53 protein-coding genes (2 of these 53 running past the window's edge) are annotated in these 57,479 nt (G+C 59.1%); 21 read left to right on the plus strand and 32 right to left on the minus strand.

Annotation, left to right across the window (positions count from 1 at the left end):
• Positions 1-75, plus strand: partial view of an aquaporin Z gene (gene aqpZ / locus KVG95_RS11570; RefSeq protein ID WP_217856558.1) — the final stretch only. It extends 624 nt beyond the left edge of the window; 75 of the gene's 699 nt are visible here — the last part of the coding sequence; its start codon lies off the left edge, out of view; the stop codon is at positions 73-75.
• A 20-nt stretch (positions 76-95) separates the two neighbouring features.
• Here aqpZ and KVG95_RS11575 read toward each other — a convergent pair whose 3' ends face one another.
• The 7 genes from KVG95_RS11575 to aceK form a co-directional block, all read right to left on the minus strand.
• Positions 96-1,220: a GNAT family N-acetyltransferase gene (locus tag KVG95_RS11575; RefSeq protein ID WP_217856798.1), complete on the minus strand. Its 1,125-nt coding sequence runs from the start codon at positions 1,218-1,220 to the stop codon at positions 96-98.
• A gap of 149 nt (positions 1,221-1,369) precedes the next feature.
• Complete coding sequence (locus KVG95_RS11580) at positions 1,370-2,713, minus strand: OprO/OprP family phosphate-selective porin (RefSeq protein WP_217856559.1); 1,344 nt, start codon at positions 2,711-2,713, stop codon at positions 1,370-1,372.
• Positions 2,714-2,946: 233 nt separating this feature from the next.
• Positions 2,947-3,183: an anti-sigma factor family protein gene (locus KVG95_RS11585; RefSeq protein ID WP_217856560.1), complete on the minus strand. Its 237-nt coding sequence runs from the start codon at positions 3,181-3,183 to the stop codon at positions 2,947-2,949.
• Positions 3,177-3,791, minus strand: coding sequence for an RNA polymerase sigma factor (locus tag KVG95_RS11590; RefSeq protein WP_217856561.1), 615 nt, complete (start codon positions 3,789-3,791; stop codon positions 3,177-3,179). The genes KVG95_RS11585 and KVG95_RS11590 overlap by 7 nt, the downstream gene beginning before the upstream one ends.
• 190 nt (positions 3,792-3,981) lie before the next feature.
• Positions 3,982-5,103, minus strand: a complete 1,122-nt coding sequence (locus tag KVG95_RS11595) for a beta-ketoacyl-ACP synthase III (protein WP_052966476.1) — start codon at positions 5,101-5,103, stop codon at positions 3,982-3,984.
• Between the two features lie 387 nt (positions 5,104-5,490).
• Entirely contained in the window at positions 5,491-9,402 is a 3,912-nt protein-coding gene (gene hrpA, locus KVG95_RS11600; protein ID WP_217856562.1) for an ATP-dependent RNA helicase HrpA, read from the minus strand.
• 232 nt (positions 9,403-9,634) lie between these two features.
• Positions 9,635-11,356: a bifunctional isocitrate dehydrogenase kinase/phosphatase gene (gene aceK / locus KVG95_RS11605; protein ID WP_217856563.1), complete on the minus strand. Its 1,722-nt coding sequence runs from the start codon at positions 11,354-11,356 to the stop codon at positions 9,635-9,637.
• 129 nt (positions 11,357-11,485) lie between these two features.
• Between aceK and KVG95_RS11610 the strand changes: the two genes are divergently transcribed.
• Positions 11,486-12,394 carry a DMT family transporter gene (locus KVG95_RS11610; RefSeq protein WP_052966473.1) on the plus strand — a complete coding sequence of 303 codons (909 nt, stop codon included), beginning with the start codon at positions 11,486-11,488 and terminating at the stop codon, positions 12,392-12,394.
• A 111-nt stretch (positions 12,395-12,505) separates the two neighbouring features.
• On the opposite strand, the gene KVG95_RS11615 is transcribed toward KVG95_RS11610, so the two are convergent.
• Complete coding sequence (locus tag KVG95_RS11615; protein WP_217856564.1) at positions 12,506-13,369, minus strand: DMT family transporter; 864 nt, start codon at positions 13,367-13,369, stop codon at positions 12,506-12,508.
• A gap of 700 nt (positions 13,370-14,069) precedes the next feature.
• On the opposite strand from KVG95_RS11615, the gene KVG95_RS30140 reads away from it, so the two are divergent.
• Both KVG95_RS30140 and KVG95_RS11625 read left to right on the plus strand, forming a co-directional pair.
• Entirely contained in the window at positions 14,070-14,372 is a 303-nt protein-coding gene (locus tag KVG95_RS30140) for a hypothetical protein (protein WP_367616746.1), read from the plus strand.
• 35 nt (positions 14,373-14,407) lie between these two features.
• Positions 14,408-14,569, plus strand: coding sequence for a hypothetical protein (locus tag KVG95_RS11625; RefSeq protein WP_217856565.1), 162 nt, complete (start codon positions 14,408-14,410; stop codon positions 14,567-14,569).
• Positions 14,570-14,627: 58 nt separating this feature from the next.
• Here KVG95_RS11625 and KVG95_RS11630 read toward each other — a convergent pair whose 3' ends face one another.
• Both KVG95_RS11630 and cysK read right to left on the minus strand, forming a co-directional pair.
• The gene (locus KVG95_RS11630) at positions 14,628-15,566 is read right to left on the minus strand and encodes an aspartyl/asparaginyl beta-hydroxylase domain-containing protein (protein ID WP_217856566.1); all 939 of its coding nucleotides are present in this window, start codon (positions 15,564-15,566) and stop codon (positions 14,628-14,630) included.
• Positions 15,567-15,815: 249 nt separating this feature from the next.
• Positions 15,816-16,790, minus strand: coding sequence for a cysteine synthase A (cysK, locus tag KVG95_RS11635; RefSeq protein ID WP_052966470.1), 975 nt, complete (start codon positions 16,788-16,790; stop codon positions 15,816-15,818).
• Positions 16,791-16,916: 126 nt separating this feature from the next.
• Here cysK and KVG95_RS11640 point away from each other — a divergent pair, with 126 nt between their 5' ends.
• The 3 genes from KVG95_RS11640 (at position 16,917) to KVG95_RS11650 (ending at position 20,184) form a co-directional block, all read left to right on the plus strand.
• Complete coding sequence (locus KVG95_RS11640) at positions 16,917-17,990, plus strand: DUF748 domain-containing protein (RefSeq protein ID WP_217856567.1); 1,074 nt, start codon at positions 16,917-16,919, stop codon at positions 17,988-17,990.
• A 144-nt stretch (positions 17,991-18,134) separates the two neighbouring features.
• Complete coding sequence (locus KVG95_RS11645) at positions 18,135-18,980, plus strand: AAA family ATPase (RefSeq protein WP_038979370.1); 846 nt, start codon at positions 18,135-18,137, stop codon at positions 18,978-18,980.
• A 25-nt stretch (positions 18,981-19,005) separates the two neighbouring features.
• Entirely contained in the window at positions 19,006-20,184 is a 1,179-nt protein-coding gene (locus tag KVG95_RS11650) for a vWA domain-containing protein (RefSeq protein WP_030132618.1), read from the plus strand.
• A 123-nt stretch (positions 20,185-20,307) separates the two neighbouring features.
• On the opposite strand, the gene KVG95_RS11655 is transcribed toward KVG95_RS11650, so the two are convergent.
• From KVG95_RS11655 to KVG95_RS11670, 4 genes are all read right to left on the minus strand, one after another.
• Positions 20,308-21,234, minus strand: a complete 927-nt coding sequence (locus KVG95_RS11655) for a 5-oxoprolinase subunit C family protein (RefSeq protein WP_217856568.1) — start codon at positions 21,232-21,234, stop codon at positions 20,308-20,310.
• Positions 21,231-21,935 (minus strand): 5-oxoprolinase subunit PxpB, encoded by a 705-nt coding sequence (gene pxpB / locus KVG95_RS11660; RefSeq protein ID WP_217856569.1) that lies wholly within the window; start codon positions 21,933-21,935, stop codon positions 21,231-21,233. The genes KVG95_RS11655 and pxpB overlap by 4 nt, the downstream gene beginning before the upstream one ends.
• Positions 21,932-22,684, minus strand: coding sequence for a 5-oxoprolinase subunit PxpA (locus tag KVG95_RS11665; RefSeq protein WP_217856570.1), 753 nt, complete (start codon positions 22,682-22,684; stop codon positions 21,932-21,934). Before KVG95_RS11665 ends, pxpB begins: the two co-directional genes overlap by 4 nt.
• Before the next feature lie 78 nt (positions 22,685-22,762).
• A complete protein-coding gene (locus KVG95_RS11670) occupies positions 22,763-24,046 on the minus strand; it encodes an MFS transporter (RefSeq protein WP_217856571.1) in 1,284 nt (427 codons plus the stop codon).
• A 173-nt stretch (positions 24,047-24,219) separates the two neighbouring features.
• Between KVG95_RS11670 and KVG95_RS11675 the strand changes: the two genes are divergently transcribed.
• The 4 genes from KVG95_RS11675 to KVG95_RS11690 all read left to right on the plus strand — a co-directional run bounded on the left by KVG95_RS11675 (position 24,220) and on the right by KVG95_RS11690 (position 30,510).
• Positions 24,220-25,149: a LysR family transcriptional regulator gene (locus KVG95_RS11675; protein ID WP_217856572.1), complete on the plus strand. Its 930-nt coding sequence runs from the start codon at positions 24,220-24,222 to the stop codon at positions 25,147-25,149.
• A gap of 111 nt (positions 25,150-25,260) precedes the next feature.
• Entirely contained in the window at positions 25,261-27,183 is a 1,923-nt protein-coding gene (locus KVG95_RS11680) for an IucA/IucC family protein (RefSeq protein ID WP_217856573.1), read from the plus strand.
• A complete protein-coding gene (locus KVG95_RS11685; RefSeq protein ID WP_217856574.1) occupies positions 27,173-28,384 on the plus strand; it encodes an MFS transporter in 1,212 nt (403 codons plus the stop codon). Before KVG95_RS11680 ends, KVG95_RS11685 begins: the two co-directional genes overlap by 11 nt.
• Before the next feature lie 14 nt (positions 28,385-28,398).
• Entirely contained in the window at positions 28,399-30,510 is a 2,112-nt protein-coding gene (locus tag KVG95_RS11690; protein WP_217856575.1) for a TonB-dependent receptor, read from the plus strand.
• A gap of 80 nt (positions 30,511-30,590) precedes the next feature.
• On the opposite strand, the gene KVG95_RS11695 is transcribed toward KVG95_RS11690, so the two are convergent.
• From KVG95_RS11695 to KVG95_RS11705, 3 genes are read right to left on the minus strand one after another with little or no spacing between them, the layout of a single operon-like run.
• A complete protein-coding gene (locus tag KVG95_RS11695) occupies positions 30,591-31,133 on the minus strand; it encodes a DUF2937 family protein (RefSeq protein WP_217856576.1) in 543 nt (180 codons plus the stop codon).
• Between the two features lie 13 nt (positions 31,134-31,146).
• Positions 31,147-31,923: a class II glutamine amidotransferase gene (locus KVG95_RS11700; RefSeq protein ID WP_217856577.1), complete on the minus strand. Its 777-nt coding sequence runs from the start codon at positions 31,921-31,923 to the stop codon at positions 31,147-31,149.
• 32 nt (positions 31,924-31,955) lie between these two features.
• Positions 31,956-32,453: an MFS transporter gene (locus tag KVG95_RS11705; protein WP_217856578.1), complete on the minus strand. Its 498-nt coding sequence runs from the start codon at positions 32,451-32,453 to the stop codon at positions 31,956-31,958.
• Between the two features lie 216 nt (positions 32,454-32,669).
• Between KVG95_RS11705 and KVG95_RS11710 the strand changes: the two genes are divergently transcribed.
• Positions 32,670-34,724, plus strand: a complete 2,055-nt coding sequence (locus KVG95_RS11710) for a S9 family peptidase (RefSeq protein WP_217856579.1) — start codon at positions 32,670-32,672, stop codon at positions 34,722-34,724.
• A 215-nt stretch (positions 34,725-34,939) separates the two neighbouring features.
• Positions 34,940-35,413: a cyclic nucleotide-binding domain-containing protein gene (locus KVG95_RS11715; protein WP_038979360.1), complete on the plus strand. Its 474-nt coding sequence runs from the start codon at positions 34,940-34,942 to the stop codon at positions 35,411-35,413.
• A 3-nt stretch (positions 35,414-35,416) separates the two neighbouring features.
• On the opposite strand, the gene KVG95_RS11720 is transcribed toward KVG95_RS11715, so the two are convergent.
• Positions 35,417-35,707 carry a hypothetical protein gene (locus tag KVG95_RS11720; protein WP_217856580.1) on the minus strand — a complete coding sequence of 97 codons (291 nt, stop codon included), beginning with the start codon at positions 35,705-35,707 and terminating at the stop codon, positions 35,417-35,419.
• A gap of 96 nt (positions 35,708-35,803) precedes the next feature.
• Here KVG95_RS11720 and KVG95_RS11725 point away from each other — a divergent pair, with 96 nt between their 5' ends.
• From KVG95_RS11725 to KVG95_RS11740, 4 genes are all read left to right on the plus strand, one after another.
• A complete protein-coding gene (locus tag KVG95_RS11725) occupies positions 35,804-36,490 on the plus strand; it encodes a spermidine synthase (RefSeq protein WP_217856581.1) in 687 nt (228 codons plus the stop codon).
• Between the two features lie 48 nt (positions 36,491-36,538).
• Complete coding sequence (locus KVG95_RS11730) at positions 36,539-36,910, plus strand: YajD family HNH nuclease (protein WP_007898702.1); 372 nt, start codon at positions 36,539-36,541, stop codon at positions 36,908-36,910.
• A 210-nt stretch (positions 36,911-37,120) separates the two neighbouring features.
• Positions 37,121-37,591: an RNA methyltransferase gene (locus tag KVG95_RS11735; protein WP_052966455.1), complete on the plus strand. Its 471-nt coding sequence runs from the start codon at positions 37,121-37,123 to the stop codon at positions 37,589-37,591.
• 92 nt (positions 37,592-37,683) lie between these two features.
• The gene (locus KVG95_RS11740; protein ID WP_052966454.1) at positions 37,684-38,061 is read left to right on the plus strand and encodes a YgaP family membrane protein; all 378 of its coding nucleotides are present in this window, start codon (positions 37,684-37,686) and stop codon (positions 38,059-38,061) included.
• A gap of 61 nt (positions 38,062-38,122) precedes the next feature.
• Here KVG95_RS11740 and KVG95_RS11745 read toward each other — a convergent pair whose 3' ends face one another.
• Positions 38,123-39,355: a hypothetical protein gene (locus tag KVG95_RS11745; protein WP_217856582.1), complete on the minus strand. Its 1,233-nt coding sequence runs from the start codon at positions 39,353-39,355 to the stop codon at positions 38,123-38,125.
• A gap of 56 nt (positions 39,356-39,411) precedes the next feature.
• Positions 39,412-39,861 (minus strand): YcgN family cysteine cluster protein, encoded by a 450-nt coding sequence (locus tag KVG95_RS11750; RefSeq protein ID WP_052966452.1) that lies wholly within the window; start codon positions 39,859-39,861, stop codon positions 39,412-39,414.
• 278 nt (positions 39,862-40,139) lie between these two features.
• On the opposite strand from KVG95_RS11750, the gene KVG95_RS11755 reads away from it, so the two are divergent.
• The gene (locus KVG95_RS11755; RefSeq protein WP_217856583.1) at positions 40,140-40,733 is read left to right on the plus strand and encodes a nitroreductase family protein; all 594 of its coding nucleotides are present in this window, start codon (positions 40,140-40,142) and stop codon (positions 40,731-40,733) included.
• A gap of 128 nt (positions 40,734-40,861) precedes the next feature.
• Here the strand turns inward: KVG95_RS11755 and KVG95_RS11760 are convergent, their stop codons facing one another.
• From KVG95_RS11760 to KVG95_RS11785, 6 genes are all read right to left on the minus strand, one after another.
• Positions 40,862-41,794, minus strand: a complete 933-nt coding sequence (locus KVG95_RS11760; RefSeq protein ID WP_217856584.1) for a D-2-hydroxyacid dehydrogenase — start codon at positions 41,792-41,794, stop codon at positions 40,862-40,864.
• A gap of 120 nt (positions 41,795-41,914) precedes the next feature.
• Complete coding sequence (locus KVG95_RS11765) at positions 41,915-42,208, minus strand: YcgL domain-containing protein (RefSeq protein ID WP_007898694.1); 294 nt, start codon at positions 42,206-42,208, stop codon at positions 41,915-41,917.
• Positions 42,205-43,338: a ribonuclease D gene (gene rnd / locus KVG95_RS11770; protein WP_217856585.1), complete on the minus strand. Its 1,134-nt coding sequence runs from the start codon at positions 43,336-43,338 to the stop codon at positions 42,205-42,207. The genes KVG95_RS11765 and rnd overlap by 4 nt, the downstream gene beginning before the upstream one ends.
• Positions 43,339-43,462: 124 nt before the next feature.
• Positions 43,463-44,125, minus strand: coding sequence for a class I SAM-dependent methyltransferase (locus tag KVG95_RS11775; protein WP_217856586.1), 663 nt, complete (start codon positions 44,123-44,125; stop codon positions 43,463-43,465).
• A 73-nt stretch (positions 44,126-44,198) separates the two neighbouring features.
• Positions 44,199-45,848 carry a phosphoethanolamine transferase gene (locus tag KVG95_RS11780; protein ID WP_217856587.1) on the minus strand — a complete coding sequence of 550 codons (1,650 nt, stop codon included), beginning with the start codon at positions 45,846-45,848 and terminating at the stop codon, positions 44,199-44,201.
• A gap of 168 nt (positions 45,849-46,016) precedes the next feature.
• Positions 46,017-47,399 (minus strand): glutamine synthetase family protein, encoded by a 1,383-nt coding sequence (locus KVG95_RS11785; RefSeq protein WP_217856588.1) that lies wholly within the window; start codon positions 47,397-47,399, stop codon positions 46,017-46,019.
• Between the two features lie 474 nt (positions 47,400-47,873).
• Between KVG95_RS11785 and KVG95_RS11790 the strand changes: the two genes are divergently transcribed.
• Together KVG95_RS11790 and KVG95_RS11795 are read left to right on the plus strand one after the other, a co-directional pair.
• A complete protein-coding gene (locus KVG95_RS11790) occupies positions 47,874-49,061 on the plus strand; it encodes a cyanate transporter (RefSeq protein WP_217856589.1) in 1,188 nt (395 codons plus the stop codon).
• Positions 49,062-49,170: 109 nt separating this feature from the next.
• Positions 49,171-50,082: a DMT family transporter gene (locus KVG95_RS11795; RefSeq protein ID WP_052966444.1), complete on the plus strand. Its 912-nt coding sequence runs from the start codon at positions 49,171-49,173 to the stop codon at positions 50,080-50,082.
• Between the two features lie 6 nt (positions 50,083-50,088).
• On the opposite strand, the gene KVG95_RS11800 is transcribed toward KVG95_RS11795, so the two are convergent.
• Genes KVG95_RS11800 through KVG95_RS11825 form a run of 6 tightly spaced genes read right to left on the minus strand, consistent with a single transcriptional unit; the run spans position 50,089 to position 57,000 of the window.
• A complete protein-coding gene (locus KVG95_RS11800) occupies positions 50,089-51,504 on the minus strand; it encodes an amidase (RefSeq protein ID WP_217856590.1) in 1,416 nt (471 codons plus the stop codon).
• 2 nt (positions 51,505-51,506) lie between these two features.
• Complete coding sequence (locus KVG95_RS11805) at positions 51,507-52,847, minus strand: aspartate aminotransferase family protein (RefSeq protein WP_052966442.1); 1,341 nt, start codon at positions 52,845-52,847, stop codon at positions 51,507-51,509.
• On the minus strand, positions 52,825-53,952 hold the full coding sequence (locus tag KVG95_RS11810; protein WP_217856591.1) for an aminotransferase class III-fold pyridoxal phosphate-dependent enzyme: 1,128 nt from the start codon (positions 53,950-53,952) through the stop codon (positions 52,825-52,827). Before KVG95_RS11810 ends, KVG95_RS11805 begins: the two co-directional genes overlap by 23 nt.
• A gap of 9 nt (positions 53,953-53,961) precedes the next feature.
• Entirely contained in the window at positions 53,962-54,843 is an 882-nt protein-coding gene (locus tag KVG95_RS11815; RefSeq protein WP_217856592.1) for a TauD/TfdA family dioxygenase, read from the minus strand.
• On the minus strand, positions 54,818-56,386 hold the full coding sequence (locus KVG95_RS11820) for an AMP-binding protein (RefSeq protein ID WP_217856593.1): 1,569 nt from the start codon (positions 56,384-56,386) through the stop codon (positions 54,818-54,820). The genes KVG95_RS11815 and KVG95_RS11820 overlap by 26 nt, the downstream gene beginning before the upstream one ends.
• Positions 56,383-57,000 (minus strand): thermostable hemolysin, encoded by a 618-nt coding sequence (locus tag KVG95_RS11825; protein WP_007898678.1) that lies wholly within the window; start codon positions 56,998-57,000, stop codon positions 56,383-56,385. The genes KVG95_RS11820 and KVG95_RS11825 overlap by 4 nt, the downstream gene beginning before the upstream one ends.
• A 174-nt stretch (positions 57,001-57,174) precedes the next feature.
• Between KVG95_RS11825 and KVG95_RS11830 the strand changes: the two genes are divergently transcribed.
• Positions 57,175-57,479, plus strand: partial view of a LysR family transcriptional regulator gene (locus KVG95_RS11830; protein ID WP_217856594.1) — the 5' end (the start) only. Its footprint extends 631 nt past the window's final position; the window shows 305 of its 936 coding nt (coding positions 1-305); the start codon lies at positions 57,175-57,177; its stop codon lies off the right edge, out of view.

Below are 57,479 nucleotides of genomic sequence, written 5' to 3' on the forward strand. Positions count from 1 at the left end.
TTCTGGCTGGCGCCGATTCTGGGTGCCGTCATCGGCGGCGTGACCTATCGCTGGCTGGGTAAAGAGGACAGCTAACAAGGGACATAACGCGAAGATCAGCCTTGTCGGTAGGGCAAGGCTGTCTTCGCTTCTTCTGCATACCCCATGACCCCGACCCGCTCACGCTCAAGGAAATCTTTCACCGCCGACTTCAAGCCCGGGTGGCGCAGGTAATGCCAGGAATGGGTGATCACCGGCTCAAAGCCACGAATCAACTTGTGCTCGCCCTGAGCGCCAGCGTCGAAACGTTGAAAGCCGTTGGCAATCGCGTAATCCATGCCTTGATAGAAACAGGTCTCGAAATGCAGGCGATCGAACTCCGCCAGGCAGCCCCAGTAACGACCATAAAAACTGTCGCCACCGACCAGACTGAAGGCCATGGCCACCGGTCGAGAGCCTTGTTTAGCCAAAACCACACGAATCGATTCCGGCATGCGCTCGGCCAACAGACTGAAAAACTCGCGCGTCAGGTACGGCGCTTGCCGACGCACCGCGTAGGTATTGGCGTAGCAGGCATACACAAAGTCCCACTGCGCCTGATCCAGTTGTCGTCCTTCCAGCCATTCGAAGTCGATGCCCTGCCCCGCCACTTGCTCACGCTCCTTGCGCATTTGCTTGCGCTTGCGCGAACTGAGGGCGTCGAGGAAGTCCTGAAAATCCCGATAACCGCGATTCTGCCAGTGGTACTGACAGCCAATGCGCTGCAACCAGCCAGGCTGTTCGGCCAATGCCGCGTCGGTGAATGGATCGGTGAAGTTGATATGGGCGCTGGAGAGTCCTTCGATTTCCAGATAACCCGGCAGGCTCTGCAGGAGCTCGAAACCGTCCTCGATCGTCGCCGCCAGCAATCGCGGCCCGCTGACCGGGCTGAAGGGCACCGCCGTCAACAACTTGGGGTAGTAGTCGATGCCGGCACGCTCGCAGGCTTCGGCCCAGGCATGATCGAACACGTACTCGCCGTAGGAATGCCATTTGCGGTAACTGGGCAGCGCGGCGATCAGGCGATCGCCTTCAACATGCAGCAGATGCTCGGGCTGCCAGCCGGAATGCGGGCCGAGGCTGCCGCTGTCTTCCAGCGCGCTCAGAAAGGCATGACGCAGAAACGGCTGAGTTTCCGGCACCAGCGCGTCCCAGGTGTGCGGCGCGATTTCGGACAGACTTTCCAGACGTTGCAGCGGCATTAGCATCCCAACCATCATTTTCTACAGATGGGACGAGTATCGCTTATCTGATTGCCTAACCCGAAACAAAAAAAACCCCGCCAAGGCGGGGTTAAAACGAGAGGAGCATTAACGGATGAAGAAAGAGCTCGTACAGCGTTTACTGCAATTTAGAACACGTATTGAGCGCGGACCACGAAGCCGTCACCGCTGTCATCACCGGTACGACGTGCCGGGGTAGTACCGCTGGCAGCCGTGGCATTGGTCACGTTGTCCGTCTTGGCCTTGAGGTAGGCGCCAGTGATTTTCACGGCTTCGTTGGCGTACCAGTTGACGCCCAGGGTGTGCACTTGGGCTTCGGCATCGCCGACATCGCGGGTCAGACTGGCGGTGGTGATGTTGTCGTCTTCGACGGTCAGGCTGTCGTAACGATAGAACAGCTCCCAGGCGCCGATGGACTTGTTGGCTGGCTTGATCGCGTCGAACTTGCCGACTTTATAGCCACGGGCTTCGCCGGTGAGGGTGTAGGCACCCTGAACGTAGAAACCGTGCCCCTTGATGTCTTCAAGGTTGCTGGCATCGGCCTTGGTTTTGCGGGCGATGTATTCACCCTGGATCGAGGCCGGGCCCATGGCGAATGCGGCTTCCAGGCCGTAAGCGTCGTCACGGTCATAGGAGCCGGCAGCCGAAGAGGAACTGCCGCCCAGCACCGGACGGTTGCCGTTGGTGCCAGCATCGTTGCCGCCGAGGGTTTCCACGCCACGCATGCCCATGCGGGTGCGATAACGCGAATCGAAGGCCGTGTCGGAGACATCACGGGACGCCACGTTCACACCAAAGTGCAGCACGCTGCCGGCGTCATGCATCGGCGCGAATACAAAGCGGCCGTTGACCTGTTTGACGCTGTTGCCATCAGTATCGTCGGTGTCTTTGCTGAACACGCCGGCGGAAGCGTAGAACGAATCAGCGAAGGTGCTGGAGGCTTGCAGGCCCAGACCATTCTGGTGGCTGTTGGCCCAATCGACCATGTCGTACGCCATGTTGCGTTCTGGAGCGGTGACCCACTTGGAGCTGGTGGCTTTTTCCAGGCCGAAGTCCGGGTCGAAACGACCGACTTTGATCGAGACCGGTTTGAAGCCGTTGTAGGCCAACGACGCTTCGTCGAAGTAACCGTTGTCGGAATCACCGCTGTTGTGGGAGAAGTCGTAGTTGATGGTGTAAGCCCAATCCGTGTACAGCACACCAGACAGCTCCAGGAACCCACGACGGATGTAGGCCGCGTCAGCAGTATCGCCGTTTCTGGTGTAGACGCCATCGAACTGGCTGTAGTCAGCCTGCAAGCGACCGCCGAGTTTGAAGCTGAATTCTTTATCGGTAGTGGCGACTTCGAGGCCGCCCTTGGTTTTGACTACGATATCGGCGCCGTCAGTGGTGACGGTGCCAGCGAAAGCCTGGGCGGTTACTGCCATGGCCAGTGCGCTGGCGGCAAAACCGGCGAAGTGCTTACGGATCATCGAAGAGTTCCCCTAATTGGTGGTCTGTAGCTTGGAAACACGCGGGTCTGGCCCACTTGTGTTGGGAGGGAATCTTGGAGGCGGGGTATTTCAGCCGGGTTGCTGATAGATAAAGATTTTATGACAGGGGAACTTTTTTACTTCGAATTGAAATAACGAAAATGCAGCGTCAAGGGATGAGCTGCAAGCCGCAAGCTAGAGCGGCTGAAGGGGTATGTTACGGGCGGGAAAATCTACGGTTTGTTCTTCAGATGCTCATTGGCAAGCCGTTCAGCCAGCGCATCCAGATCAGCTACAGGCGGCGCGGGCATCACCTTCAGGGTGGCCTGCATCAACCGCATCTGCCGAATGAACCGTCGGCAATTAGGGCAGAACATCAAATGATGCCGCACCATCAGTCGCTCTCGAAAACTCAACTGGCCATCGAGATAATCACTGGAGCGCGCCACTTGTTCTTTGCAGGTCAACATTCGCCGGTTTCCTCAAAATGCTCCACGGTCGCAAAGACCTTCAACCGTGCCCGATGCAGCAGCACACGAACATTGGAGAGCGAGATCTCCAGAAGATTACAGATCTCCTCCAATTCAAGCCCTTGTCGCTCGCGTAACAGCAAAACACTGCTTTGCAGTTCCGACAGGCTGAGCAACGTGTGCTCCAGACATTCGCGCAGCTCGTTTTCGGTCAACAGGGCCTCTGGGGTGTCCTGATGCCAGGCGTACGGCGCCACCAGCCAATGACCATCAGTCGATGAAAAACGATCGTCATCGACCGTGCCGTGAGGCGACGGCAGGTCATCGAGCAGCACTTCCCGGCGGTTTTGCTTGTAGCGGCTTTTGGCCGAGTTGGCGGTGATGGTCAGCAGCCAGGTCTTGAGGCTCGAACGCCCCTCAAACCCGCCGAGATTGCGCACCACCGACAGCCAGGCATCCTGTACTACCTCGTCGACGTGTCGGTTGCCGACGATGGCATAGGCCACCGCGCGCATGGCGCTCTGGTAAGTGCTGACCAGTTCCTTGAAAGCCCTCTGCTCGCCCGCCAGCAGGCGTTTGAGCAATAGGGTGTCGTCAGCTGCGGCCATGCAAACCTCGTTTCAGAACCACCGATATTCCAGTGTCGGACACCATTGTGGGAGCGGGCTTGCTCGCGAAGAGGGAGTGTCGGTCGACATGAATGTTGCCTGATACACCGCCTTCGCGAGCAAGCCCGCTCCCACAGGTTCCGCGCCTTAACCGAGAATGGCATTGGGACAATACCACCTCGCGACAGCTTCAGCGCTTGCGCAGAATCACGCTACCGATCGAGTAGCCAGCGCCGAACGAGCTGAGTACAGCCAGCGAACCGCTGACCAGATCGTCCTGATTTTTGTGAAACGAAATCACCGAACCGGCAGAACTGGTGTTGGCATAGGTGTCGAGAATCACCGGGGCTTCTTCTTCGGTGGCTTCGCGGCCCAGCAGTTTCTTGACGATCAAGTGGTTCATGCTGAGGTTGGCCTGGTGCAGCCAGAAGCGCTTCACGTCGCTGACGTTGAGCTTGTTTTCTTCCAGGTGCGTGGCGATCAGCTCGGCGACCATCGGGCAGACATCGCGGAACACCTTGCGACCTTCCTGGACGAACAGTTTGTCGGGGGCACCGATGCCCTCTTCCGCGGCGCGGTTGAGGAAGCCGAAGTTGTTGCGGATGTTGTTGGAGAACTTGGTCAGCAGTTTGGTGCTGACTACATCGAACTGATACTTGGACGTCGCGAGATCCGCACGTTCGATGATCACCGCGGTGGCGGCGTCGCCGAAGATGAAGTGGCTGTCACGGTCGCGGAAATTCAGGTGACCGGTGCAGACTTCCGGGTTGACCATCAGGATCGCTCGGGCCTGGCCCAGTTGCACGCTGTTGGCCGCAGCCTGGATGCCGAAGGTCGCCGAGGAGCAGGCGACGTTCATGTCGAAACCGAAACCCTGAATGCCCAGCGCTTCCTGAACTTCGATGGCAATGGCCGGGTAGGCGCGTTGCAGGTTGGAGCAGGCGACGATCACACCGTCGATGTCAGCGGCGGTCTTGCCGGCACGCTGCAAGGCTTGTTCGGCCGCACCGATGGCCATCTGGCAAAGCACCGACCACTCGTCGTTGGAACGTTCTGGCAGGCGTGGTGCCATGCGTTGCGGATCGAGAATGCCGTCCTTGTCCATGACAAAGCGGCTTTTGATGCCGGACGCTTTTTCGATAAACGCTGCGCTGGATTCGGTCAATGCCTGGATTTCGCCGCGCGCGATGGCGTCGGCGTTGTCGGCGTTGAACAGCGCGACGTAAGCGTTGAAAGACTGCACCAGCTCTTCATTGGAAATGCTGTTGGCCGGGGTATACAGGCCGGTGCCGCTGATGACGACATTATGCATGGTCGTTTCTCTAATCCGTTCAGGCAGAAAGCGCTGGCACCGACGTACCAACACACAAAGGGTCTATTCCAGGTTCCGGACGCAAACCTGGCATCGCTTTATTCCGATCCGCCCGGCCCGTGAAGGCTCAAAACCGCGGGACTGGCGTTTATAGGCGCGAAGTTTGCCATAAACGCTGGCTTTTGGCGCCTTTTGCGAGAGCAACAGCATACGTGTGGGAGTCGGTGTGGCGAGGGGGCTTGCCCCCGTTCGGCTGCGTAGCAGTCGTAAAACCAGCGCACTCGGTATAACTGATACACCGGGGCCACAGGTTTGGGGCGGCTTCGCCACCCAACGGGGCGATGCGGCGTTCCGACAAGCCCCCTCGCCACACCGGCTCCCACAGGATCAAGGCTCGACCTGGCTCCATTGCTTGTTCAGGCGCTTGTCGGAGATCGGCACCTTGGTCCCCAATTGCTGAGCGAACAGCGAAACCCGGTATTCCTCCAGCCACCAACGATAGAGTTCCAGCTGCGGATCGCGCTTGCCTTCCTGGGCGTGTTTGTTGGCGCGGGTCTGGTATTGGCTCCAGAGCCCGGACAATTCACCGCTCCAGACCCGGTCTTTCTGCACCTGAGCGCCGAGTTTTTCGAAACGTTGCTCGACAGCCTTGAGGTAACGCGGCAGTTCCTTGAGCCACGGCATTGGCGTTTCACGCACGAACCCCGGATACACCAGATGGCTGAGCTGCTGCTTGATGTCGTTCAAGGCCACGGCTTGCGCCAGGTCGATCTTGCCCTTGAAGCGTTTTTGCAAGCCGTGCCACAGCTTGAGAATCTCCAGCGTCAGCTTGGCCAACCGTTCGGCGTGCTCGGTCCAGCCACCGCGTTTACGCTCAGCCAGCGACGCCAGTCCGGCACCATCGCGTGGCAATGGGTCTTCACCGTCGAGAATGCAGCTGTCGAGACTGGCCAGCAGAATGTCTTCCACCAGGCTGTCGACACGCCCCATGTCGCGGTACATCAGGCCCAACTCGGTCAGCCCCGGCAACTTGCCGCGCAGGAACTTCGCCGGTTCCGCCAGTTGCTGCATCAGCAAGCGCTGCAGGGCCCGGCGATGCTGGAATTCAGCTTCGGCCGGGGTCGAGAATCGACCTTCCTTGACCGTACCGCCCTCTTCTACCAGCGCCGGATACACCGTCATCGATAGCCCGGCGATTTTCTGCTGGGTTTTCTCAGCCACGGCGGCAAAGACTTTCGGCTCCACCGGTTGTTGGCTCTTCGCCGTTTGCGGCACCGCCAACGCAGCCTGACTGGCCTCGGCAAAGCGTGCGGTCAGCTCGGCCAAGTCACGGCCTTCACCGAGGAACTTGCCCTGGCCATCGACGATTTCCAGGTTCATCCGCAAATGGCTTTCGACCTGCTGCGAGGCTTCGGCCCACGCCTCATCGCTGACCCGCGCGCCGGTCATGCGCAGCAACTCGCGGCCCAGCGCCAAAGGCAACGAGCCCTCGGCAAACGTGATGCGCTGCAACGCGGCTTTGACGAAGTCCGGCACCGGCACGAAATTCTTGCGCAGGGCCTTGGGCAGGTTGCGCACCAGCGCAATGCACTTGGCCTCGATCACCCCCGGCACCAGCCATTCCAGACGTTCCGGCGGCAGCATCGGCAACAGCGGCGCCGGCACGCGCAAGGTCACGCCATCACGCGGATGGTTGGGCTCGAAGTGATAACTCAGCGCCAGTTCCAGATCGCCGATGTGCAGGGTGTCCGGGTAATGCGCGGCGGTGACTTCACTGGCTTCGCGGGCCAGCACGTCTTCTTCGCGCATGATCAGCAACTGTGGGTCTTTCTGACTGTTGACCCGGTACCAGCTGTCGAAGGTGGCGGTCTGGTGGATCTCTGCCGGCAGTCGTGCATCGTAGAAGGCGAACAAGGTCTCTTCGTCGGCGAGGATGTCGCGGCGGCGCGCCTTGGCTTCCAGTTCGTCGAGCTGTTCCAACAACTGTGCATTGGCGGACAAACACTTGGCTTTGGATTGAATCTCGCCGCGCACCAGGCCTTCGCGAATGAAAAACTCACGAGAAACCACGGGATCGATTGGGCCGTAATGCACCGGCCGACGACCGACCACGATCAACCCGAACAGAGTAATTTGCTCGAAAGCCACGACCTGACCGCGCTTCTTCTCCCAGTGGGGTTCGAAGTGGTTTTTCTTGATCAGGTGCCCGGCCAGCGGCTCGATCCAGTCAGCGTCGATCTTGGCGACCATCCGCGCGTAAAGCTTGGTGGTTTCCACCAGTTCGGCGGTCATCAGCCATTGCGGACGCTTCTTGCCCAGGCCCGACGATGGGTGAATCCAGAAGCGCCGTTGACGAGCACCGAGGTAATCGCCGTCTTCGGTTTTCTGGCCGATCTGGCTGAGCAATCCGGAGAGCACGGCTTTGTGCAGTTTCGGGTAATCCGCCGGCTCTTTGTTGAGGCTCAACTGCATGTCGCGGCAGATCAGGCTCAACTGACGATGGGAGTCACGCCACTCGCGCAGGCGCAGGTAATTGAGGAAATTCTTGCGGCACCAGTTGCGCAGCGGACTGGCGGTCAGGGCCTGGCGCTGCTCTTCAAAACCACGCCACAGATTGACCAGCCCGGCGAAATCCGAGTCCACGTCTTTCCACTGGGCGTGGGCCTGATCCGCCGCTTGTTGACGCTCCGGCGGACGTTCGCGCGGGTCCTGAATCGACATGGCGCTGGCGACGATCAGCACTTCCTGCAAGCTGCCCAGTTTCGCCGCTTCCAGCAGCATGCGGCCCATGCGCGGGTCCACCGGCAACCGCGCCAGTTGGCGACCGAGCGGCGTCAGTTGACTGTTGCGGTCCACTGCCGAGAGTTCTTGCAGCAGGTTGAAACCGTCGCTGATGGCCTTGCCGTCCGGCGGCTCGATAAACGGGAAATCGGTGATCTCGCCGAGGCGCAGATGGAGCATCTGCAGAATGACTGCTGCGAGGTTGGTACGGAGGATTTCCGGGTCGGTAAATTCCGGGCGGCCGATGAAATCTTCTTCGCTGTAGAGGCGGATGCAAATGCCCGGCTCGACCCGCCCGCAACGACCTTTGCGCTGGTTGGCGCTGGCCTGGGAAATCGCTTCGATGGGCAGGCGCTGGACCTTGGCGCGGTAGCTGTAACGGCTGATGCGCGCGGTGCCGCTGTCGATCACGTAACGAATGCCCGGCACCGTCAGCGAGGTTTCCGCGACGTTGGTCGCCAGCACCACGCGACGCCCAGGGTGCGACTGGAAAATCCGCTGCTGCTCGGCCGGCGACAGTCGCGCGTACAACGGCAGAATTTCGGTGTGTTTGAGCTGGGCCTTGCGCAGCATGTCGGCGGCGTCGCGAATCTCCCGCTCGCCGGGCAGGAACACCAACACGTCGCCTGGGCTCTTGCGCTCACTGCGTTCGAACGCGGCGATCTCGTCGAGGGTAGCGAGGATCGCCTGATCCACCGTCAGGTCATCCTCGACACGGTTACCCTCCTCGTCCTGCTCCAGGGTCAGCGGGCGATACCAGGTTTCCACCGGAAAGGTGCGACCGGAGACTTCGACGATTGGCGCATCGTCGAAGTGCTTGGAAAAACGCTCCAGGTCGATGGTCGCCGACGTGATGATGACTTTCAGGTCCGGACGACGCGGCAGCAGGGTTTTCAAGTAACCGAGCAGGAAGTCGATGTTCAGGCTGCGTTCGTGGGCTTCGTCGACGATGATCGTGTCGTAGCGTTCGAGGTAGCGGTCGTTCTGGGTTTCCGCCAGCAGGATGCCGTCGGTCATCAGTTTGATCAGGGTGTTGGAATCGCTCTGATCCTCGAACCGCACCTGATAGCCGACCAGCGCGCCCAACGGCGTCGCCAATTCTTCCGCGACCCGGCTCGCCACGCTGCGCGCGGCGATTCGACGGGGCTGGGTGTGGCCGATCAAGCCGTGCTGGCCGCGGCCGATTTCCAGGCAGATTTTCGGCAACTGGGTGGTTTTACCCGACCCGGTTTCGCCGGCAATGATCAGCACCTGATGCTTGAGCAGCGCCTCTTTGATTTCGTCGCGCTTGGCGGCGATCGGCAGGCTGTCGTCATAACGAATCACTGGCAGGCTGGCCCGCCGCGCCAACACCTGATCGCAAGACGCCTGCGTGCGCGTCACCCACTGGGCCAGTTTGGCCTCGTCAGGTTTCTTGCGCAGCTCAAGCAACTGCCGCCGCAGCCGGTGGCGGTCGGCGAGCATGGCGTGATCGAGGTTTTTCAGCAGTTTGTCGATTGAAGGCGATTCGTCAGTCATCAGGTACGCAAAAGTCGTCTAGTGGCGCAGGGGGCGGATTGTCGCAGATTTGAACGCATGGCGACGAATGCAACCTGCTTTTGTGGCGAGGGAGCTTGCTCCCGTTCGGCTGCGAAGCAGTCGTAATCCTGTCATCGCGGTTTGCCTGAAGCTCCGAGATGAATGGTTTTGGGGTCGCTTCGCGACCCAGCGGGAGCAAGCTCCCTCGCCACAGTGTGTTCACTCAGGTGGGCTACTCGTTATCGAGACCCTTGCGCCGATACGGGAACACATCAATCACCTTCCCCGCCCGAATAGCCTCCTGCAAACTCTTCCAGTAATCAGCGTTGTACAACTCACCGTGCAACTGATCGAACAACCTTCGTTGCCCCGAATCGGCAAACAGAAACGGTGGAAACTCTTCAGGAAACACATCCAGTGGCCCGATCGAGTACCACGGTTCGGAGGCCATTTCGTCTTCCGGTGTACGCGGTTGCGGGATGTGGCGGAAGTTGGCTTCAGTCAGGAAGCAGATCTCGTCGTAGTCGTAAAACACCACCCGCCCGTGACGGGTGACGCCAAAATTCTTCAGCAACATGTCGCCGGGGAAAATGTTCGCCGCCGCCAGTTGCTTGATCGCCAGACCGTAGTCCTCCAGCGCCTCGCGAACCTGCGCCTCGTTGGCGTGTTCCAGATAGAGGTTCAACGGCGTCATCCGACGTTCGGTCCAGCAGTGGCGAATCAGCACCGTATCACCTTCCAGCGATACCGTGGACGCGGCCACTTCAAGCAATTCGTCCAGGCAAGCCGGCTCGAACTTGCTCAAGGGGAAACGGAAGTCGGCGAACTCCTGGGTATCGGCCATGCGCCCGACCCGGTCGACGCTTTTCACCAGGCGATACTTTTCGATCACCGTGGCGCGGTCGACGTTTTTCGACGGTGAGAAGCGATCCTTGATGATCTTGAAGACTGTGTTGAAGCCCGGCAGGGTAAACACGCTCATGACCATGCCGCGCACGCCGGGGGCCATGATGAACTGATCGTCGGTGTTGGCCAGGTGATTGATCAGCGCCCGATAAAACTCGGACTTGCCATGCTTGTAGAAGCCGATCGAGGTATACAGCTCGGCGATGTGCTTGCCCGGCAGGATGCGCTTGAGAAAGCCGATGAATTCCGCCGGCACCGGCACATCGACCATGAAGTACGATCGGGTGAAGGAGAAGATGATCGACACTTCCGCCTCGTCGGTGATCAGCGCATCGATCTGGATGCCCCGGCCTTCGCGGTGCAGCAGCGGAATCACCAGCGGCCATTGCTCGTCGGGGGTGTAAATGCGCCCCACCAGGTACGCACCCTTGTTGCGATAAAGCACCGAGGAAAACAGCTCGACGCTCAGCTCCGGGTCCTTGCAGACCCAGTCCGGCAGGTTCTCGCGCAATTGCGCTTCGAGGCGGCGCAGGTCGCCGGCCAGATCGGCGTAATCTTCGCTGAATCGGTAGTCGGCAAAGATGCTCGTGAGCATGCCCGACAACTGCCCCTGCGGCTTGTAGGTGCGGGTTTGCGCGGCCCGGGCCCGGCGCAGGCTCGGCCGCGTGGTGTGGATAAACATGCAGCCGTCGCTGATCAGGTCATGGCTGAACAGCCCGCAGAAAATCGAGTTGTACCAGGTCTCGGACAGTTCATCGTCGAAGCGCAGGTCGATCAGGCTAATGTAAGCGCTTTTGACCAGCGGCCAGTTGCTGACGTCCATCAGCACCTCGGTCGCGAACGACGCATGCAAGCGCCCTACCGTTTCGCCGACCTTTTCTTCATAGAGGTTGATTCGCGCCGCCGACGCGACTTGCGTTTCCTGCCACTGGGCCTGCTCGAAGCGGGTTCGGGCGCCGTCGGTGATCTGACGGAAATGCTCACGGTAATCGTCAAAGCCATCGAGGATCATTCGGGCGATGTCGGCGGCTGGCCATTGCTGCGGCATAGGTAAAACCTCGGCGGCTGTTCTTGTCGTTGGAGCCTGAGCTTAGTGGCCCTGTGTGACGCAACGCAACCATTGCCTTGTGCCCTGACTGGCGCGACACTTGCGCGCCAATCAAGGAAGGAAAGTGCTGTGAACCCCGTCGATATCCTGCGTATGTTGTCGCTTGCCGCCATTTGGGGTGCGAGCTTTCTGTTCATGCGCGTTATTGCCCCAGTGATTGGCACAATCCCCACAGCTTTTTTTCGCGTGTCGATTGCCGCCGTCGGGCTGCTGGTGATCCTTGGGCTGATGCGCATTAGCTGGGATTTCAAAGGCAAGCTCAAGACGGTGATGCTGCTCGGGATGATCAACTCCGGGATTCCAGCAACCCTCTATTCCGTGGCCGCCCAAGTGCTGCCGGCCGGTTACTCGGCGATTTTCAACGCAACCACGCCTTTGATGGGGGTATTGATCGGGGGCCTGTTCTTCCATGAAAAACTCACCGCCGCCAAGTTGGGCGGGGTATTTCTCGGCCTGTTCGGCGTCGGCATCCTCACCAGGGCCGGGCCAGTGGCGTTCAACCTGGAACTGCTGATGGGCGCACTCGCGTGTCTGATGGCCACCACCTGCTATGGCTTTGCCGGGTTCCTCGCCCGGCGCTGGCTCGACCATGCCGGCGGCCTCGACAGTCGCCTTTCAGCGCTGGGCAGCATGCTCGGCGCGACGTTGTTGTTGCTGCCGTTGTTTGGCTACAGCGTGATCAGCCAGCCACCGGCGAGCTGGGGCGGCTGGAATGTCTGGTTGTCGTTGCTGGGGTTGGGTTTGGTATGCACGGCCTTTGCCTACATTATTTACTTCCGTTTGCTGACTTCGGTTGGCCCGGTGAAATCCATGACCGTGACGTTCATGATCCCGCCGTTCGGCGTGTTGTGGGGGGCGCTGCTGCTGGATGAGCCGTTGTCGATGGCGCATCTTTATGGCGGGGTGTTGATAGCGGTGGCGTTGTGGTTGGTGTTGAAGCCGGCGGTGGTGAAACCGGTTGAAGTAGTTGCTCGGTAGTGCTGCTGACAATGCCATCGCGAGCAAGCTCGCTCCCACAATGGATCGGTGTCACGACGAAGATCCAATGTGAGAACGGTGCCCGAAGCAATGCTCCGGGCCTTGTTTGACTCAAGCAGTTTTACGGAAGACGAACACCAGACCAATGATAATCAGCAGCATGCCGAGCATACTCAATGCCGCCAGGCGGTTGCCAAAAATCAGGAAGTCCATGACCGCCGTCACCGCCGGCACCAGGTAAAACAGGCTAGTGACATTCACCAGATTGCCTCGTGCAATCAGCCGATACAGCAGCAGTGTCGCCAGCACTGATACCACCAACCCCATCCACAACACCGGCACGATGAATCCTGTGCTGTGTTCGACGTGAAACGGCTGGAACGGCACGAAGATCCCGCAAAGCAACAACCCCGCCAGATACTGCACCGGCAGTGTGCCGAGGGGATTATCGGTGATGCGTTTCTGCATGATCGAGCCGAAGGTCATGCTCGCCAGCGCCAGCAAACCGAAGAGCATGCCCGCCAAAGACATGCCGGCCAGACCGATACCCTGATAGACCACCATGATCAACCCGGCCAAGCCTAGCGCCAGACCGAAGATCCGGCTTATTGATCGGTGCCGCTCCATGATCACTACGGTGAGAATCGGTTGCACGCCCATGATGGTTGCCATCATGCCGGGCGTCACCTTCAGGTCCAGGGCCAGCAGATAGAAAATCTGATAAGCCCCCAGCAACACCACGCCCGTGGCCATCGCATACAACATCGGCTTGCCGCCCTTGGGCAGTTTCAACTTGAGTAACGGTGCCAGCAGCACCAACCCGCACAGGGCGATGGCGAAGCGAACCAGCAGAAAGGCAAAGGGTGACGCATGGGCCAGGCCCCATTTGGAGAAGATCGCCCCGCTGCTCCACAACAAAACGAACAGGCTCGTGGACGCCGCCGCGAGCGCGGATTTTTTCGAAAGGACAAACATGAATACCACCTGTAGTCAGGCAAAAAGCCAACTCAGCCGAAGCTGAAATTCAGTAGTTTTTTCAGGCGCTTTTTCAGACAGGCAGGGGAGCAGCAGAAAAAAGCTGATCAGCCCGAGAAGCCAACGCCTGGCGGTGATACGACTGCGCACACCGGCGTGCTACTGACAGGTGGGGGGTAATGACTGATCTGCGCAGGCTGCTGATTCCCGCACGGCACGACGCCAGCGTTGACCGCTGAATCGACTACCGAGTTGATGGGGGAAGCTGGCATGGGCTGATCTTTTTTGATGGGTGAAGGGGTGGTTCAGGAAACCACCGAGGGCCGACTATAACCACCGTGTGACATGGATTGCAATGACTTGGACAAAGGGCCAGTAAAGACAGCCAGGGAAGTGCTGCTTACTCTGGGAGAAATGGAATCGCCCATGATGGGGGACATGGAATGCAAGAGATCAAATGCCCAGGGAACGGACTCATCTTCGGTATTAGTTGTATCGGTCAAGGGCTAGAAAGCTGGCTGGTATTAGTACTGCCCAACTGCAACATGAACTGGAGCTAGCCGGCCCAACGGCCCTCGACTTATCCAGGGTACGCTTCGAAGCGATCGACACGCAGGCACTGGATGCTTGTGAGCTCTGGGATGATCCACACTTTTCATGGAATGAGGTTGTTGGGTGGAAAGCGAGGGAGCCATTGGCATTGGACATCGCCATCTGGTTCGATGAAGAACTGTGCGGACTATGCTTCGCAAACCCAAACAACAGCCGGCGACGAATCCGTATCGTGCGATTGGAGGGACGTCCAAGAGAGGTCCATCCTCTAAAGAACCGTATTGCGCCATTGGCCATATTGGTCATTGAACAGTACGCCCAAATGATCGGCGGCAGGTTCATCGAGGTTCAGGAGCCGCTGGAGGGTGCGATTTCTATTTATCAACAACTCGGCTTTTACTTCGATGCTGAGGACCGACTTGTCAAAGCTGTGGAGAGCCTAGTATCGTGAAAACTGTTCAATTAATAACCAATAGCGGAGGGAATATGCGCAAAGTGATTAAAAAGTCCCCCACAAGGAAAAGCTCGCCCCCAACAGAAAATAAAACCATTGCTGTAGAGCTGACAGCCAGTCAGCGGCGCATTCTGCAGGTTGTTGCGACGGGTACCGAAACTGAAGAGCCTAGTCTGCTCGCCGGGCGTCCCTAAAACTTGCGGGCACAAAAAACCGCTCCCAAGGAGCGGTTTTTTCATTCAGTAATCGACTTCAACCAAACAACCAATACCCCAACAACGTCAACACCACCACCGCCAGCACCGGCCGCAGTACGCGGTAGGCCTTGGGGTTACGACGCTTCCACTGTTTGACCATACCGCTGATTTTGTCGCTGAAGCGCTTGCTCCAGGCATAGACCTGGTTGATCCCGCCAACGCGTTCATCGTCAAGGTTCTGGGGTGCAGTGGCGCGCCCCAGCAAGCCGCTTATCGAGCGGTTGATGCGGGTCATAAGACGGTTGCTCAGCGGTCGCTCGATGTCGCAAAACAGGATGACCCGGGTTTGCTCGGTTTCGTTCTTGACCCAGTGCACGTAGGTCTCATCGAACATCACATCTTCGCCATCACGCCAGGCATAAACCTGACCGTCGACGAAGATGCGGCAATGATCGGAATTCGGCGTCGACAGCCCCAGGTGATAACGCAGAGAGCCGGCGAATGGGTCGCGATGCGGGTTGAGGTGACTGCCACCGGGCAGTAGCGCAAACATCGCGCCTTTGACATTGGGAATACTGCTGACCAACGCCACGGTTTTCGGGCACATGATTTCGGCCGATGGCAGCGGTCTGTCGTACCACTTGAGATAGAAGCGCTTCCAACCCTTTTTGAAGAACGAGCCGAAACCGGCGTCGTTGTTCTTTTCGGCGGCACGAATAAAACCCTCGTCAAACAAGTGCATGGCTTCGTCGCGAATAACTTCCCAATTGTCCTTGAGCACATCCAGTTCGGGGAACTTGCTGCGGTCCAGGTAGGGTTTGGATGGCACGCTGGAGAACAGGTACATCAGGGCGTTATAGGGTGCAAACAGGGCCGAGTGATTGACGAACTGACGCAGAACCGGCAAACGCGCTTTGCCACGCAAGTGCACATAGAGTGTGCTGCCGAGAAACAGCAACAACACCGACGCCTTCGCCACAAAGGAAAAGTTCATCTACAACTCCTTGATAGTAGGTAACTTTGCACAACGCCATTTACCCGACGTGGCAGTCGGCCATGATCCACATTACCGGCCTCGGGAAAAACCCGCATAACTCACATTCAGTGTTAAGGATTACGCAATAAACACTTATTAACACAAGGTACCTGAACGGGGGCTGACCTGAATCACCCCCCTTTCAGACGAGAATCAAAAGCAAGATTCAAAAGATCGTCCGAACGCGGCCCGAACCTTCGGCAGCTCCTACTGTTTATTCTCCTGTTCGGTGAACAAATCACTGAACAGCATGCTCGACAGGTAGCGCTCGCCAGAATCGGGCAGGATCACCACGATGGTCTTGCCCTGCATTTCCGGGGTTTCCGCCAACCGCACAGCCACCGCCATGGCGGCACCGCACGAGATACCGCTCAAAATCCCCTCTTCCTGCATCAGGCGCAGGGCCATCGCCTTGGACTCATCGTCGCTGACCAGTTCGACCCGATCGACCATCGACAGGTCCAGGTTCTTCGGCACAAAACCAGCGCCGATGCCCTGGATTTTGTGAGGGCTCGGTTTGATCTCTTCCCCGGCGATTGTCTGGGTTATCACTGGAGACACCAGCGGCTCCACCGCCACCGAGATTATCGGCTTGCCCTGGGTATTCTTGATATACCGCGAAACTCCGGTAATGGTTCCACCTGTTCCGACACCCGCCACCAGTACGTCGACGGCACCGTCGGTGTCATTCCAGATTTCCGGCCCGGTGGTTTTTTCGTGGATGGCCGGGTTGGCCGGGTTTTCGAACTGCGCCGGCATGTAGTAGGTCGATGGATCACTGGCGAGGATTTCGGCGGCCTTCTCGATCGCGCCTTTCATGCCTTTGGCCGGCTCCGTCAACACCAGTTCGGCGCCAAGGGCTTTGAGCACCTTGCGCCGTTCGATGCTCATGGATGCGGGCATGGTCAATACCAGTCGATAACCGCGGGCGGCGGCAACGAACGCCAGGCCGATGCCGGTATTGCCCGAAGTCGGTTCGATGATGGTCATGCCGGGCTTGAGTTTACCGCTGCTTTCGGCCTCCCAGATCATGTTCGCGCCGATCCGGCACTTGACCGAATAACCGGGGTTGCGCCCTTCGATCTTGGCCAGGATGGTGACACCGCGCGGGGCGATACGGTTGATTTGCACCAGCGGCGTATTGCCAATGGAATGGGCGTTGTCAGCATAAATACGGCTCATGGCTGGGTCCTTATACAGCGTTGAATTAGCTGTCCAAGGTATGCCTGTTACCCGTGGTCGTCCAGTCAGTCGAACGTCCGCTTAGCCCCGCAGTCAATCGCTTTATACCGCCAGAGATTTGCCGCCATGAAGCGTCGATACAGTTGGCCCCTGTGGACCCTCGCCGGCCTTGTTGTGCTGCTGGTTGCCCTGCACATCGCGCTGCCCTACATCGTGCGCGATTACCTCAACGAGAAACTGGCGGACATGGGTGACTACAGCGGGCAGATTACCGATGTAGACCTGGCCCTGTGGCGCGGTGCTTACAAAATCAACGGACTGAAAATCGTCAAGGTCAATGGCAAGGTCCCCGTACCTTTCGTCAACGCCCCCTTGATTGACCTCTCCGTCAGCTGGCACTCGCTCTGGTACGACCATGCCGTGGTGGCCGAGGCGCAGTTCGACAAACCCGAGGTGAATTTCGTCGACGGTGCCACCAAGAAAAACTCCCAGACCGGTCAGGGCACCGACTGGCGGGCACAATTGGAAAAATTGCTGCCGATAACCCTGAACGAAGTGCGGATCAACGACGGGCGGGTCACCTTTCGAAACTTCAATTCAAAACCGCCGGTGAACATGAATGCCACCCAGGTTAATGCCAGCATTTACAACCTGACGAATGTGGTCGATACCAAAGGCAAACGCGACGCCCGTTTCGATGGCAAAGCGCTGTTGCTGGGGCATGCACCGCTGGAAACCCTGGCGACCTTTGATCCATTTAGCAATTTCGAAGACTTCGAATTCCGCCTACGCGCCAAGAACCTTGAACTCAAACGCATGAATGACTTCGCCTCGGCTTACGGCAAGTTCGACTTCAATTCCGGCCATGGTGACGTGGTTATTGAAGCCGAAGCCAACAAGGGCCAACTCACTGGCTACATCAAGCCGCTATTGCGGGACGTCGATGTGTTCAATTGGCAACAGGACGTGGAGAACAAAGACAAAGGGATTTTTCGCTCCATCTGGGAAGCACTCGTCGGTGGCACCGAGAATGTGTTGAAGAATCAACCGAAAAACCAGTTCGCGACGCGCGTCCAGCTCAGAGGCAGCGTACATCAGAAAGATATCAGCGCATTCGAGGCGTTTTTGCAGATTTTACGTAATGGTTTCATTCAGGCGTTCAATGCCCAGTACGAACGACCCAAGCCGGATACGGACTGAGTCAAGATGTGACGCCCCATTCAGAGACTGAATAAGTCGTCTGCGTTCACAGTCGACCGGGCAGCGCGTTATAGTCGAGCCTGACAATTTATTGCGCCCCGCCCTGCCTCGTTCAGGTCGGCGTTACCGTTCGAGGATTAGCAGATGAAGTTCGAAGGCACCCAGGCCTACGTCGCCACCGATGACCTGAAGCTGGCGGTCAACGCCGCTATTACTCTGGAGCGGCCACTGCTGGTCAAGGGCGAGCCGGGCACCGGCAAGACCATGCTCGCCGAGCAACTGGCCGAGTCCTTCGGCGCCAAGTTGATTACCTGGCACATCAAGTCCACCACCAAGGCACATCAAGGTTTGTACGAGTACGACGCGGTCAGTCGCCTGCGGGACTCGCAGCTGGGTACGGAGAAGGTCCACGACGTTCGCAATTACCTGAAAAAGGGCAAACTCTGGGAAGCTTTCGAGTCCGAAGAGCGGGTGATTCTGCTGATCGACGAAATCGACAAGGCCGACATCGAGTTTCCTAACGACCTGCTGCAAGAACTCGACAAGATGGAGTTCTACGTTTACGAGATCGACGAGACCATCAAGGCCAAGAAGCGCCCGATCATCATCATTACCTCCAACAACGAGAAAGAGCTGCCGGACGCCTTCCTGCGCCGCTGCTTCTTTCACTACATCGCCTTCCCGGATCGCGTCACGATGCAACGGATCGTCGACGTGCACTACCCGAACATCAAGAAAGACCTGGTCAGCGAAGCGTTGGACGTGTTCTTCGATGTGCGCAAAGTGCCGGGCCTGAAGAAGAAGCCATCGACCTCCGAACTGGTGGACTGGCTGAAGTTGTTGATGGCCGACAATATCGGCGAAGCGGTGCTGCGCGAGCGCGATCCGACCAAGGCCATTCCGCCACTGGCAGGCGCCCTGGTTAAGAACGAACAAGACGTGCAATTGCTTGAGCGCCTGGCGTTCATGAGCCGTCGCGGCTCTCGCTAAGCCCCGATAGAGAGAGGCGATCGCCATGCTGCTCAACCTGTTCAATGAAATGCGTGCAGCCAAGGTGCCGGTCTCGGTACGTGAGCTGCTGGACCTGATCAACGCGCTGAAACAGCGCGTGACCTTCGCCGACATGGACGAGTTCTATTACTTGTCACGGGCGATTCTGGTGAAGGACGAAAAGCATTTCGACAAGTTCGACCGGGCGTTCGGTGCCTATTTCAATGGCCTGGAAAAGCTCGACGATCACCTCCAGGCATTAATCCCGGAAGACTGGCTGCGCAAGGAATTCGAACGTTCCCTGACCGATGAAGAGCGGGCCGCGATCCAGTCCCTGGGTGGGCTGGACAAGCTGATCGAAGAGTTCAAAAAGCGCCTGGAAGAACAGAAAGAACGCCATGCCGGCGGCAACAAGTGGATCGGCACCGGCGGCACCAGCCCGTTTGGCTCCGGTGGCTTCAACCCCGAAGGCATTCGGGTCGGCGACGCCGGCAAGCGTCAAGGCAAAGCGGTCAAAGTCTGGGATCAGCGCGAGTACAAGAACCTCGACGATTCGGTCGAACTGGGCACGCGCAACATCAAGGTCGCTCTGCGGCGCCTGCGTAAATTCGCCCGTCAGGGCGCAGCGGAAGAACTCGACATCGACGGCACCATCGACCACACCGCGCGCGATGCCGGGTTGCTGAACATCCAGATGCGTCCGGAGCGCCGCAACACCGTCAAGTTGTTGCTGCTGTTCGACATCGGCGGCTCGATGGACGCCCACGTGAAGATCTGCGAAGAACTGTTCTCGGCCTGCAAGACCGAGTTCAAGCATCTGGAGTACTTCTACTTCCACAACTTTATTTATGAATCGGTGTGGAAGAACAACATGCGCCGTACCTCCGAGCGCACCGCCACCCAGGACCTGCTGCACAAGTACGGCGCCGACTACAAAGTGATCTTCATCGGCGACGCCGCCATGGCGCCCTATGAAATCACCCAGGCCGGTGGCAGTGTCGAGCACTGGAACGAAGAAGCCGGTTACGTGTGGATGCAGCGCTTCAAGGAAAAGTACAAGAAGCTCATCTGGATCAACCCGTACCCGAAAGACACCTGGGGCTATACCTCGTCGACCAATATCGTGCGGGATTTGATCGATGACCAGATGTATCCGCTGACGTTGCGGGGGTTGGAGGAAGGGATGCGGTTTTTGTCCAAGTAAAGATTGTTGTTGTCTGTGATGCCGCCTTCGCGAGCAAGCCCGCTCCCACATTGGATATTCGTCGTACACAAACTCTGTGTCCGCTGGAGATCAAATGTGGGAGCGGGCTTGCTCGCGAAGCTTTTAGCTATTCAGGAATCGCCGCAAATACTCAACGTGTTCCCGATGAGCGACATCCTGCACCACCGGCTTCAACCGCACCTTCGTCCCCGGCAAACACTGCGCCAATCGCGCCAATGCCAACGGCGTCAACGCCCCCAGTCGCGGATAACCGCCAATGGTCTGTCGATCATTGAGCAGCACAATCGGCTGCCCGTCCGGCGGCACCTGGACCGCGCCCAGCGGGATGCCTTCGGAAATCATCGGCTTGCCCTGATACTGCAACGCCGTTCCCAACAGGCGAATACCCATGCGGTCGGCGCGGCTGTCGAGGGTCCAGACGCTGTTGAACGCGTCGAACAAACTCTGCCCGCTGAACTCGCCGATCTGAGCACCGAGCACCAAGTCCAGCGGCGCATTGAGTTTGAAATTCGGTACTTGTTCGGGCGCCAACTCCCCCAGTAGTAGCAGCGAACTCCCCGAATAGCTCAACTGCGCATCTTTGGCCAACGCCCGCCCCATGCCATCCAGCCCACCGAGTTCCTCACGGACCACCGTTGCGCTACTGCCCAACACCTTTGGCGCATCAAATCCGCCCGGGGCTGCCAAATAAGCCCGAGCACCAAGCAGCGGCTGAGTGAATTGCAATTGCTGACCTTTGTTCAGCCTAAAACTGCGCCACGGTGCCAATGCCTCGCCATCCAACTGCGCCCCCAGATCCGCTCCGGCCAACGCCAGCACGCAATCTTCCTGGGCAACGACCGTAAACCCGCCAAGGGTGATTTCAATCACCGATGCATCCAGCCCATTGCCCAGCAGCCAATTGGCCCACGACATCGATCGCCAATCCGCCGCCCCGCCCTGGGTCACGCCCAAATGCCGCACGCCGAATCGCCCGGCATCCTGCAACAGACACAAGGGCGTACTTGCTTCAATCGTCAGTCGGCTCATGCCAGGGCCTCCAACGGCGTGTCATCACCGCCCAGATTGATGAACTCGGCATGGCTGACTGCTTCGAAGCGCACGGTGTCGCCCGGTTGCATCAGGCTGTAGCCGTCGCGCTCGCGGTCGAACAATTTGGCAGGGGTGCGGCCGATCAGGTTCCAGCCGCCGGGAGACACCACCGGATAAGCCGCCGTCTGGCGTTCGGCGATACCCACACTGCCGGCAGCCACTTTTTTGCGCGGAGTATTCATACGCGGTGCAGCCAATATTTCCTCCACCAATCCCATGAAAGCGAACCCCGGTGCGAAGCCCAATGCGAACACCTGATACTCATGTTCGCTGTGGCGACGGATCACCTCCTCCACCGTTAATCCACTGCGCTGAGACAGCAACGTCAGTTCCGGGCCGACACTCAAGTCATACCAGACCGGCAACACATGGCATTTACCGCTAGTGCGAGCGTTGGGGGACAGATCGATCAAGGCTTCAGCAATCAATTCCCGCGCCTGGGCCGGATTCAGCGACATCAAATCGTAATGCACCATCAACGTCGTGTAGGACGGCACCAGATCGATCAAATGGCTGGCGAACGCTTCTCGCAAACGCTCGCTGGCGGCGAGCATCCACGGCATGTTGGCTTCGCTGATTTCATCGAACAGACGCACCATCAGGCAATCCAGCGCCACCACTTCCACCCGTGGTTTCATGATGCGCTCTGCTGATTCAAGGCTTCGCGAATGCGCTGCACGGCGGCCACCGAACTGGCGTTATCGCCGTGTACGCACAAGGTGTTGGCCTGCAAGTGCAAGGCGCTGCCATCGCTGGCCGTGAGGTTGTCACCGCGGGCAATGATCAGCGCCTGTTCGATGATTTTCTCGGGATCGTGATGCACGGCTCCCGGCAGTTGCCGCGAAACCAGCCTGCCTGCGCTGTCGTAAGCGCGATCGGCGAAGGCTTCGAACCACAATGTCACGCCATATTCATCGCCAAGTTGCTGCGCGGCACGGTTGTCGCGGGTCGCCATCAGCATCAACGGCAAGCTCCGATCATAGGCTGCCACGGCCTGAATCACCGCGCGAAGTTGCGCCGGGTTGGCCATCATGTCGTTGTACATCGCGCCATGGGGTTTGACGTAACTCACCCGCCCGCCCTGCGCCCGACAGATGCCATCGAGGGCGCCGATCTGGTAATGCAACAGGTCCTGCAGTTCCTGGGCGGTGTAAGCCATGGATCGGCGACCGAACCCCACCAGATCCTGATAGGCCGGATGAGCACCAATCTGCACGCCGTGGCCCAAAGCCAGGCTGACGGTCTTGCGCATGATGCTCGGGTCGCCGGCGTGGAAGCCACAAGCGATGTTGGCGCAGTCGATGAAGGGCATGACCTCGGCGTCCAGACCCATGGTCCAGTTACCGAAACTCTCGCCGATGTCGCAGTTCAATAGCAGGCGGCTCACGGTGAACACTCCTGTAGGCTTTTATCTTCTTAGCTGAAGGACATATGCCCCTCAGATTATCAGTTACCGGATATTCGGTTATTGAGCGTCGAGTTGCTTGCCACGGGTTTCCGGCAGGCTCAGGGCCGCCAGGATCACTACCCCGTAGGACACCGCCGCGAAGGCCCCGATTCCCACACTCAGTGGCACCTTCTGGCTGAGCAAGCCGATCAACAGCGGGAACAACGCCGCCAATGCCCGACCAATGTTGTAGCAAAAACCCTGGCCCGAGCCGCGAATCCGCGTCGGAAACAGCTCAGTCAAAAACGCGCCCATGCCGCTGAAGATCCCCGAAGCGAAGAAGCCCAGGGGGAAACCCAGCCAGAGCATCACGCCGTTGCTGACGGGCAATTGGGTGTACAGCAGAACAATGGTGAATGAGCCGACCGCGAACAGAATGAAATTCTTTTTACGACCAAGGATGTCAGTCAAATACGCGCTGATCACGTACCCGACGTAGGACCCGACGATCACCATCGCCAGATAGCCACCGGTGCCGAGTACGCTCAAGCCCCGTTCGTTTTTCAGAAACGTCGGCAGCCAGGAAGTGATCGCGTAGTAACCGCCGAGCGCGCCGGTGGTCAGGATCGACGCGCGGATCGTGGTGAAAAGGATGCCCGGGGCGAAAATCTCGTAGAACTTGGCCGGGTTGCTTGGCTCTTCCTTGGCTTTGGCTTCGCGGTAGATTTCCGGGTCCTTGACCAGGCGGCGGACGAAGATCACGAAAACCGCCGGCACGATGCCAAGGATGAACAATGCCCGCCAGGCGTCTTCCGGCGGTAATACGGAAAATAGCAGCGCATACAGAATCGCCGTCAGCCCCCAACCCAACGCCCAACCCGATTGCACCATGCCGACGGCTTTGCCACGGTCCTTGGCGCGAATCACTTCGCCCATCAACACCGCGCCAGCGGTCCATTCACCGCCGAAACCGAAGCCCATCAACGTGCGGCTGATCAACAGTTGTTCGTAGTTCTGGGCGAAGCCGCAGAGGAAGGTGAAGAACGCGAACCAGAGCACCGTCAGTTGCAGGGTGCGCACCCGGCCGATGCGGTCAGAGAGAATCCCCGCGACCCAGCCACCGATAGCCGAAGCGATCAGGGTGCTGGTGTGAATCAGCCCGGCTTCGCCAGTGGTGATGCCCCACATGGCAATCAGGGTCGGCACCACGAAACTGAGCATCTGGGTGTCCATGCCGTCCAGGCCATAGCCGATCTTGCAGCTCCAGAACGTACGACGTTCCTGCTTATTGATGTTGTGGTACCAATCGAAGGGTCCCGGGCGAGCCGTGGCTTTGGGAATGAGGGTGTCGGGCGCACTCATGGCAAGTCTCCGTGCAAATTTTATTGGTATTGTTCTGAGCCCCGACGACGCCTATCGTGGGAACCGGATGTGCCGATTTTTGGGCCGCCGGCCCTGCTGCGTCCAACTAATAAAACCCCGCCCTAGACATAAGAAAACCTTATCCGACGGGCTAAGCCCCAAGAGCTGATCCCATGAACCTGAAGTTTCTCGAGACCTTTGTCTGGGTCGCCCGACTCAAGAGTTTCCGCCTGACGGCAGACAAACTCTTCACCACCCAGGCGTCGATTTCCAGCCGCATTGCCGTGCTCGAAGGCGAGCTCGGGGTGAAGCTGTTTCTACGCGATTCCCGCGGTGTGAGCCTGACACCCGAAGGCTTGAAAGTGCTCGAATACGCCGAGCAGATGATGGATACGATGCAGGCGCTCAAGCAGTCGATCGAGACGCGTTCGAGTAAGGTCGGGCGGATCCGGATTGGCGTCATGGACACCGTGATCCACACCTGGCTCAGCCCGTTGGTGGCGCAGATGATGGATCACTATCCGCTAGTGGAAATCGAACTGGTGGCCGATACCGCGCTCAACCTCTGCGATCAGCTGCAAAAAGGCTTTCTCGATCTGATCCTGCAAACCGACCTGTTGCGCCAGGAAAGCGTGCGTAGCCTGGAGCTGGCCAGTCATCCGATGGGCTGGATCGTCGCCAGCAATTCCATCTACAACCGCGAGTATTCAGGTGTCGCCGACCTGGCGCGGGAGCGGATCATCACCTATTCGAAAAACTCCCATCCTCATCAGGACATCTTGAGCCTGATGCAGGCCAACGGGGTCATGGCCCCACGGCTGAACTGCGTGAATTCAGTGTCGGCGATTACCCGTTTGCTGAGGGACGGCTTCGGCATTGGCGCGTTACCGCCGGTGCTGGTGGCCGAGGAATTGGCGCGGGGGGAATTGACCTTGCTGGCCATCGATCAGCGGCCACCGAATTTGCAGGTGGTGGTGTCGTGGCGGGTTGGCGTGGAATGGGTCGAAGAAATCGTGGCGTTGTGTCAGCAAGTCGTGGAGCGCTATGCGCATAAGGTGGGCGAGCAGTACGTCGTCTTGAGCAAACCACAGGCACGCATCTGAAGGACATTTCCCAAACTCTAAATATGAACCACTATCATTTGCATTATTTTTTCAAGCCGGTATTCTCTGCGCGCTTTCAGCTAAACAATTGTCCAGAAGGAGTCGGACCTGATGCGCGGCTATACGCAAAAACAGCAACAATTGCTCGCTCACTGGAGCGAAGCTCTTGGCACGCAGGCTTTCCAGTCCCACCGCATCACGCTCGATCATTTGAGCAATGCCCTGGAGCCCGCCGCCCAACGCTGTTTCCAACGCCTGATCCAGGCGCTGTTTCGTGAAGATCTGATCAACCCTGACACCTGCGAATACGACGACTCTAGCCGCTGCTGGCTGCCACTTGGCGATGGCGCGCATCTTTGCTTCGAGCACTTGTCCGGCGGCAGAATGAACAGCTGGGACGTACGCGGCAGCATCGTCTTGCATACTCCCGACAGACTGCCCCAAAAAATCCAGTTGCCCAGCGAACTGCTCGCACACCTGAGCACTCAGCTCAACCCGCCAGCCTCCCCGCAGGTACTGGAACGTCTGGCCCGGGAGCTGGATGACAGCTTCAGCAACGACACCCTGTGCCTGGCGTTTCACCATGGATGGACCGAGCGCCTGAGAGAGCAGATCGACACCGAGTACGAGGATAATCTGCTCGCTTGGCTCAAAGCCGGCCCCGGCCACCAGAACCCTACGTCATTGCTCGAACAGTGGGGCACGCTCGGCCATCCATGGCACCCGAACTACAAGACCAAACTGGGCTTGAGCGCCGCGCAGGTCATCGCTTTCTCGCCTGAATTCGAAGCCAGTTTTCCGATCGTGCTGTGCGCCCTGCACCGCCAGTACGCACACGTCGAAGCGCTGGCTGGCACCGCCGATTACTGGGACTGGTGGCAAGGTCACTTCCCACAGGCCGCCGAGCAATTGCAACGCCATTTGCAGCAGCTGGGTCTGGAAGCAAAGGACTATCTCCCGCTCCCGTCGCACCCATGGCAAGCCCATGAAGAGCTGCCGCATTCGTTCGCCAACGAGATCGCCGATAACCTGCTGATCATCACTGACATCGTGGCGTTTACCGGTCACCCGACCATGTCGTTCCGCACGGTCCTGCCGCAGGCCAGTCGCGTGGCACCGATGGTCAAACTGCCGGTGGCTTTGCGACTGACCAGCGTGCAGCGCACCGTGTCGCCGCGCTCCGCCCGGATGGGTCCGCGCATCAGCCAACTGGTATTGGATATTCTCGATCAAGAGCCGCAGATTCAGCGTCTGCTGAACATCGTTCCAGAGCGCATCGGCGTGCACTACGCCCCCCTGCCGACCGATGACGAGCGCTCCCGGCATGTTGCTGTGCTGTATCGCGATAACCCGCTTACCCTCCTGCAAGAAGGCGAGTTGGCGGTGCCGGTCGGCAGCCTGTTCGCCGTCAACGAATTTGAACAACCGTTGCTGCGTGATTGGGTAAAACTGGCTCAGGGCAGTGACGATAGCAAGGCCATGCTGGCGTTCTTCGATGATTACCTGTCGATTGCCGTACCGAGTCTGTTGGGCATTTATTTGATGTATGGGGTGGCGTTCGAAGCGCATCAGCAAAACAGTTTCATGGTGATGGGCGCTGATGGGCAGTTGAATCGGCTGCTGTTGCGTGATTTCGGCGACGTTCGTATCGATCGTAAAACCCTGCACGCCAAGGGTCTGGATATCCAGTTGCACGATCCGAAAATGACCCTGTATGACGACTCCGGTTTTGTCCGCGACAAACTCCTGCACACCACCTTCATGTGCCACCTTGGTGAGCTGACGTTGCTCTGTGCCCGCCACTGGAATGTGCCGGAAAATATCCTTTGGGAGAAATTGGCATCGCACGTTGCGCAATGCTTCGAGACCTTGCGCGAGCGCGTTGAACCGGCACGTTGGGAAAGCGAGCGCCAGGCCTTGCTGGAACAGGATTGGCCCGCCAAATCGTTCATGCGCATGCGCTTGCTCGACAGTCATGCAGACATCGTCGGACGCCTGAGTAACCCGCTGCGACCAAACGCCCATGCTCGCTGACGGTCGCGCTTTGCGACTACTGATCGTCATCCAGTTTGTCTCCATGGGCGCAATGGAAATGAGCGGCCCGTTCTGGCCCTTGCAGATCCAGCATCTGCTCGGGCCGGAGGGCGCCGGCTACACCGCGCTGTTATCGGCGATGGTCTATGCCGGTCCGATGCTGGCGGCCATGCTCCTGACGCCCATGTGGGGCCGGTTGGGTGATCGCACCGGGCACAAACCGATGATTGTCCGGGCGTTGCTGGCACTCGCGCTGTGCCAAGGGTTGGCGGCCATCACCCTCGACCCGTGGCTGCTGGTGGGTATTCGCGTGATGCAAGGCGCATTGGCCGGTTTTCTCGCTGCCGCGCAAGCCTATGCCCTGGCCTGCTGCGACAGTTCAAGACGGGGTCAAACCCTGGCCCGCCTGCAATCGGCCACCGCCGTCGGCTCATTGATCGGCCCCGTGCTGGGTGGCTGGCTGATGGACGTCTCGGGGTTTTCCCTGCTCTGTTATGGCGCGACGGCGATTTGCCTGCTGTGCGCACTGGGGAGTTTTTTCCTGCCGGCCGACAAGGCTCGGATCACGAAGAAAAAAGCGGTTGAACCGGTTGCCCTGCCCAAAGGCTGGCTCGGTGGAATCCTGTTGGTGATCGTCTTGATTCAGGCCGCGAAGATGATGCCGCAGTCGTTCTACGCGCTGTACGTCGCGAACATTCTGCATGCCCCAAGCTGGCTGATCGGCGCCACCTACGCGGCGAGCGCCGCGACCCTGGCCATTTCCGCACCGCTGTGGGGACGCCTGTTCGACCGCTGGCAGCCGGCCCACACCTTGCGCGTCATCGAAGGCGTGGCCTGGCTGTGTGCCCTGACGCTGGCGGCCACGGCATTGGCCAACGAATGGCTGGGGTTTCTCGTCAGTCGCCTCGTCTGGGGTCTCTGGCAAGGCGCCCTGCTGCCCGTCGCCTATGCACTGATCGCCAACACCATTTCCGAAAACCAGCAGGGCTTCGCGCTCGGCCTGGGCAACAGCGCGGCAAAGGCTGGCGCTCTGCTCGGTGTCGTCCTTGGCGGGATCGGCATGGGCCTGGTCGGCCTGGCTCACAGCTTCTGGCTGGTGGCGCTGACTTACGCCATCGCCGCCATCGGGATCCGCTGGGTACGCTCGTTCAACGCCACGCCTGACCGCTCGACCTTATCTCCCCACACTTATCACAACTAAAAAAAGACCACGTCATGATCCGAACCAAGCTCTCCCTTCTGATCCCGCTGCTCGGTACCTTCAGCGCCCAGACCTGGGCCGAGGATACCGAGCAGCAGCCCGGCACCTTGAACATGCAAGCCACCGTCGTCTCCGCTACTCGCAGTGAAGCGAGCATTGCTTCGATTCCGGGCTCGGTCCAGGTGATCGACGAACAGCAGGTCCGTGAACAGAGCGGCGCGGGCCGCCGGGTCTCCGACATCCTCGGGCAATTGGTCCCCGGCCTTGCGCCGGCCAGCGGCGGGATGAGCAACTTCGGTCAGACCCTGCGCGGGCGCAACATGCTGGTGTTGATCGACGGCGTATCGCAGAACGCCACGCGCGATAACTACCGCCAGCTCAACAGCATCGCCCCGGCCAGCATCGAACGCATCGAAGTGATTTCCGGTGCCAGCAGCATCTACGGTGCCGGTGCTTCAGGCGGCATCATCAACATCATCACCAAGCGCAATCAGGGCCAGGACATTGCCTACAGCAGCAAACTGGGCCTGACCAGCGGCAACAACCTCAACCGAAAAGGCTTCGCCTACGAAGCCTTTCAGAGTGCGACGGGGCGCAAGGATGCCCTGGACTGGTACGTCTCCGCCGACCTGACTCAGCGTAACGATCAGTTCGATGGCAACGGCAATCGCATCCCTCAGGACACTTCCCAGGGCAGCAACATGGACACCGAAACCTATGACCTGCAAGGTCGTTTCGGTTACGAACTGGATGCCGACAAAAAACTTAGCCTGTCGCTGCAGGACTACAAGGACCAGCAGGACACTGGCTACACAAAAGACCCGACAAACCGGCAGGAAGCCGTGGCGGTCAAAGGGCTGAAACTCGACGACCAGCCCTATACCCATAACCAGGCGGTCAACCTCAACTACACCGACAAGGACTTCTACGGTCAGGGCCTGCAACTGGAAAGCTACTGGCGCCGCGCCGATGCACTGTTCTTTCCGGACCTGTCGCGAGGCAGGGCCGGGATCTCCGACAACAACAGTGTGCAGGATGTCTACGGCCTGCGCGCGGCCATCGACACACCGCTGCCGGCGATCGGGAGTGCCACGGGCAATCTGGTCTGGGGCGCCGACTATGATAATGAGCGTTCTCGCCAACGAGGTGACCAATACACGCTCAATGGCCTGAACTACACCAAGACCGGCACCACCTACGAGCTGGGCCCGGACATCGAAACCACCACCAAATCGCTGTTTGGGCAGATGTCTTGGGACATTGGTGACTGGACCTTGCGTGGCGGTGTGCGCCGTGAATGGATCGAAAGCGACGTCTCCGACAGCATTGCTTATGGTCAGATCGTCCAGACCGGCGTACGCGCAACGCTGCCCGGTGACACGCTCAAATACGATGCCACCCTGTACAACCTGGGGGCGGTCTACCACCTGAGTGAAAACCAGGATGTCTTCGCCAATTACAGCCAGGGGTTTTCGCTACCGGATATCCAGCGCTTCATGCGTGATGTCAGCAGCACCTTCGACATCCAGAGTCTCAACGCCCAGGCCATCAAGGTCGACAGTTACGAGCTGGGCTGGCGCGGTAACTGGGACCAGTGGCAGGCCGACGTCACCGTGTACGAAAACACCTCGGACGTGACCCAGTTCTACGATGCCAATGATCGCGTATTGCGCCTGATCAACCAGAAAGAGCGAGTTCGCGGCATCGAAAACAGCCTGACCTACCGCGCCACCGATCGCTGGTCGGTGGGTGGCACTTATGCCTGGGCCAAAGGCGAGACCGAACAGAACGGCAAATGGATCGATCTGCCGGCTACGCGCATCTCACCGGCCAAGACCACACTGTTCGTTGGCTACACCGAAGACGACTACACCCTGCGCCTGCAAGGCATGCATTTGTCCAGTTACGACGCCGCCGCCAAGGACAACAACGGGCGCGAGATCGAAGGCTATACGCTGGTGGACCTGCTCGGCTCGGTGCAACTGCCGGTCGGTCGTCTTGAAGGCGGCGTGTACAACCTGACCAACCGCACCTACCAGAACCTGTTCACCCAGGCCAACGCCAGAGCGCCGTACGCCAACGCCGAAGGCCGCACGCTGAGCATGAGCTACTCGGTCGATTGGTAAAAACCGGAGCCGGCTTGCCAGCGATGCGATCTGCCAGGCATTCGTGTCGCGGCAATCGCCGGCAAGTTGGCTCTACAGGGTTACAGCCCCCGTACATCCCGGTCTTCGATCGGCCGGCTCTGGCGCAAACGCTTGCCGCCCAGCACCACCCAGTCGATCAGTCGGAACAGGCATTCAATGCCGAACGACAGCAGCAACGCGCCGCTCATGCCCCAAATCATCGCTTCCGGCGTTAGCAGGATCTGGTAGCTGTAGCCGTTCCAGGTTTCTTTGCGAATATCCGGGTCGGCGGCCAGGGCCACTTGCAGGACGCGGATGTACCACTGGCCCTGCATGGCCTGGAATTGCTTGTCGAGGGCCAGTTGACGGGTGAGCAAGGTGCTCAGGCTGTCGGCATCGCTGCGAAAGATCGGATCTTCGCTGGCACGGTAATGGGCCACGAGCGCCTGCATGTCACCCTTGAAAAACTGATTGGCAGTGCCCTGAAAACCGCTCAAACCGGTCTGTGCCTCAATCAGATGCGCCTCGACCCGCTTGGCATAGTCACTGATGAACCCAGGCACCTGGACACCGATCAACAGGCCCGCCGCGAACAACACCAGCCGTAGATAACTGAGCAACATGGGGGAGAGATCCTTATTCGGTCTTGCCTTGGCTGACGCATTCACCGCGTCGCCAGAGGCTCCATTGGCCCGGCTCGTAGCGGGTCCAGGTTTCGTTTTCGGTCAAGGGTTCGGTAGCGATCACCGTGACCACATCGTTGGGCGTGGTTTCGGCCTGGAAGTCGACGATCACATCGACGTCCTTCAAACGCGCCGGGCCGAACGGTGCACGGCGGGTGATCTGCGCCAGTTTGCTCGAGCAGTAGCAGAACAGCCAGTCGCCGTCGCTGAGCAAGCAGTTGAACACGCCTTTGCTGCGGTACTCGGCGCAGGCGGCCACCAGGTTCGGCAACAGTGCTTCGATCTCTACCGGCTCGGGGAACGCTGCACGCACCCGATTGAGCAAATCGCAAAACGCCGCTTCGCTGTCGGTATCACCAACGGGGCGGTAAAAACTGGCGGTTGGGTTGAAATCGGCCAACTGGCCGTTGTGGGCGAAACACCAGTTGCGCCCCCACAACTCACGCACGAACGGGTGGGTGTTGGACAGGCAGACCTTGCCGACATTGGCCTGGCGGATGTGCCCGATCACCACTTCGCTTTTGATTGGATAGCGCTGCACCAGGTTCGCCACTTCCGACTCGCTGCTCGCCGCAGGGTCCTGGAACAGCCGCAGGCCACGGCCTTCATAAAAAGCGATGCCCCAGCCGTCACGATGCGGCCCAGTGCGACCGCCGCGCTGCATCAGCCCGGTGAAGCTGAACACGATATCGGTCGGGACATTGGCGCTCATGCCCAATAACTCACACATGCTCGGACTCTCGATTCAGTACAGGGGCACGGTTACAGACGCGGCTCGACCCGCGAACGCTGAGGATTGCTCGGTACCGGTGGCCGGCCGTAACGATCATCGCCGGCACCGCCGAAAGGCTGATCGTCGTCAGGCTCGTCGGCCTGCGCCGCTGTCTTGGCGGCAGCCGCCTGTTCCTTGCGAGCGTTGGAGGCACGCTCGATGGGAAAACGGATGGCCACGAACACCAGATAAATGCCGAAGGCAATCATGCCGTACATGAACAGATCAGAAACCGCGCGCCAGGCGTTGTTGCCGACCTTGAACAGCAAGTCGAGGGCAGTAATGGCGATGGACGGGGCGATCTTTTCTTTCACCGGGTCGATGATGGTCGGGCTGAACAGCAACACGGCTACCAGCAGCCGCAGCGGCTCACGCAGCCAACGCCACATCCAGCGGGTGATGCGCATCCACACCAACAGGCAGCCTAAAGCGGCAAAGGCGTAGAGGCCCCAAGCGATCAGATAGTCGTTCTCGGTCATGGTGTCCATGGCAAGGCAGGCAAAGAGGCGCTTATAGTAACGACTTTTCGCACGTCAGGCTTGTCCCAATACCAGCGAGTTAAGCGCATTCCATGTGGGAGCGGGCTTGCTCGCGAAGAGGGAGTATCACTAGACATTGATGTTGCCTGACACACCGCCTTCGCGAGCAAGCCCGCTCCCACAGGTTGCGAAGCCCCTATTCCGTACATTGTTCGAGAGCCATTCATGCCCCTATCCGCCAACGTCACCAGTGCTCCGATTGCCCACAAGGCCGACGGTTCTGACCCGTATGCCTGGCTGCAGGCGCGCGACACCGACGCGGTGCTCGATTACCTGAAAGCTGAAAACCGCTATCAAGAGGCGCAAACCGCCGATCAGGCTGGCCTGCGCGAAACCCTGTTCGAAGAGATCAAGGGGCGGATTCTCGAAACCGACCTGTCGCTGCCCTCGCCTTGGGGCCCGTACCTGTATTACACCCGCACCACCGCCGGCGACGAATACGCCCGTCACTACCGTTGCCCGCGTCCGGCCGATGGCAGCCTGCTGATCGACGAAAGCCAGGAACTGCTGCTGCTTGATCCGAACGTGCTGGCCAAGGGTGGCTTTTTTTCCCTGGGCGCGTTCAGCATCAGCCCGGACCACCAGCGTCTGGCCTACAGCATCGACTCCAGTGGTGAAGAGATTTACACGCTGTTCGTGAAGGAATTATCCAGCGGCCGCGTCAGCGAACTGGAATTCCAGGATTGCGACGGCAGCATGACCTGGGCCAACGACAGCCTGACGCTGTTCTTCGGCGAACTCGACGACACCCATCGCCCGCACAAACTGTTCCGCTATCGGCTGGACGGCACCGCGGCCGAAGAGGTGTTCCATGAGCCGGACGGCCGATTCTTCCTGCATTGCTACCGCTCCAGTTCCGAACGGCAACTGCTGTTGTCGCTTGGCAGCAAGACCACCAGCGAAGTCTGGGTGCTCGACGCCTCGCTGCCGCATCAGGCCTTTACCTGCCTGGCGCCGAGAGTTGAAGAGCATGAGTACGATGTCGACCACGGCAAACTCGATGGCGAGTGGACGTGGCTGATCCGCACCAACCGCGACGGCATCAACTTCGCCCTGTACCAGGCCGCCGATACCGGCGTCGCGCCGACCGAAGCCGACTGGCAGAACCTGATTCCCCACAGCGACACAGTGATGCTCGAAGGCATGAGCCTGAACGCCGAGGCCATGACCTTGAGCCTGCGCGAAGGTGGCCTGCCGATCATCGAAGTCCGCCCACGGGACTTGGTGCCCTATCGCGTGCAATTGCCGGACGCGGCCTACAGCCTGCACGTGCAGAACAGCCTGGAATTTGTCAGCGACCGGATTCGTCTGCGCTACGAAGCCTTGAACCGTCCGGCGCAGATCCGCCAACTGATTCTGACCACCGGCGAGCAGCAAGTCCTCAAGGAAACCCCGGTGCTCGGCCCGTTCGACGCCGATGCGTATGTCAGCCAGCGGCTCTGGTCGACGGCACCGGATGGTACGCAAGTGCCGATCAGCCTTGTGGTCAAACGCGAGTTCCTCGGCAAGCCGACGCCGCTTTATCTGTACGGCTACGGCGCCTACGGCGAAAGCCTCGACCCGTGGTTCTCCCACGCCCGCCTGAGCCTGCTGGATCGCGGCATGGCGTTTGCCATCGCCCATGTACGCGGTGGCGGTGAGCTGGGCGAAGCCTGGTACCGCGCCGGCAAGCAGGAACACAAACACAACACCTTCAGCGACTTCATCGCCTGCGCCGAACACCTGATCGCCAACGGCTTCACAACTCCATCACAACTGGCGATCAGCGGTGGCAGCGCCGGTGGCCTGTTGATTGGCGCTGTGCTCAACCAGCGGCCGGAGCTGTTTGGCGCGGCGATTGCCGAAGTGCCGTTCGTCGACGTGCTCAACACCATGCTCGACCCGGAGCTGCCACTGACCGTCACGGAATACGACGAGTGGGGCAACCCGCAAGAACCGGACGTCTATGATCGGATCAAGGCCTACGCCCCGTACGAAAACGTGACTGCGCAAGCCTATCCGGCAACGCTGGTGATCGCCGGCTACAACGACAGTCGCGTGCAGTACTGGGAAGCGGCCAAGTGGGTGGCGAAATTGCGCGCAACCAAAACCGACACCAATACCTTGTTGCTCAAGACCGAACTGGGCGCCGGGCATGGCGGGATGAGCGGTCGTTATCAAGGATTACGTGACGTAGCCCTCGAATACGCATTTGTTTTCAAGGTTTTGGGCATCGCCTGAGGAACTTGGCCCGGTGTGCCGGTCTTAACACCAGACACCGGACCGGATGCAGCACAAAACCAATGTGGGAGCGGGCTTGCTCGCGAAGGGGCCATCACATTCAACATCGATGTTGACTGACACACCGCTTTCGCGAGCAAGCCCGCTCCCACAGGGGATCAATTGCTACCCAAGATCCGGAACAGACACAGACACAAGAAAAAGACCGTGACGACATGTCAGAACCGACCTTACTGAACAACGAAATTCGCGACTGGCTGATGGACTGCGGCCTGTTCGATCAACTGCTGCCGGCAGACTTCGTGGCGGCTTCGGGTTACTTCAGCATCAGCACCATCGCCGAAGGTGAAGAGATTTTCCATGAGGGCGATGCCGGCAGTTTCATGTGCATCATCCACACCGGCCAGGTCGCGGTGCAGAAGACCAACAGCGACGGGCAACGGGTGACCATGGCCACTTTGCGCAGCGGTCGGGCGTTCGGCGAAATGGCCGTGCTCGACGGCGAACGGCGCTCGGCCAGTTGCGTGGCCGCGAGCAATTGCCAGTTGCTCAATCTGGGCAAGGACTCCTTGGAAAAGATGCTTAACGACGCGCCGAAAATCGCCGCCAAGATCATCCGCGCCCTCGCCGTTTCCCTCTCCAAACGCTTGCGCATGGCAGACGGGCAACTGCTCTCGCAACAGATTTAGACACTAACCGCCCGGCGTTTTGATTTTCGTCGTGGTCGGTTCAAGGCCCGGCAAGGTCTGGTCTTTGGGTGGATTGGGCATTTCGATCGGCGGCAACAGTGGTGGCCCGCCACTGCTGGAACCGGCCTTGGGCACGCTGGTCGGGGTGATCTGCGGATACGGCGTCGGAGTGGCGGTGCCGGGAGAACCGGGCGTCGGCACGGGGCTGGTGGGGATGGTTTGCAGCTCCTGGGCCTGCACTGCAGTTATCGAGAGCGCGGCCAGGGCAATGACCGTTAGAATGGTGCGCTTCATCAATGGCTCCGTTGGCCTTGTTGTCTTTTTGCAGGCTACTCCCAACTGCGCGTGTTTGCCTTCCTCCGTATATCAATTTCTCCTCAAGAGAGCCCCATGAAACGTTTCGTTCTGCTCGACACCACCCCCATCCCTGAAAACGGCGGTGCCCTGTGCCTGTTCGAATACGGCGAGGACTTCGTCATCAAGATTCAGGGCGGCGACGGCGGACAGTTGATGAACACCCGCATGCACGGCTCCGAAGATGCCCTGGCCGAAATCCCCTGCCGCAAGGTCGCCGGCCGGCCGAATTCGCGGGTATTGATCGGTGGCCTGGGCATGGGCTTCACCCTCGCCTCGGCGCTCAAGCATTTGGGCAAAACGGCTGAAGTGGTGGTCGCTGAGCTGGTGCCCGGTGTGGTTGAGTGGAACCGCGGACCGCTGGGCGAGAAAGCCGGCAATCCGCTGCTCGACCCGCGAACGGTAATCCGTATGGAAGATGTGGCCAAAGTGCTGCAAGCCGAGCCGCAAGGTTTCGATGCGATCATGCTCGACGTCGACAACGGCCCCGAAGGCCTGACCCAGCGGGCCAACAGCTGGCTTTACTCCGCCGGTGGCCTGAGCGCCTGTGCCAAGGCGTTGCGGCCCAAAGGCGTGCTGGCGGTGTGGTCAGCCAGCGCCGACAAGCAGTTTTCCGACAAACTGAAGAAGGCCGGTTTCAAGGCCGAGGAAGTCCAGGTTTTCGCCCATGGCAACAAAGGCACCCGCCACACCATCTGGATTGCCGAGAAGCTTAAGGGCTGAGCTAAACTCACGTCATAACCGTCATTAGTCTTTTACAAAGGTGAACCCATGAGTTCGTCCACCCCAACCAACACATCGAAGCTGGACCGCATCCTCGCCGACAACCAGCGCGACAAGGAAATGGGTTACCGCGACAAGGCCCTGAAGATGTACCCGCACGTGTGCGGCCGCTGCGCCCGTGAGTTCTCCGGCAAACGCCTGAGCGAACTGACCGTGCATCACCGCGACCACAACCACGACAACAACCCTCAGGATGGCTCGAACTGGGAGCTGTTGTGCCTGTATTGCCACGACAATGAACACTCGCGTTATACCGATCAGCAGTATTTCGATGAAGGCTCGTTGAGTACGCCGAAGATTGCCAAGGCGACGCACAACCCGTTTGCGGCGTTGGCCGGGTTGATGAAGAAAGAAGACTGAAGATATTCAGCGCCTGCACCGGCCCCATCGCGGGCAAGCCCGCTCCCACATTTAATCTGCGGCGTACACAAATAGTGTGTTCACCCGAGATCCAGTGTGGGAGCGGGCTTGCTCGCGAAAGCGATCGAACAATCACCACCAATCTACAATCTGCCCCCCCTCCCCCAATCCCCGTATAATCGCCGTTTTTTCCCCGAAGGCACCCCGCTCGTGGCAGATAAACGGTACAGCTGCATTGGTTTGTATAACCCCAAATCACCGGAGAACGTCGGTTCGGTGATGCGCGCCGCCGGCTGCTATGGCGTGGCGTCGGTGTTTTACACCGGCAAGCGTTATGAACGCGCCGCCGATTTCGTGACAGACACCAAGAAAGTCCACTACGACATTCCGCTGATCGGCATCGACGACCTGAAAAAAATCCTGCCCCTGGGCTGCGTCCCGGTTGCCGTGGAACTGGTCGATGGCGCCCGCTCGCTGCCGGAATACACTCACCCGGATCGTGCCCTCTACATCTTCGGCCCCGAAGACGGTTCGCTGGATAAAGAAATCCGCGAGTGGTGCGAAGACGTGGTCTACATCCCGACCACCGGCTGCATGAACCTGGCGGCCACCGTCAACGTTGTGCTGTATGACCGCATGGCCAAAGGCAACAACACCCGCTCTGGGCCGAAATTCCGCTGAATTGCCACATATTCGATGGAACAAGCCGCTCGCCCAGGCAGTCAGCTAAATATCTATTGCTGAAGCAACCCTTCCCTGCCTGGAGACAGATCATGCGCGAGTTCAATCCTGTAGAACGTATCGAAACCACCCCGTTCCAGAGCCCTTCCGAAAAGAACGTTCATGGCTGGGAACGCGCCGGGTCCCTGGCGGGTGGCGTGGTCATGCTAAGCAAGGGCTTGCGACGCGGCGGCGTGTTCGGATTGATTGAAATAGCCATCGGCGGCATAGCCCTGGCCCGGGGCATCACTGGGCATTGTTCGGCGAAAAGACTGTTGGAAAAGAACCGTCAGGACATGGAAAACGCACGCGCGAGAATCGAGCGCGCCGGGGATGACCTGAGCCGCATGAAAGCCAATGCCGAAGCGGCGACCAGCACGGCGACCGTGACGGGAAATGATTCGTTGAACTCGCCGAAAGCCGGGGTCTGATCCGAAGGTTGCGGTGGGGCTCAGGGCCTCATCGCGATCCGACTTGCCCGCGATGGCGGTGCTACTGAAGCAACCCGGTATCAAGCACCTTGGAAGACTCGCCAATAACGCTTTGCGCGAGCTGAACGAATGCCTTGGTATCCACACTCTCCAAATGCATCGCCCCACGCAGCACATCATCCAGTGAGCGCTTGTTGCGGGTTTTCAGGCGAATTTCGCGATCCAGTTCCTGTAGCAACACCACCGCTTTGGCCACCTGCGCCGGGTTGATCTGCTCACCGCGCAAAGTGCTGACCTTCTGGCTGTCCTTGACCAACTTGCTGTGTAGGCTCTCATACCGCTCATCACTCATGCCGCCTGCGCGGCGCACCAGTTCGATGGCGTAATACTCGGCAAACCCTTCGCTGATCCAGTCGCTGCGCTGGCTGTCGTTGATCCGCCCCAACACTTGAGCCAGTTCACGCACCAGCGCACTGGTGCCGCTTTCGCTGACCAGCGGCAGACGCGTGTTCAGGTAGATCGATTCATGCGCGGCCGAGCTGCCGCGCCACATCGGGTCGTTGCCGCCGACAATCAGCAACTTGCTGGGATGACGCGGAAAAGTTTCCTGCACTTGCGGCCAGACAAAGGTCAGCAGCGTCAGCACGTCCATGCGGCGCATGCCCTGCCCCTGTGGCGAGGCGACGGTGACTTCGGTTTCCCCCAGCCGCGTGCGACGGCTGCCTAGATGGCCGGCGAGCATCCAGCCAGTGGGACGGTCGAACAGACGCGAGACGTTATCGATCCGGAACTTGTTCTTGCCGATCCGCGGCCAGGCGGTTTCGACGCTTTTCCAACCGGTGGGCAATTCGAATTCAAGGCGTGAGACCAGTTCGATGCCGTCCTGCTGATCGAGTTTGGCCGCGGGCACCAGGTCATCGCCACGCATCAGCGCCCAGTTCGGCGTCATGCGGGTGTCGAAGCTGCCGCTCTTGCGCCCATGGCTGATGCGCACGCGGTAGGTCAGGCGGGCCTTTTCGGCGGTCGGACGCCAGACACCACGGGCCTGTTTGCCCGGTGTGAGCTGCCATTGGCCATCGGCCTTGAAATCACTGTAATGACTGCCATCGCCCAAGTCGAAATCCAGACTGCGCACCGCTGAGCCCTGGGCCAGGGTCAGGCGCACTTCGGCCTGATCGCTTTGCGGCAACAAGCGCACGTGATAATCCAGATCGACTTTCTTCGCCGCCCATACAGGCAAACTCAGGGCCAGCAGCCCGACAGCCAACGCCCGCCGCACTCCCACAGCCGCCATACACACTCCTGGTGTGGCGAGCGAGCAACCTCCCTCACCACCATAAGCAATGGGAATCAACCCGCGCGAAAAATCAGATGGTCTTCCCAATCGTCTTCGGCCACGCTGCCCTCGGCGAGCATGCGCCCGGACTGGGAAATACGTTCGTGATGCACCGCCTCCCGATCACCGCACACCAGGTGATGCCAGAGCGGCAAATCCTTGCCTTCGCTGACCAGTCGATAACCGCAGGTCGGTGGCAGCCATTTGAACTCATCGGCCTTGCCCGGCGTGAGCTGGATGCAATCGGGCACAAAGTCGCGGCGGTTGGGGTAATCGGTGCACTGACAGGTTTTGAGGTCCAGCAACTTGCAGGCGATGCGCGTGTAGTAGACGGCGTTGTCGTCTTCGTCCTCGAGTTTTTGCAGGCAGCACAGGCCACAGCCATCGCACAGCGATTCCCATTCCTCTTGATCGAGTTGATCGAGGGTTTTGCGTATCCAGAACGGTTCGACTTTGGCGGCCATGGCTCAAGCATCAACATCAGGTGGTGAAAAGGCCGCCAGTCTAGTGCCAAGGCACCGGCGGGCCAAGCATTGGCGACTGCCGGTACACGGCACTTGTGAGTTTTTGCGCCGCCCGGTAGCTTTGCCAATCGCAAGAAGCCCTGCCCACGTGCCATTAACGCTCAACCGCGTTGCATTCAGGTGAACGGCCCAGGCTCTCGGAAAACCCCATCGCTCAGCTCAACTGCGCTCGCCGGTTTTTAGACGACCCTCACTTTCAAACGTAAAGGAATCTCTTGATGAGTGCTAACCCACGCGTTGCCGATTACGCCATTCACCCTCAGTTCACCGATCGCTGGTCGCCCCGTGCCTTCACCGGCGAAACCATTGCCGAAGAGACCCTGCTGAGCTTCTTCGAAGCCGCGCGCTGGGCACCATCGGCGTACAACTCGCAACCTTGGCGGTTTCTCTATGCGCGTCGCGACACGCCGAACTGGGAGCGTTACCTGGGCCTGCTGAACGAGTTCAACCGCAGCTGGGCCCAGCATGCCTCGGCACTGGTGATCGTGGTCTCGAAAACCACCTTTGCGATACCTGGCGCCACCGAAGAAACACCGGCGCAATCCCACACTTTCGACACCGGTTCGGCCTGGGGCCACCTGGCGCTGCAAGCGAGTATCAGCGGCTGGCACACTCACGGCATGGCCGGTTTCGATCAGGAACTGACCCGCAAAGAGCTGAATATTCCTGAGGGCTATGCGCTGCACGCGGCGGTGGCGATCGGCAAGCTGGGCGACAAGGCGACGCTGGCCGAGTACCTGCAAGCGCGCGAAGAGCCAAGCCCGCGTCGTCCGCTGAGCGAGTTGGCGGCTGAAGGTGATTTCACCCTCTAACCAACGATGAAGTTCAAATGTGGGAGCGGGCTTGCTCGCGAAAGCGGTGTGTCAGTCACCTTGAATATCGGCTGACACATCACCTTCGCGAGCAAGCCCGCTCCCACATTATTTGATTGGTGGTGGATTTAATACCCGCGCGCGAAATCCACTTCCCCACGCAACGCTTCGCCCGCCTGATACGCCCGCAGGTTTTCGACGAACAACTTCACCATCATCGGTGGCGAAGTCGGTGCAGAACTGTGGCCGGTCAGCAGCAGGCCCCACGCGGTCCAGAACGGATGGCGTTGCGGCAGCGGCTCCTGACGACAGACATCAATCACAGCCCCGGCCAGATGCCCTTCCTTCAAGGCTTCCACCAGATCCGCATCGACCACCGCGACGCCGCGCCCGACGTTGATGAACAACCCGGTCGGCTTGAACTGCTTGAACAGTGCGGCGTCGTACAGGTCGTGAGTATTCGGGGTGTTCGGCAGCAGATTGATCACGTAATCCACTTCGCCGACCAGGCGCGGCAAATCACTTAGCGCGCCGACTTCGACAAAGGGCGCCTGCTCGCGGGCTTCGCTGGCGATGCCATATAACTCGACGCCGAACGGCAGCAGAAACTGCGCCACGGTCTGACCGATGTCACCGGTGCCGACGATCAACACCTTGCGCCCGGCCAGGCTTTGACCCTGGCGGTTGTCCCATTTACGCTCGACCTGGCTGACCAGTCGCGCCAGTACTTCGCGCTCGTGGCCGAGCATGTAAGTCAGTACGTATTCGGCCATGACCTGACCGAAAATCCCTACCGCGCGAGTCAGGCGATAGTGGCGTGGCAGGCCGTCGGCCAGCAACGGCGTGATGCCGGCCCAGGTCGACTGCAGCCATGCCGGCGTGTGGCCCTGACGCAACAGCGTCGCCAGCAGGTCCGGCTGACCGAGCCAGACTTGGCAATCGGCGGCCTGACGGGCCAGTTCGGCGGAGTCGCCGCTGGTCAGTACTTCCAGATCAGGCGCTGCCTGACGCAACAATTGGGCATACACAGGGTGGTCGTGTTCAGCAATCAGAACGCGCATGGTTCAAACCTTTCAAAAACAGTGCAGACAGCCGCCGACGGAGTATCACTCCATCGCCCTGGCCATCGCCAAAATCATTCCAGTATTTCATACAGGCTCTGAACAGAGCCTGTCTGCCGATTACATCGGGTCGTTGCGTCGCAGCAATTCTTCCGGCAGATGCTCGATGTATTCGTCTTCGGCCGGCGGCATTTGCAGGTGGTAACCCTGCTTCTCGAGGTTTTCCAGCACCACAGTGATGTCTTCGCGTGACAACTTGCGCTCGGGTGTCAGCACCAGATCGAAAGCGTGATGCGGTTTGCCGAAGGCCGCCATCAGACTTTCCGGAACGCGCTCCAGTGCATCGCTTTTGAGCACATAGAGGTACATCTCGTTTTTCTTCAGGCTTCGATAGATGGAGCAAATACGTTTCAAGGCTGTTCTCCGGCGGTGGCCAGGCTGTCGAGCAGCGCCTGGCCCATCAATTCGCGGCGCCAGCCACGCAGCGAATCAGGCAATTGGTAAGGACCATTGGGGAAGCCGCTTTTAAGCAGCGCTTCCAGGGTTTTCTTGCGCAGCATCAGTTCTGGGGCGATGTTCAGGCGCTCGGCTTCGGCCTGTCCGATGGCGCGCAGCTGTTTGACCAGCGCGGCGGCGTCCACCGGCAACGGCTCCGGCACTGCAGGCGGCCATTGATCAGGCGACACACTGCCAGAGCGCTTGATCAGATCAAGCAGAAATTCGCCATCCTGACGCACGGTACGCGGGTGCATGTCTTCGATTTTCGCCAGCGCGCCAAGGTTGTCCGGTTGCGTGCGAGCCAACGGCCACAGGGAATGTTCACGGACGATGCGGTTGCGCGGCAGATCACGGGCACGGGCCTGCGTCTCACGCCAGGCGCAAAGTTCACGCAACACGGCGAGTTGGGCGCGGGACAGTTTCCAGGCCAGTTTGGCGTCGCGATAGACCTCATACGGGTCGACCTCGCGACGCAGATTGGCCACCAGCTCGGCACCGTCTTCCAGGACCCAGGCGTATTTTTCGTCAGAAAGCTTCGGACGCAGCTGTACGAAAACTTCCGCCAGGTGCAAGGCATCTTCGGCAGCGTAGCTGATCTGGGTGTCGGACAGTGGACGTTGCAGCCAGTCGGAACGGGTTTCGCTTTTGGGCAGGTCAATGCCGAGCACTTCCTGCACCAGCCGCGAATAGCCCATGGAAAAACCCAGGTTCAGGTAAGCGGCGGCCAGTTGGGTGTCGAACAGCGGTGCCGGCAGACTGCCGGTCAGGCGCAGCAGGACTTCGAGGTCTTCGCTGCACGCATGCACGACTTTGACCACGGCCGGGTTTTCCAGCAATGCGGCCAACGGCTGCCAATTGTCGATGGTCAGCGGATCAATCAGGTAAGCGCGTACGCCATCGCCGATCTGCAGCAGGCCTGCGATCGGGTAAAAGGTGTCGACCCGCATGAATTCGGTGTCGAGGGCAACGAATGGCAGCTGCTGCCACTCGGCGCAAAACTGACCGAGGCTATCGTTGTCGCGAATCCAGTGAATATCGATGGCCACACGGCTCTCCCTTGAAGAATGGCGCGCAGTATATATCGCCCCCGGCGATTTCCGCGCATCCACTGAACAAGAGCTTTAGCGAAAATACCTACTGGACCGCAAGAATAGTCTGACAGAACGCCCCCTAGCCGCCCTTACGCAGCACGTAGACCCGCATCCGCGCACACCCCGGCAGGAAGTCCTGATGGCTGAGCAAGTGGAAACCCGCTTGCCTGAACTCGGCCTCAAGCTCGGCCTTGCTCGCCTGTGGCTGGGACTGTGCGCCTTCCACACCGGATCGGCGCAGCTTGAAATGCGCATCAGCCCGCACTGCAACGATCACCGTGTCGCGACTGACCCGATGGAACTCGCCCAGCATGGCCAACCGATGCTCAGGACTGGCGATGTGTTGAAACAGTTGCATGCAAAAAATGCAATCAACCGCGTTCGCCGACAAACCGATGGTGAAGGCTGAACTCTGAAAGGTCTTGATCCGCTCCAGCAGGTGTTGCGGATGGTGGGTGCGGGCATGATCGAGCATGTCCTGAGACGGATCGGTCGCAAGAATCACCCGATTCGCATGCTCGGCCAGTATCGACCAGAAGCGCCCGACACCGCAGGCCACATCAAGAATCAATCCCGGTTCGCCAGCGACTTGAAGCGCGTTACGCACCAGTTGCTCGTCGCGCCAGAACGTCAAACGCCCCGCCAGGCCACGCGGCCGCGACTGCAGGCAGACGCGTGCGTGTTCCTGATCGTAGCGCCGGGCGAACTCGAGTTCGATGGCGGATGGGGGCAGCGCGGACATGTGCAATGGCTCTTATTGGAATATCGACTGACGGCAGGTTAACCACTGGCGCGTGAAAAAAAGGTCGACGGGCTCATTTTTTGGCCAGCACACCGTCAATCACCGCACCGCGGCAGCCGGCAAACATGTCCAGCCCCGGGTCGTAGACCTTGCTGTTGACCTCCAGCAGGCCAAGCATCGAATGGAACAGGTTGTCCTGGCTCAAGGGCTTTTCGCGACTCAGTTGCAGGCAATGAGTGTCCACCGAGAACGATTTTTGATAGCTGTCGGAGAACCACGCCAGCATCGCTACATGCTTCTGTTGTTCCGGCGCCAGCATGTAAGGCGTGCCATGAAGGAACAGGTTGTATTCGCCCAGCGATTCGCCGTGATCCGACAGATAAAGCATCGCGGTATCAACTTTGTCCTGATTGCTGCGCAACAGGTCGATCAGGGTCGACAGCACATGGTCGGTGTACACCAATGTGTTGTCGTAGCCATTGACGATACTTTCGCGGCTGCAATTGTTCAGTGCATTGCTTTCACACACCGGGGTGAAGTGTTCGTACTCTTTCGGGTAGCGCTTGAAATATTCCGGACCGTGACTGCCCATTTGGTGCAGTACCAACACGGTGTCTTTATCCAGCGTGTCGATAAAGTGCTGCAAACCTTGCAGGAGAATTTCATCGCGGCACTCGCTATTGGCACACAACGCCGGGTCTTTCAGATTACTCACGTCGTCGACAGTGACCCGATCGCAGGTGCCTTTGCAGCCCGACTGATTATCCCGCCAGATCACCTCGAGGCCGGCGTGTTTGAGCACGTCCAGCAGACCTTCCTCGTTCTTTGCCTTGCTGGCGTTGTAATCCTTGCGGCCCATGTTGGAGAACATGCAAGGCACCGACACGGCCGTTTCCGTGCCGCAAGAATGCACATCGGTAAAGGCAATCAGGCCGGTTTCCTTATCCAGTTGGGGAGTGGTGTCGCGGTCATAACCCAGGATGCCGAAGTTCTCGGCCCGGGCACTTTCGCCCACCACCAGTACCGTCAGGGATTTACGGCCGTGGGTCTGCCAGACCGGGTTTTTCTTGGCATCTTCACCGAGTTTGACAAAGGGTTGCCGGGCAGAAACGACTTGCTCGCGCAAATAGCCGAGCGAGGCGCCGATGTAGTTGCTTGGCACCACCATCAGGCGCAATTCATGGTGATTGCGAAACAACGACGACAAGCCTTGATAGTTGACCAAGGCGACACCGCCGATCACCGTAATCGATGCGACAGTTACCAGCACTTTGCTTAATAACTCACGGTGCCAACGACGATAATTAACCGGCGCCTTCCACAACAGCCACGACGGTAAAATTCCGAGAAATACAATATAAATAAACAACTTCACGGACAGTAAATCGCGCACTTCTGTGGCATTGGTTTCTGCGAAGTTACGAAACATACCGGCGTCGATCAACACACCGTATTGGCTCATGAAATAGGCCACGCCGGCACTGACCAAAAAGATCAGCGTCAACACGGGTTTCATCACAGGCCGGAATGCCAGCAAGGTCAGCACAATGTTGAAGACCGCCAGGATCATCGCCCCGAACGCGACGCGCATGGCGATGCCTTGACCGTCTGCAGCGGTGATAACGAACAGGTGTTGCCAGAGCACTGAATTGAACCCTGCCAATAAAAAGGCGCTGGCAATCAACGTCACCCACTCGGGGCGCACGGCTTTGAACTTCAACATGATGAACGGCTGTTCCTGAAAAGAAGTGCCCGCGGTTAATGTGAAAATTTCATTTACCGCGACAACACAAATCTTAAGCAGCCAACCATCAATTTTTTGTGAAAAATAAGCCAACGATTAGTTGGCTCGTAACAATCAGGCCCAAACTTCCAACAGTGGGAACTCGTTTCAAGCCTGATGCAGGTACCAGCGCCAGTCCTGCTCACCGACTTCTCCCATGAACTGTCGGTATTCGGCGCGTTTCACCGCCAGATACACGCCAAGAAACTCACTGCCAAAGGCCTCCCGCGCCCAGCTCGAAGCCTCCAGCGCTCGCAATGTGGTCAACCAGTCGGTGGGCAGCAATTCCGTAGCCTGGGCGTACCCATTGCCCTCCACGGGTGCTCCAGGGTCAAGCTGCTCGCGGATGCCGCGATGAATCCCGGCCAGGATCGCCGCAGCCGCCAGGTACGGGTTGGCATCGGCACCACAGATGCGGTGCTCGATATGCCGAGAGAATGCCGGCCCGCCGGGCACCCGCAAACTCACGGTGCGGTTGTCCACGCCCCAGGTGGCCGCCAGTGGTGCGTAGCTGTTGGTCTGGAAACGACGATACGAGTTGGCGTTCGGACAGAACAGCAGCAATGAATCGAGCAACGTGCTGAGCATTCCGCCGACCGCTTGCTTAAGCAGCGGCGTGCCGTCCGGGGCTTCGCTGGCGAACAGGTTATTGCCCTCCTTGTCCGCCAGGCTGACGTGCATGTGCATGCCGGTGCCGGCCAGATCATCAAACGGTTTGGCCATGAAACAGGCCGCCATCCCATGCTTGTGGGCCACGCCCTTGACCAGCCGTTTATAGCGCACCGCTTCATCCATCGCCTGCAAAGCATCGGTGCGGTGTTCGAGGGTGATTTCCACTTGCCCCGGCGCATATTCGGAGATTGCTGTGCGCGCCGGAATGCCCTGCAGCTTGCAGGCGCTGTAGAGGTCGGCCAGAAACGGCTCGATTTGCTCCAGCTCACGTAAGCCATAGACCTGCGTGGAGCGTGGCCGCCCGCCATCGACATCCCGCGCTGGCTGCGGCCGACCGTTACTGTCGCGCTGCTGATCCAGCAAATAGAACTCCAGCTCCGCCGCCATCACCGGGTAATAACCGTCGGCCTGCAAGCCTTCGATGACCTTGGCCAGCAGGTGCCGTGGGTCGGCGATGGTCGCGGGCATGCCCTCTTTTGGATGCATGCTGACCTGCACCGCCGCCGTGGGAATCAAGCGCCACGGCATGCGCTGCAAACTGCCGCTGATCGGGTAGGCCCGGCAATCGATATCACCGACGTCCCAGACCAGCCCGGAATTTTCTACGTCATCGCCATTGATGGTCAGGCCCAGAATGGTACTCGGCAGCGGCCGCCCGCTTTCGTACACCGCCAGCAGTTCATCGCGATGCAGCAACTTGCCCCGTGGCACACCGTTGTTGTCGAGGATGAACAGCTCGAACATCTCGATATCCGGATGGTGTTCCAGGAAGGACAGGGCTTCTTCTTTCGTGGCGAAGGATGTCGTGGCACAGCTCATGGGAATTCTCGTCTATCCGCGTCAGGCAAACGCACAGGCGCCGCCGGTTTGATCCCGGCGCACAGCGCGGGACCTGTCAGAACAATCAACGGGACATGCAGGAATCCGGCGGGCGTGCGTGGCGGCAATGCCACAGTGCCCAGAAAGCCAGTTCAGAAGGGAGTGCAGACAGGCTTGGCGCGCTGGCAGGCCTGTATAGACGACGTGGTTGAAGGCTTGAAGTGGCACCAGACGCCTCGTGTTTGATGCCGATCAGCCAGACGTCCATGGAAAAGACCGCAGTAAACAGATGCAAAGCAGCGTCACACGGGCAGATAAGCCGTTAAATCCAGACTTGATGAACCTTGGTTGCAGATCGGCTAAACATTCCTCCCGGTAACCAACCTAATTTCTCGATAGTGCCAGTGACTTTTCAGTTTGCCCCTGCAGGCTTGGAGCGGCCTAATCACAACCTTGTATATTTGGGGTTCCGTTATGGAAAACGTTCGTACTACAAGCTCCTATGCCGGATGGCTGATGGTCAGCGTGGTACTGGTGGCACTGAACCTGAGGCCTTCGATGGCCGCTGTCGGGCCGTTGTTGTCGGCCATTCGCGGGGATGTTCCATTAAGTTTCAGTACCGCCTCGCTGCTGACCATGCTGCCCGTCATGGCAATGGGGCTGGCGATGTTCCTGGGAATGCGCATCGCGCAACGGGTTGGTGAACACCGCACCATCATCCTGTCCTTGTTGATCATCGGTGTGGCCACGGTCTCGCGGCTGTACCTGGACAGCAGCCTTGAGTTGATCCTGAGCGCGGTATTGGCCGGGCTGGGGATCGCCCTTATTCAGGCAGTGATGCCGGCACTGATCAAGTCACGCTTCAGCGACAACGTTTCGCTGTTTATGGGTTTGTATGTCACCTCGATCATGGGCGGAGCGGCGATTGCGGCATCGTTCTCGCCTTTCGTCCTCGCGCAAACCGGTAGTTGGCGGATGGGCCTGGCAATCTGGGCGCTGCTCACGCTGGTTGCCTTGGTCTTCTGGCTTGCCCAGCGCTCGGCAATCGCGCCATTGCCGGCGGCACCGATGGGGCGCCAGGAGTCCTTCGTCGGTAACTCACGGGCCTGGTTGCTGGCGATTTTCTTCGGCTTGGGCACGGCCTCCTACACCTGTGTGCTGGCCTGGCTAGCCCCGTATTACGTGGAAAAAGGCTGGAGCGAACAGAATGCCGGCTTACTGCTGGGGTTTCTCACGGCCATGGAAGTTGTGTCCGGGCTGATAACACCCGCGATTGCCAACCGCAGCCAGGACAAGCGTCTGGTACTGGTCGTTCTGCTGGCCTTGATCATGGCCGGCTTCTGCGGCCTGATCCTCAGCCCGGAACGCTTTAGCCTGCTATGGCCGTGCCTGTTGGGCCTGGGCATTGGCGGTCTGTTCCCGATGAGCTTGATCGTGTCCCTTGATCACCTGGATAACCCGCGTCGTGCCGGCGGCCTGACGGCCTTTGTGCAAGGCATCGGTTACCTGATCGCGGGCCTCTCGCCGCTGATTGCCGGGATGATTCGCGACCAATTGGGTAGCTTCGAATGGGCCTGGTGGTCACTCACAGCGGTGATGGCGGTGATGATTGTAATGGTGCTGCGCTTCAACCCAAGGCAATACGCGCAGCATATCCAATAGTCTTCGAAGGTCCTTTCAAGGCCCGCCTACAGATCCGATTTACCCTTAACTGGCTGGCATTACCGACTGCGCCCGCTAAATCTATTTTCAAACGCTGGGGAAGGAACTCATGAAACAAGTCGGTTTTGCAGAAGCTCACTGGGGCATGCTGATCTGGGCGATGTTGATCGCATCGTCTTTCTTTGCGGCGGCAGAAGTCAGCCAATCGATAGATCCAATCCTGTTGACCGGGCTGCGCTTGTTGTTGTCAGCCTTGATGTTCTTGCCGCTGCTGTTATTGAAAAACACTTCACCGATCTCGGCCAAAGGCCTGCTGGCCCATGCGGTTCTTGGGCTGCTGCTGGCGACGTATTTTGGTTCGCTGTTTGAAGCACTGCGCTACACCACGGCGGTCAATACCGCGACGCTGTACACGCTGGTGCCGCTGATGACGTTATTCTTTGAGGTATTCCTGCTACCGAGTACGAGTCTGAAGACCCGATTGTTGCCGATGTCGATTGCGGCAATCGGCGCCCTGCTGCTGACGCTCAAAGGGGCGGCTCCGGGCGAACTGCCCGCGTTGTACCCGGTACTGGTCTTCGGCGTCGGCTGTCTGGCGATGGCGCTCTATTCGCCACTGAGCCAGCGATTCAAGGCCAAGAGTTTGAAGGGGCGCGACCCGGTGGCGATGACCTTCTGGAACATGCTTTTCGGTTCGCTGTTTCTGTTTGTGTTCTGTCTGTTTAGCGGCGGTTGGCGCAGCGGCGCGCAGTTGTCGTCGAGCGATATGTTCTGGCTGGTGTACCTGGCGCTGTTTGGCACCCTGGCGACATTCTGGCTGCTGCATCGGGCAATCGGGGTGATTTCACCGTCAACGGTGGTTTCCTACGTCTACCTGAACACCCTGTTTGTCACATTGTTTCACTGGTTCTGGCTCAGACAGCAACCGGTATTGATAGATGTCACCGGTGCGGTGCTGGTGGGTGTCGGCATGCTGGCAATGGTGATCACCAGCCGTCACGCCAAAACCGTTACGGCTTGAGTTCCTTCAGAGAGTGACTGCGTCCAACGGGGCCACCGGACTCCAGCGCTCCAGTTCGCGCTCAAGGAAATTGGCCACGGCCAGCAGCCGCTCTTCCTGCCAGTGCGGGCCGACTATCTGGATGCCGATCGGCATCCCGTTGGCCGGATCATGCCCGGCGCGAATGACCACCGCCGGTGAACCGGAGAGGCTGAACGGAAACACAAAGGCATAGCGATCACGATCCTGCAAAGACTCGCCATGAGCGAACGCCACGTCCGGGAACACCGGACAAATGAACAGATCGTGCTGATTGAAGAACTTCGCCAAGTGATAGCGAAACGTATCGATCAGAATCCAGTCGCGCTTCATTTCATCCACGCTCAACTCGACCTCTTCGCTCAAGCGAATCAACCCTATGGTGGCGGGCGTATAGGTCTGTTTGTCCATGGACTGGAACAAACGCTTCCAGCCACGCCCGGCATCCCCACCCGTGATGAAAACCCGCCAGAGCACATCGCAGGCCTCGTCGAGCATCTGCGGAGCCGTCGGTGTAACCTGCGCCACCACACTGCTCAGGCAACTCTCGACCCGTTGCAGAACCTGCTTCACCGCCGGGCTCACCCGGGTTCTGGTGGATTCCCAGGACAGCGCGACACGCATTTGGTCCAGTGGCTTACTGTCAGCGAACGGCACATCGACGGTGTCCGGATCGTGACCGTCAGCGCCGCTGATCAGTTGCCCGAGTAACGCCAGATCGTCGACATAACGCCCCATCACGCCAAACGCCGACGTCAGATGAAACAGCCCGGAGCGATCACAGGGAAACTGGCCGGTCAACGGCACACGCCCCTGGGTCAGTTTCATGCCGCAGATACCGTTGAAATGCGCCGGAATCCGCACACTGCCGCCAGCATCCGAGGCCAGCCCGGCCGGCGAGCAACCGGCCGCGATGGCTGCCGCTTCCCCGCCACTGCTGCCACCGGCGGAGCGCCACCCGTCATGGGGATTGAGCGTGCGGCCATACAGCAGATTGTCGGTTTCAAAGGCCATGCACAGCTCGGGAACATTGGTGATCCCAAGGATGATCGCCCCCGCCTGGCGAAGCCGGGCAACGACCGTGGCATCCTCCTGACTGGCCTCGCCCAGCAACTCCTTCAGGCCTCGCGACATTCGGAAGCCGCGCACATGGCAGACGTCCTTGATGGTCATGGGGATGCCGTGTAAAGGGCCACGAATCTTTCCGATGCGGGCCATCTCATCGGCCTCCCGGGCCTGTCGACGCAGTTCGTCGACAGACTCCAGTTGAATCAGGGCATTGATCTGCGGATTGCGTTCGGCGATACGCTGCAGGTAGAACTCCAGCAAGTTGACGCTGGTCAGCACACCACGGCGCAGCAGACCGGCCATTTCGCGCAGCGTCAGAGTATCGGGATTGAACATACTCAGCGCTTCCCTTTGCTGCGCAGTAGTTTGTTGGGGATGTGGTACATGTTTCTGACCACCAGAGAAAACGCCTTGACCGCCAGCTTCGGACGCCGGGCGATCGCCTCAAGGGCCTCCTCGGTCATCGTCAGGACATGCCGAAGCGCTTCGGGCGTGATGTTCAGCGGCGGGTAAAACCGCAGAACCGGGTGCGCGGCTTTTTCATTCATGGAATGCCCGGCATGCACACCACGCTTGCCCAACTCCATGCTCATCAGCGCTTCGTAGACCGAACCGCGCAAGCGCAGGCCGGTCATCAGGCCGACACCGGGCACATCCTCGACAATCTGCGGATAACGCTGAGCCAGCCGTTGCAGGCCATGGCGCAGCAAACCGCCATTGATCCGTGATTGCTCGACCAGGTTGTGCTGCTCGATGTAATCGATAGCGGCCAGTGCCGAGGCGCACGCCACCGGATGCCCGCCATTGGTTCGCTGGTCAGGCTCGATCTCGCTCAGCGGGTATTGCGTGGTCAGTCGCCAGCTGTACATCGCGCAGGCAAACGAGGTGTAACCGCCCGTCAGGCCTTTAGAGAGAATCATGATGTCCGGCACGATGTCGTCATACTGCACGGCGAACCACTTGCCACAGCGGCCGAAACCGGTCTGGATTTCGTCGGCCACCAGCAAGGTCTCAGTGGCATCGCACAGGGCGCGGATGTTCGCCATGTAACCCACGGGCGGAACCTGTAAGTGGGCGCCCCCCAGAATCGGCTCGACATACACCGCACGTACACCCTCGCCTACCGCTCTCTGCAAGGCGGCGAAGTCACCGTACGGCACATAAGTCACTTCCGAGGCCGCGGTGCCGTAGCTGCGATGGTGCTGTTTCTGCCCAAGAATACTCATCGCCGCCAGCGTCTTGCCGTGATAGGAATCACTCATTACCACGATTCCACGCCGGTGCGGCTGTACCTTGAGCACATACCGCATGCTCTGTTCGATGGCTTCGGCACCCGAGACCATAAACTGCACATCCCCCCACTTCCCCGGTACCAGATTCCGAAGGCGCTCGGACAATGCGCCTTGCAGCGGATGCACCCGCCCCTCAGGAATCCAGGCCATCTGGTTCAACTGGGTCTGCACCTGTTCACGTACCATCGGATTACGATGGCCGACGATGAACACCCCATAGCTGCATGCGCAATCGATAAAGCGCTTGCCGGCATGGTCGGTGACATAGATGCCATCGGCGTCCTTTTCGACGCTGGTTTTACCCAGGCGATAGAGCTTGGCCGCCGAGGCACTCCAATGTCGCTGGCAGTCATCCAGCAGTTGTTCATGCGATAGGGTTAAGGACATGGCTTAAAGTCTCCTTGAGAATCCGGGATGCGCGCTGGATGTGTTCGGCTCGTGCAGTGATCGGGCAGCGCAGAATCAACTCGCGGCCACGGGGTGCACTGACATAGATGCCACGCTGATAAAGCTCCTCGCACAATTCGGCGGGATTGAGGTCGGCTGGCAGCGGCAGGCTGACCCAGGCACCGCAGGCGACAGCACCGAATGAGGCGAGCGCTTGCGCCAGAATCTTGCCGTTAGTGAGGCACTGTGTGGGCAAGTCGTGTGCCTGCACATAATCAAGTGCCGCCATGGCGGCCACACAGGCCATCGGGTTGCCGGCGGTGGTGCTGCCATGTTTCGCCGGGCTGCTGCGACCATAGACCTGATACGCCATCTGTTCGCTGCAGGTATAGGTGCCGATAGGAATCGCGCTGCCGCCCAGCGGCCCGCCCAACACCACGATGTCCGGGGTATTGCGAAAACGCTGGAAACCGAACAGCGTGCCGAGGCTCCCCAGACAACTTTGCACGTCGACCGCGATGACCGGCACCGACGCATTGGCCGCCGCGACATACAAGTGATCGAGTAGCACCTGCTCTATCAGGCGCAAGCGACCGTCTCCATCCATCACGGTGCTGGTGTGGCAAACCGCGAAGCAATCGTTCCAGTCCACTTTATCCAGGTCGCGGACATGCCTGATCGCCACGAGCTCGAAGCCCAGGAAACGCTGCATCTGCAGATAGTTTTGCGGCGTGCTGAGGCAACGTCCGTAACTCAGCGAGCCATAGTCGCCGCCCTGGACAACAACAATGGTGTTGCCCTTGGGCTTGAGACCTTTGCACAGTTTCAAGGCGCCTTCGAATGCTTCATCGCCGGAGCTGCACACATAAGAGCTGACCAGCGGCTGCGGTAGCAGCTCGGCCAAGCGCCGGCACAAAGCGATCAGTGGGTCGGACATCAGCACTCGATTGGACAGCCCCATGCTTTGCGCCTGAAGGCTGACCGCGTCGATTACCGCCGGCACCTGAAAGCCAAACCCGCCGGCCAGATCGACTATCTGGCGACCGTCACCGTCGATATACGTCTCGTACTGACCTGAAATGATCTGCTTGTTATTGGTCTTCATGAATAGGTCTCAGCGGTAGCTCAGGGCATTGAAGATACGGCGGCGCTCGTCGACGATGGCCTCACGGCCATGCATTACCCGACGGTTGTCGATCATCACCATGTCATGGTCACGCCAGCCGACCGGGTAGGTGTATTGCGCGGAAACCTCGGCAATTTCGTGCAGGAATTCGCCGGGAATGGGCTGCCCGGACGATGTATCGATCACTGGCACTTCATAGTTGAAGGACGGCCCGAGAATGCTGTTGGCAAACGCTGGACGCTGGCTGAATTCGGAGACCAGAATCGCCGGGGTACTGAAGGCGTAATGAATCGAATCATCAAATGCATTGAAGGAGATCTGTGTCTGCGGATCGTCGCCGATGATCTGCATCAGATCTTCGATCCTGACCGCCGCCGGGTCCGAGAGCGCTGGCGAATAGTGGCAAACCAGCCGACGCCATTTGTCGCCGGCAACGGTGCGGCTGTAGCGAATCGGGTTGTCCTCGAAAAATGTGCGGCAGGCGGATGACAGCTTCGCCAGTACTTTCTCACCGTCGCACAAGGTGGTTTGCGAGCCTGCGCGCGGCGCCTCCTGGCAATAGAACCAGGTGATGTCCGGCCAGAACGGTGAGTTACCATTTTCGCAATGCAGACCGATCGCCTGGCGGCCCGCATCCACCAACTGCGCGGCTCCACCGACCATGACGCGAGCCGGGTCGAGGCTCAGCCGCGAGCTGTTCTGCTTCACATAGGCGCTGAAATCCTCGGCATTGTGGATGCAGTTACGTAACAGGACGACACCGTAATGCCCCAGCAAGTCGTACAGCTCTGCCTTGCCCAGGCTTGCGAAATGGCGCGGCTCAATAATGGATACGTCGGGGCTTTCACAGTGATAGGCAGGTGTGTTCATCAGATGCATTCCCTTGCAGATTGGCGAAAACAGTAGCGATATCGGCGCGTTTTGGACGGCCGGTGACGGTGTAGAGTTGCTCGAGCAATGGATCGTCCTTGGTCAGCAACCACAGGCGACTCGGCCGCTCGATGTCGGAAAAGCGCCGGGCTGACCAGCTGGCCAGCTCATCGCGATCCGGTGCCGACTCAACACACAACAACGCCACCAGACCATGGGCCTCATCGAAAAACACAGCGGCATCGCGCACACCGGGATATTCGCGGTATTCCAGCTCGACCTGTTCCGGGCTGACGTTGCGGCCATTGGGCAGGCAGATCACATTTTTCTTACGACCGCGAACATAGAGAAAGCCATCAGCATCCAGCTCTCCCAAATCCCCGGTGTCCATCCAGCCATCGTCGGACATCGAACAGGCGCTCGGGTCTTTGCCCGAGTAGCCGCTGAACAACGAACTGCTCTTGACCTCAATGGTCTGGTCGGCGCCGATGCGCACCTGAACATGCGGCAACGGCCTGCCCACACTGCCCAGACGTTGGTGTTGCAAGGTATTCATACTGACGACCGAGGCGTTCTCGGAGAGCCCGTAACCCTGGAACACCGCAATACCATCCTCGGCGAGGGCGTGCAGGATATCGATGCTGACGGCCGCGCCGCCGCACGTGATATGCACCCCCGAATGCAGGTAACGAGACAGGCGCTCACCCTGCGCGCCGCCTTCGGTCAATAGCTCGTGAAAGCGATTGAGCATCACCGGTGGTACCGTCAAGGCCGTCGGCTCGACCTGCAGGATCCATTCGATCAAGCGCTGCGGCGACATTCCCGGTTCCCCCAGCAGTGCTTCGCCTTCAGGCAGGAAATGCACGATCCCACCGGCCAGCAGCGGCAAATACGCGGCGGTCACTTGTTCCAGCAGCAGGCTCAACGGCACCAGTGACAGGTAGCTGCGATGAGCATCGACCGGCATCCACTGGCGCAGGGAAGTCAACACCGCCCCCACCGCCGCCGTGCTCAGGCGCACGCCCTTGGGCCGACTGGTAGTCCCCGAGGTGTGAATGATTTTGCAGATCCACGCGCTATCGCCGTCCGGTTCTCGCAACAACGGCTGCTCCAGGGCAGGTTCGTCGATACGTCTGAGGCGGCTGTCGGGAAAGTCCAGCCTCCAGCGCTCAGCCAGCGTCCGCTCGCCTGCGGCATCCACCAGAAACCCGTCACAACGCTCGGCAAGGTGCTCGGCCTGGGACTGACTGAACGCCAGCGGCAAAGGCAATGCGGTAATTCCGGCAAACAGGCAAGCCAGATCGGCAATCAACCAGTCACTGCTGTTACGCGTCGCAATCCCCAGCACAACATGATCGCCATGAGCCGCCGTGTCGAAACGCCGCTGCAGTTCTGCCGCCAGATTCAGCGCCCGGGACTCCAGCTCGCCATAGGTCATGACAGCGGCGTGTTCCAGGCCGGTCGGAGCACAATCGATAGCGCAGACCTTCTGACGATTGATCTGTAATGCCAGCCGCAGGTCCGCAATGAAACGACCGCTCATGACTGCGCCCTCGTCGGCAAATTGTTCGGCAACTGGGTGAACAAAGTACCGAGGGTCATAGCGGCGAATCGCGAACGTTTCGGGTCCACGCGGATAAAACCGGTGACGGGTAATTTCGAGTAGTAGGTACCCCAGTTCTTGCCACCATCGTCGGCCAGACGCTGAGGGTCGGCCGTGAGTAGTGGTTCGAAATCGATCTGGCAGCTTTCCATCATTTTCCGGACCCGGGGCGTAACGGTGCAGAGCAAATATTGAGCCCCCATGCACCAGGCCAACAACGGAACCATGTTGACCATGATCATTCCGGCCGTCAGATGATGAGAAATCAAACTGCCTATTTCAGCAATAACTGACCGATCAATCATCTTTTCAAAACGCTGGGACAGAATCGTTTCTATCGGTTGCGACAGGTATTGCTCCGAGAAAAGTGTGCGGTCATCCGCAAAAGTTATACCGGCGCAAGAAAGAATCCGTTCCTCACTGTCCTGGGTGACCGCAAAATACTGCGGGCTCGGTTCTACGGATGCCTTATAAGAGCTGCGAAACTTTTCTTTCACAACTTCAGTCGCCTGCATCCATAACGGCGTTTGACTTTCCGTGACTCGTACCAACACTTCGCCCTCCTATCCCTGCTCAGGGTTCTCTGTAAGTGGAACGAGAATATATTGAGGAAATTTCCCACAGACTATTTAAAAAACCAATTGCTTCCACTAATATATAAATAAACAACCTTGTCACAAAACATGACGTAACGTGACACACATGGATTTTCACCGAGATGGACCTTTATGCTTAATAGCAATCTGCTAAGAAAACTGGATATGCAGGACCTTATGGTTTTCGTGGCTGTGTATGAACAAAGAAGCGTCACCGAGGTCTCCGAAACCCTTTGCGTCAGCCAGTCCACGGTGAGCTACTGCTTGAAAAAGCTGCGCACGAGTTTCGACGACGAGCTCTTCATCAATACCCGCAATGGCATGTGGCCAACACACAAAGCCGCCACGATGTACAGCCATGTTCTCAAAATCCTGAAGAGCATAAACATATGCCATTCCGGACTACACTCATTCGACCCAGCGCAAAAAGAGATAAC

Origin of the sequence: Pseudomonas farris (genome assembly GCF_019145235.1) — a bacterium.
GTDB lineage: Bacteria > Pseudomonadota > Gammaproteobacteria > Pseudomonadales > Pseudomonadaceae > Aquipseudomonas > Aquipseudomonas farris.

Coding starts and splice junctions, on each gene's coding strand:
- KVG95_RS11745 (WP_217856582.1), bottom strand. CDS start 39,355: ATGGCGGCTGTGGGAGTGCGGCGGGCGTTGGCTGTCGGGCTGCTGGCC.
- KVG95_RS11685 (WP_217856574.1), top strand. CDS start 27,173: ATGCTCGCTGACGGTCGCGCTTTGCGACTACTGATCGTCATCCAGTTT.
- pxpB (WP_217856569.1), bottom strand. CDS start 21,935: ATGAAACCACGGGTGGAAGTGGTGGCGCTGGATTGCCTGATGGTGCGT.
- cysK (WP_052966470.1), bottom strand. CDS start 16,790: ATGAGCCGTATTTATGCTGACAACGCCCATTCCATTGGCAATACGCCG.
- KVG95_RS11795 (WP_052966444.1), top strand. CDS start 49,171: ATGAAACAAGTCGGTTTTGCAGAAGCTCACTGGGGCATGCTGATCTGG.
- KVG95_RS11630 (WP_217856566.1), bottom strand. CDS start 15,566: ATGAACTTTTCCTTTGTGGCGAAGGCGTCGGTGTTGTTGCTGTTTCTC.
- KVG95_RS11640 (WP_217856567.1), top strand. CDS start 16,917: ATGAAGCGTCGATACAGTTGGCCCCTGTGGACCCTCGCCGGCCTTGTT.
- KVG95_RS11820 (WP_217856593.1), bottom strand. CDS start 56,386: ATGAGCGGTCGTTTCATTGCGGACCTGCGGCTGGCATTACAGATCAAT.
- KVG95_RS11700 (WP_217856577.1), bottom strand. CDS start 31,923: ATGTGTGAGTTATTGGGCATGAGCGCCAATGTCCCGACCGATATCGTG.
- KVG95_RS11800 (WP_217856590.1), bottom strand. CDS start 51,504: ATGTTCAATCCCGATACTCTGACGCTGCGCGAAATGGCCGGTCTGCTG.
- KVG95_RS11625 (WP_217856565.1), top strand. CDS start 14,408: ATGCGCAAAGTGATTAAAAAGTCCCCCACAAGGAAAAGCTCGCCCCCA.
- KVG95_RS11750 (WP_052966452.1), bottom strand. CDS start 39,861: ATGGCCGCCAAAGTCGAACCGTTCTGGATACGCAAAACCCTCGATCAA.
- KVG95_RS11650 (WP_030132618.1), top strand. CDS start 19,006: ATGCTGCTCAACCTGTTCAATGAAATGCGTGCAGCCAAGGTGCCGGTC.
- aceK (WP_217856563.1), bottom strand. CDS start 11,356: ATGCCGCAGCAATGGCCAGCCGCCGACATCGCCCGAATGATCCTCGAT.
- KVG95_RS11725 (WP_217856581.1), top strand. CDS start 35,804: ATGAAACGTTTCGTTCTGCTCGACACCACCCCCATCCCTGAAAACGGC.
- KVG95_RS11760 (WP_217856584.1), bottom strand. CDS start 41,794: ATGCGCGTTCTGATTGCTGAACACGACCACCCTGTGTATGCCCAATTG.
- KVG95_RS11575 (WP_217856798.1), bottom strand. CDS start 1,220: ATGCCGCTGCAACGTCTGGAAAGTCTGTCCGAAATCGCGCCGCACACC.
- KVG95_RS11580 (WP_217856559.1), bottom strand. CDS start 2,713: ATGATCCGTAAGCACTTCGCCGGTTTTGCCGCCAGCGCACTGGCCATG.
- KVG95_RS11590 (WP_217856561.1), bottom strand. CDS start 3,791: ATGGCCGCAGCTGACGACACCCTATTGCTCAAACGCCTGCTGGCGGGC.
- KVG95_RS11780 (WP_217856587.1), bottom strand. CDS start 45,848: ATGTTGAAGTTCAAAGCCGTGCGCCCCGAGTGGGTGACGTTGATTGCC.
- KVG95_RS11775 (WP_217856586.1), bottom strand. CDS start 44,125: ATGTCCGCGCTGCCCCCATCCGCCATCGAACTCGAGTTCGCCCGGCGC.
- KVG95_RS11680 (WP_217856573.1), top strand. CDS start 25,261: ATGCGCGGCTATACGCAAAAACAGCAACAATTGCTCGCTCACTGGAGC.
- KVG95_RS11690 (WP_217856575.1), top strand. CDS start 28,399: ATGATCCGAACCAAGCTCTCCCTTCTGATCCCGCTGCTCGGTACCTTC.
- KVG95_RS11615 (WP_217856564.1), bottom strand. CDS start 13,369: ATGTTTGTCCTTTCGAAAAAATCCGCGCTCGCGGCGGCGTCCACGAGC.
- KVG95_RS11710 (WP_217856579.1), top strand. CDS start 32,670: ATGCCCCTATCCGCCAACGTCACCAGTGCTCCGATTGCCCACAAGGCC.
- KVG95_RS11585 (WP_217856560.1), bottom strand. CDS start 3,183: ATGTTGACCTGCAAAGAACAAGTGGCGCGCTCCAGTGATTATCTCGAT.
- KVG95_RS11805 (WP_052966442.1), bottom strand. CDS start 52,847: ATGTCCTTAACCCTATCGCATGAACAACTGCTGGATGACTGCCAGCGA.
- KVG95_RS11645 (WP_038979370.1), top strand. CDS start 18,135: ATGAAGTTCGAAGGCACCCAGGCCTACGTCGCCACCGATGACCTGAAG.
- KVG95_RS11670 (WP_217856571.1), bottom strand. CDS start 24,046: ATGAGTGCGCCCGACACCCTCATTCCCAAAGCCACGGCTCGCCCGGGA.
- KVG95_RS11705 (WP_217856578.1), bottom strand. CDS start 32,453: ATGGACACCATGACCGAGAACGACTATCTGATCGCTTGGGGCCTCTAC.
- hrpA (WP_217856562.1), bottom strand. CDS start 9,402: ATGACTGACGAATCGCCTTCAATCGACAAACTGCTGAAAAACCTCGAT.
- KVG95_RS11785 (WP_217856588.1), bottom strand. CDS start 47,399: ATGAGCTGTGCCACGACATCCTTCGCCACGAAAGAAGAAGCCCTGTCC.
- KVG95_RS11655 (WP_217856568.1), bottom strand. CDS start 21,234: ATGAGCCGACTGACGATTGAAGCAAGTACGCCCTTGTGTCTGTTGCAG.
- KVG95_RS11755 (WP_217856583.1), top strand. CDS start 40,140: ATGAGTGCTAACCCACGCGTTGCCGATTACGCCATTCACCCTCAGTTC.
- KVG95_RS11790 (WP_217856589.1), top strand. CDS start 47,874: ATGGAAAACGTTCGTACTACAAGCTCCTATGCCGGATGGCTGATGGTC.
- KVG95_RS11715 (WP_038979360.1), top strand. CDS start 34,940: ATGTCAGAACCGACCTTACTGAACAACGAAATTCGCGACTGGCTGATG.
- KVG95_RS11730 (WP_007898702.1), top strand. CDS start 36,539: ATGAGTTCGTCCACCCCAACCAACACATCGAAGCTGGACCGCATCCTC.
- KVG95_RS11815 (WP_217856592.1), bottom strand. CDS start 54,843: ATGAACACACCTGCCTATCACTGTGAAAGCCCCGACGTATCCATTATT.
- KVG95_RS11595 (WP_052966476.1), bottom strand. CDS start 5,103: ATGCATAATGTCGTCATCAGCGGCACCGGCCTGTATACCCCGGCCAAC.
- KVG95_RS11810 (WP_217856591.1), bottom strand. CDS start 53,952: ATGAAGACCAATAACAAGCAGATCATTTCAGGTCAGTACGAGACGTAT.
- KVG95_RS11720 (WP_217856580.1), bottom strand. CDS start 35,707: ATGAAGCGCACCATTCTAACGGTCATTGCCCTGGCCGCGCTCTCGATA.
- KVG95_RS11740 (WP_052966454.1), top strand. CDS start 37,684: ATGCGCGAGTTCAATCCTGTAGAACGTATCGAAACCACCCCGTTCCAG.
- KVG95_RS11675 (WP_217856572.1), top strand. CDS start 24,220: ATGAACCTGAAGTTTCTCGAGACCTTTGTCTGGGTCGCCCGACTCAAG.
- KVG95_RS11695 (WP_217856576.1), bottom strand. CDS start 31,133: ATGTTGCTCAGTTATCTACGGCTGGTGTTGTTCGCGGCGGGCCTGTTG.